45 protein-coding genes and 2 tRNA genes (1 of these 47 cut by a window edge) are annotated in these 57,671 nt (G+C 72.9%); 11 read left to right on the top strand and 36 right to left on the bottom strand.

The features are described from left to right. On the bottom strand, nucleotides 1-935 hold the start of the coding sequence (gene lepA / locus ACF068_RS16060) for a translation elongation factor 4 (protein WP_392274829.1). 937 nt of this gene lie to the left of the window's left edge; the window shows 935 of its 1,872 coding nt (coding positions 1-935); the start codon lies at nucleotides 933-935; its stop codon lies off the left edge, out of view. A gap of 208 nt (nucleotides 936-1,143) precedes the next feature. Between lepA and rpsT the strand changes: the two genes are divergently transcribed. Then, nucleotides 1,144-1,410, top strand: coding sequence for a 30S ribosomal protein S20 (rpsT, locus tag ACF068_RS16055; RefSeq protein WP_064069563.1), 267 nt, complete (start codon nucleotides 1,144-1,146; stop codon nucleotides 1,408-1,410). 383 nt (nucleotides 1,411-1,793) lie between these two features. On the opposite strand, the gene holA is transcribed toward rpsT, so the two are convergent. The 7 genes from holA to leuS form a co-directional block, all read right to left on the bottom strand. Beyond that, nucleotides 1,794-2,780, bottom strand: a complete 987-nt coding sequence (gene holA, locus ACF068_RS16050) for a DNA polymerase III subunit delta (protein WP_392274828.1) — start codon at nucleotides 2,778-2,780, stop codon at nucleotides 1,794-1,796. A gap of 66 nt (nucleotides 2,781-2,846) precedes the next feature. After that, entirely contained in the window at nucleotides 2,847-3,092 is a 246-nt protein-coding gene (locus ACF068_RS16045; protein WP_392274827.1) for a hypothetical protein, read from the bottom strand. A 23-nt stretch (nucleotides 3,093-3,115) separates the two neighbouring features. After that, nucleotides 3,116-5,638: a ComEC/Rec2 family competence protein gene (locus ACF068_RS16040; protein ID WP_392274826.1), complete on the bottom strand. Its 2,523-nt coding sequence runs from the start codon at nucleotides 5,636-5,638 to the stop codon at nucleotides 3,116-3,118. Then, the gene (locus ACF068_RS16035) at nucleotides 5,635-6,705 is read right to left on the bottom strand and encodes a helix-hairpin-helix domain-containing protein (RefSeq protein ID WP_392274825.1); all 1,071 of its coding nucleotides are present in this window, start codon (nucleotides 6,703-6,705) and stop codon (nucleotides 5,635-5,637) included. Before ACF068_RS16035 ends, ACF068_RS16040 begins: the two co-directional genes overlap by 4 nt. A gap of 257 nt (nucleotides 6,706-6,962) precedes the next feature. Continuing rightward, the gene (locus tag ACF068_RS16030; RefSeq protein ID WP_392274824.1) at nucleotides 6,963-7,808 is read right to left on the bottom strand and encodes a DegV family protein; all 846 of its coding nucleotides are present in this window, start codon (nucleotides 7,806-7,808) and stop codon (nucleotides 6,963-6,965) included. A 65-nt stretch (nucleotides 7,809-7,873) separates the two neighbouring features. Next, entirely contained in the window at nucleotides 7,874-8,671 is a 798-nt protein-coding gene (locus tag ACF068_RS16025) for a hypothetical protein (protein WP_392274823.1), read from the bottom strand. 130 nt (nucleotides 8,672-8,801) lie between these two features. Continuing rightward, nucleotides 8,802-11,672, bottom strand: a complete 2,871-nt coding sequence (gene leuS / locus ACF068_RS16020) for a leucine--tRNA ligase (RefSeq protein WP_392274822.1) — start codon at nucleotides 11,670-11,672, stop codon at nucleotides 8,802-8,804. A 405-nt stretch (nucleotides 11,673-12,077) separates the two neighbouring features. Here leuS and ACF068_RS16015 point away from each other — a divergent pair, with 405 nt between their 5' ends. Together ACF068_RS16015 and ACF068_RS16010 are read left to right on the top strand one after the other, a co-directional pair. After that, nucleotides 12,078-13,397, top strand: a complete 1,320-nt coding sequence (locus ACF068_RS16015) for a hypothetical protein (RefSeq protein WP_392274821.1) — start codon at nucleotides 12,078-12,080, stop codon at nucleotides 13,395-13,397. Further along, complete coding sequence (locus tag ACF068_RS16010; protein WP_392274820.1) at nucleotides 13,394-14,977, top strand: NADH-ubiquinone oxidoreductase-F iron-sulfur binding region domain-containing protein; 1,584 nt, start codon at nucleotides 13,394-13,396, stop codon at nucleotides 14,975-14,977. Before ACF068_RS16015 ends, ACF068_RS16010 begins: the two co-directional genes overlap by 4 nt. A 156-nt stretch (nucleotides 14,978-15,133) precedes the next feature. Here the strand turns inward: ACF068_RS16010 and ACF068_RS16005 are convergent. Next, a tRNA-Ala gene (locus ACF068_RS16005) sits at nucleotides 15,134-15,206 on the bottom strand. A gap of 150 nt (nucleotides 15,207-15,356) precedes the next feature. Here ACF068_RS16005 and ACF068_RS16000 point away from each other — a divergent pair. Next, entirely contained in the window at nucleotides 15,357-16,577 is a 1,221-nt protein-coding gene (locus ACF068_RS16000) for a glycosyltransferase 87 family protein (RefSeq protein ID WP_392274819.1), read from the top strand. Here the strand turns inward: ACF068_RS16000 and ACF068_RS15995 are convergent. Both ACF068_RS15995 and ACF068_RS15990 read right to left on the bottom strand, forming a co-directional pair. Beyond that, nucleotides 16,556-16,789, bottom strand: coding sequence for a hypothetical protein (locus ACF068_RS15995; protein WP_260226316.1), 234 nt, complete (start codon nucleotides 16,787-16,789; stop codon nucleotides 16,556-16,558). The two genes, ACF068_RS16000 and ACF068_RS15995, sit on opposite strands and share 22 nt — an antisense overlap. Before the next feature lie 238 nt (nucleotides 16,790-17,027). Beyond that, a complete protein-coding gene (locus ACF068_RS15990) occupies nucleotides 17,028-18,461 on the bottom strand; it encodes an MFS transporter (protein WP_392274818.1) in 1,434 nt (477 codons plus the stop codon). A 111-nt stretch (nucleotides 18,462-18,572) separates the two neighbouring features. Here ACF068_RS15990 and ACF068_RS15985 point away from each other — a divergent pair, with 111 nt between their 5' ends. Then, nucleotides 18,573-19,490 (top strand): helix-turn-helix transcriptional regulator, encoded by a 918-nt coding sequence (locus ACF068_RS15985; protein ID WP_392274883.1) that lies wholly within the window; start codon nucleotides 18,573-18,575, stop codon nucleotides 19,488-19,490. 68 nt (nucleotides 19,491-19,558) lie between these two features. Here ACF068_RS15985 and ACF068_RS15980 read toward each other — a convergent pair. The 6 genes from ACF068_RS15980 to ACF068_RS15955 all read right to left on the bottom strand — a co-directional run bounded on the left by ACF068_RS15980 (nucleotide 19,559) and on the right by ACF068_RS15955 (nucleotide 23,524). Further along, nucleotides 19,559-19,631, bottom strand: a tRNA-Ala gene (locus ACF068_RS15980). Nucleotides 19,632-19,704: 73 nt separating this feature from the next. Beyond that, nucleotides 19,705-20,358, bottom strand: a complete 654-nt coding sequence (locus ACF068_RS15975; protein WP_392274882.1) for a histidine phosphatase family protein — start codon at nucleotides 20,356-20,358, stop codon at nucleotides 19,705-19,707. After that, nucleotides 20,355-20,810 carry a ribosome silencing factor gene (rsfS, locus tag ACF068_RS15970; protein WP_392274817.1) on the bottom strand — a complete coding sequence of 152 codons (456 nt, stop codon included), beginning with the start codon at nucleotides 20,808-20,810 and terminating at the stop codon, nucleotides 20,355-20,357. Before rsfS ends, ACF068_RS15975 begins: the two co-directional genes overlap by 4 nt. 69 nt (nucleotides 20,811-20,879) lie before the next feature. Next, the gene (locus ACF068_RS15965) at nucleotides 20,880-22,670 is read right to left on the bottom strand and encodes an LCP family protein (RefSeq protein WP_392274816.1); all 1,791 of its coding nucleotides are present in this window, start codon (nucleotides 22,668-22,670) and stop codon (nucleotides 20,880-20,882) included. A gap of 19 nt (nucleotides 22,671-22,689) precedes the next feature. Continuing rightward, the gene (gene nadD, locus ACF068_RS15960) at nucleotides 22,690-23,310 is read right to left on the bottom strand and encodes a nicotinate-nucleotide adenylyltransferase (RefSeq protein ID WP_189551438.1); all 621 of its coding nucleotides are present in this window, start codon (nucleotides 23,308-23,310) and stop codon (nucleotides 22,690-22,692) included. Nucleotides 23,311-23,362: 52 nt separating this feature from the next. After that, nucleotides 23,363-23,524 (bottom strand): hypothetical protein, encoded by a 162-nt coding sequence (locus tag ACF068_RS15955; RefSeq protein WP_392274815.1) that lies wholly within the window; start codon nucleotides 23,522-23,524, stop codon nucleotides 23,363-23,365. Between the two features lie 256 nt (nucleotides 23,525-23,780). Here ACF068_RS15955 and ACF068_RS15950 point away from each other — a divergent pair, with 256 nt between their 5' ends. Then, the gene (locus ACF068_RS15950; protein ID WP_392274814.1) at nucleotides 23,781-24,836 is read left to right on the top strand and encodes a M48 family metallopeptidase; all 1,056 of its coding nucleotides are present in this window, start codon (nucleotides 23,781-23,783) and stop codon (nucleotides 24,834-24,836) included. A 113-nt stretch (nucleotides 24,837-24,949) separates the two neighbouring features. On the opposite strand, the gene ACF068_RS15945 is transcribed toward ACF068_RS15950, so the two are convergent. The 12 genes from ACF068_RS15945 to rplU form a co-directional block, all read right to left on the bottom strand. Further along, nucleotides 24,950-26,044: a hypothetical protein gene (locus ACF068_RS15945; protein WP_392274813.1), complete on the bottom strand. Its 1,095-nt coding sequence runs from the start codon at nucleotides 26,042-26,044 to the stop codon at nucleotides 24,950-24,952. Nucleotides 26,045-26,109: 65 nt separating this feature from the next. Beyond that, entirely contained in the window at nucleotides 26,110-26,694 is a 585-nt protein-coding gene (locus tag ACF068_RS15940) for a hypothetical protein (RefSeq protein ID WP_392274812.1), read from the bottom strand. Nucleotides 26,695-26,781: 87 nt separating this feature from the next. Beyond that, nucleotides 26,782-28,098, bottom strand: coding sequence for a glutamate-5-semialdehyde dehydrogenase (locus ACF068_RS15935; protein WP_392274811.1), 1,317 nt, complete (start codon nucleotides 28,096-28,098; stop codon nucleotides 26,782-26,784). Nucleotides 28,099-28,172: 74 nt separating this feature from the next. Then, entirely contained in the window at nucleotides 28,173-28,673 is a 501-nt protein-coding gene (locus ACF068_RS15930; RefSeq protein ID WP_392274810.1) for a hypothetical protein, read from the bottom strand. Nucleotides 28,674-28,815: 142 nt separating this feature from the next. Continuing rightward, nucleotides 28,816-29,943, bottom strand: a complete 1,128-nt coding sequence (gene proB / locus ACF068_RS15925) for a glutamate 5-kinase (protein ID WP_392274809.1) — start codon at nucleotides 29,941-29,943, stop codon at nucleotides 28,816-28,818. 154 nt (nucleotides 29,944-30,097) lie between these two features. Further along, nucleotides 30,098-31,276, bottom strand: a complete 1,179-nt coding sequence (locus ACF068_RS15920; RefSeq protein WP_392274808.1) for a glycosyltransferase family 2 protein — start codon at nucleotides 31,274-31,276, stop codon at nucleotides 30,098-30,100. A gap of 223 nt (nucleotides 31,277-31,499) precedes the next feature. Next, a complete protein-coding gene (locus ACF068_RS15915) occupies nucleotides 31,500-33,644 on the bottom strand; it encodes a hypothetical protein (protein ID WP_392274807.1) in 2,145 nt (714 codons plus the stop codon). Nucleotides 33,645-33,812: 168 nt separating this feature from the next. Further along, nucleotides 33,813-35,312: an SDR family NAD(P)-dependent oxidoreductase gene (locus tag ACF068_RS15910; protein ID WP_392274806.1), complete on the bottom strand. Its 1,500-nt coding sequence runs from the start codon at nucleotides 35,310-35,312 to the stop codon at nucleotides 33,813-33,815. 165 nt (nucleotides 35,313-35,477) lie between these two features. Further along, entirely contained in the window at nucleotides 35,478-37,502 is a 2,025-nt protein-coding gene (locus ACF068_RS15905; RefSeq protein ID WP_392274805.1) for a glycosyltransferase family 4 protein, read from the bottom strand. Between the two features lie 220 nt (nucleotides 37,503-37,722). After that, entirely contained in the window at nucleotides 37,723-39,159 is a 1,437-nt protein-coding gene (obgE, locus tag ACF068_RS15900) for a GTPase ObgE (protein WP_392274804.1), read from the bottom strand. 102 nt (nucleotides 39,160-39,261) lie between these two features. Beyond that, nucleotides 39,262-39,519, bottom strand: coding sequence for a 50S ribosomal protein L27 (rpmA, locus tag ACF068_RS15895; RefSeq protein ID WP_156694431.1), 258 nt, complete (start codon nucleotides 39,517-39,519; stop codon nucleotides 39,262-39,264). A 14-nt stretch (nucleotides 39,520-39,533) separates the two neighbouring features. Continuing rightward, entirely contained in the window at nucleotides 39,534-39,854 is a 321-nt protein-coding gene (rplU, locus tag ACF068_RS15890) for a 50S ribosomal protein L21 (protein WP_017944922.1), read from the bottom strand. A gap of 292 nt (nucleotides 39,855-40,146) precedes the next feature. Between rplU and ACF068_RS15885 the strand changes: the two genes are divergently transcribed. Then, on the top strand, nucleotides 40,147-40,749 hold the full coding sequence (locus ACF068_RS15885) for an acyltransferase (RefSeq protein ID WP_392274803.1): 603 nt from the start codon (nucleotides 40,147-40,149) through the stop codon (nucleotides 40,747-40,749). A gap of 90 nt (nucleotides 40,750-40,839) precedes the next feature. On the opposite strand, the gene ACF068_RS15880 is transcribed toward ACF068_RS15885, so the two are convergent. Beyond that, complete coding sequence (locus tag ACF068_RS15880) at nucleotides 40,840-41,982, bottom strand: hypothetical protein (protein ID WP_392274802.1); 1,143 nt, start codon at nucleotides 41,980-41,982, stop codon at nucleotides 40,840-40,842. 136 nt (nucleotides 41,983-42,118) lie between these two features. On the opposite strand from ACF068_RS15880, the gene ACF068_RS15875 reads away from it, so the two are divergent. From ACF068_RS15875 to ACF068_RS15860, 4 genes are all read left to right on the top strand, one after another. After that, a complete protein-coding gene (locus ACF068_RS15875) occupies nucleotides 42,119-42,520 on the top strand; it encodes an NTP pyrophosphohydrolase (protein ID WP_392274801.1) in 402 nt (133 codons plus the stop codon). A gap of 244 nt (nucleotides 42,521-42,764) precedes the next feature. Then, nucleotides 42,765-43,868 (top strand): non-hydrolyzing UDP-N-acetylglucosamine 2-epimerase, encoded by a 1,104-nt coding sequence (gene wecB, locus ACF068_RS15870; protein WP_392274800.1) that lies wholly within the window; start codon nucleotides 42,765-42,767, stop codon nucleotides 43,866-43,868. Between the two features lie 113 nt (nucleotides 43,869-43,981). Further along, nucleotides 43,982-45,358: a glycosyltransferase gene (locus ACF068_RS15865; protein WP_392274881.1), complete on the top strand. Its 1,377-nt coding sequence runs from the start codon at nucleotides 43,982-43,984 to the stop codon at nucleotides 45,356-45,358. Then, nucleotides 45,355-47,487 carry a glycosyltransferase family 1 protein gene (locus ACF068_RS15860; protein ID WP_392274799.1) on the top strand — a complete coding sequence of 711 codons (2,133 nt, stop codon included), beginning with the start codon at nucleotides 45,355-45,357 and terminating at the stop codon, nucleotides 47,485-47,487. Before ACF068_RS15865 ends, ACF068_RS15860 begins: the two co-directional genes overlap by 4 nt. A 69-nt stretch (nucleotides 47,488-47,556) precedes the next feature. Here the strand turns inward: ACF068_RS15860 and galE are convergent, their stop codons facing one another. From galE to ACF068_RS15830, 6 genes are all read right to left on the bottom strand, one after another. Next, the gene (gene galE, locus ACF068_RS15855) at nucleotides 47,557-48,525 is read right to left on the bottom strand and encodes a UDP-glucose 4-epimerase GalE (RefSeq protein ID WP_392274798.1); all 969 of its coding nucleotides are present in this window, start codon (nucleotides 48,523-48,525) and stop codon (nucleotides 47,557-47,559) included. Nucleotides 48,526-48,609: 84 nt separating this feature from the next. Further along, nucleotides 48,610-49,893 carry a nucleotide sugar dehydrogenase gene (locus tag ACF068_RS15850; RefSeq protein ID WP_392274797.1) on the bottom strand — a complete coding sequence of 428 codons (1,284 nt, stop codon included), beginning with the start codon at nucleotides 49,891-49,893 and terminating at the stop codon, nucleotides 48,610-48,612. Further along, on the bottom strand, nucleotides 49,890-51,518 hold the full coding sequence (locus ACF068_RS15845; RefSeq protein ID WP_392274796.1) for a glycosyltransferase family 2 protein: 1,629 nt from the start codon (nucleotides 51,516-51,518) through the stop codon (nucleotides 49,890-49,892). Before ACF068_RS15845 ends, ACF068_RS15850 begins: the two co-directional genes overlap by 4 nt. Further along, nucleotides 51,515-52,528 carry a Gfo/Idh/MocA family protein gene (locus ACF068_RS15840; RefSeq protein ID WP_392274795.1) on the bottom strand — a complete coding sequence of 338 codons (1,014 nt, stop codon included), beginning with the start codon at nucleotides 52,526-52,528 and terminating at the stop codon, nucleotides 51,515-51,517. Before ACF068_RS15840 ends, ACF068_RS15845 begins: the two co-directional genes overlap by 4 nt. Beyond that, entirely contained in the window at nucleotides 52,525-53,652 is a 1,128-nt protein-coding gene (locus ACF068_RS15835; protein ID WP_392274794.1) for a DegT/DnrJ/EryC1/StrS family aminotransferase, read from the bottom strand. Before ACF068_RS15835 ends, ACF068_RS15840 begins: the two co-directional genes overlap by 4 nt. A gap of 398 nt (nucleotides 53,653-54,050) precedes the next feature. Next, nucleotides 54,051-57,671 (bottom strand): ribonuclease E/G (locus ACF068_RS15830; RefSeq protein ID WP_392274793.1); only part of this gene is annotated, 3,621 nt, incomplete at its 5' end.

The raw sequence follows: 57,671 nt of genomic DNA, 5'->3' as shown, positions 1-57,671 counted from the left end.
GGCTTGGGGTCCTTGTAGCCACCCAGGGCCTCCGTGGCGCCCTTGTGCAGGGTGGTGATGGTGTCACCGACCTTGGACTGGCGAACGTCCTTCACACCCGTGATCAGGTAGCCGACCTCGCCCACGCCGAGCCCGTCGGCCGGCAGCATCTCGGGCGAGTTCGTCCCGATCTCCAGCAGCTCGTGGGTCGCGCCGGTGGACATCATGCGGATGCGCTCGCGCTTGTTGAGCTGCCCGTCGATGACACGGACGTAGGTGACGACACCGCGGTACGAGTCGTACACCGAGTCGAAGATCATCGCGCGGGCTGGGGCGTCGGCGACGCCGACCGGGGCCGGAACGTCCTTGACCACCCGGTCGAGCAGCGCCTCGACGCCGATGCCGGTCTTGGCCGACACGCGCAGCACGTCGTCGGGGTCGCAGCCGACCAGGTTCGCCAGCTCCTCGGCGAACTTCTCCGGCTGGGCGGCCGGCAGGTCGATCTTGTTCAGGACCGGGACGATGGTGAGGTCGTTCTCCATCGCCAGGTAGAGGTTGGCGAGGGTCTGCGCCTCGATGCCCTGGGCGGCGTCGACGAGCAGGATGGTGCCCTCGCACGCGGCCAGGGACCGTGACACCTCGTAGGTGAAGTCGACGTGACCGGGGGTGTCGATCATGTTGAGGATGTGAGTGCTGCCCTGGCCGGGCCCCTGGGTGGGGGCCCACGGCAGACGCACCGCCTGGGACTTGATCGTGATGCCGCGCTCGCGCTCGATGTCCATGCGGTCGAGGTACTGAGCGCGCATCTGCCGCTGCTCGACCACACCGGTCAGCTGGAGCATCCGGTCGGCAAGGGTGGACTTGCCGTGGTCGATGTGCGCGATGATGCAGAAATTGCGGATCAGCGCCGGGTCGGTACGGCTCGGCTCGGGCACGTGGATAGGGGTCGCGGGCACGCAGGGTCCTGATTCTCGAGACGCCGGGCGTCTCTGCTCGGGTCGACGGCGGATCGATACGTAGGTTCCATGGTCCCACGGACGGGGACCGGCGCTCGGTTTGGGCCGCTCGGAGGACGGCTGGTAGCCTGGGCAGCTGTGTCTCGTGGCCCTCTCAGCGACGTGGCACACATCAGAGAAATCCTTACGAACCTGAAAAGGCTCTTTCGTGGCGAACATCAAGTCCCAGATCAAGCGGAACAAGACCAACGAGAAGGCGCGCCTGCGCAACAAGGCCGTCAAGTCGTCGCTCAAGACCGCGATCCGCAAGGCCCGTGAGGCTGCCGCCGCGGGTGACGTCGAGAAGGCCACCGTTGCCGCTCGCGCCGCCTCCCGTGCGCTCGACAAGGCCGTCTCGAAGGGTGTCATCCACAAGAACGCCGCCGCCAACAAGAAGTCGGCGCTGGCCACCAAGGTTGCCTCCCTCCAGGGCTGAGCTCTTGATTTGATCGCCGGGACGGACCCAGCGGGCCCTCTCATCCGCTCCTGACCGGCACCCCGAGCCCGTACGCGGCCTGCGTTCGCCACGCGGGTACGAGCTCACCGAAGCATCACCCGAAGGCCCCGTCGCCCGTCCTTCCCCAGGACCGGCACCGGGGCCTTCGGCATACCCTCGCCCGCCGGACCCGCCGGACCCATCGGGCCGCCGGACCCGCCGGACCGCCGGATTCCCAGGCGCCGCCGGCCTCGCCGGGGCCTGGGGATCCGGGGGCGCAGGAGCCCCGAGGGGCCTGGGCTCCGGTATCCGCGAGCGGGTGACGCACTCCGGGGGCAACCCCCCGGGGCGATGCCCGGGGGCAGCGCCCCGGGCATCGCGGGTCAGCGGCGGGAGCGGGCGGCGCGGGCGATGGTGACGACGGCCTTCTCCAGCGCGTACTCCGGGTCGTCGCCCCCGCCCTTGACCCCGGCGTCCGCCTCGGCGACGGCCCGCAGCGCGACCGCCACCCCGTCCGGGGTCCAGCCGCGCATCTGCTGGCGCACCCGGTCGATCTTCCACGGCGGCATGCCCAGCTCACGGGCGAGGTCCGCGGGGCGTCCGCCCCGCGCGGAGGACAGCTTGCCGATCGCCCGCACCCCCTGGGCGAGCGCGCTGGTGATCAGCACGGGCGCGACACCGGTCGAAAGCGACCAGCGCAGCGCCTCCAGCGCCTCCGCCGCCCGGCCCTCCACCGCCCGGTCGGCGACGTTGAAGCTGGAGGCCTCCGCACGGCCCGTGTAGTACCGCCCGACGATCGCCTCGTCGATGGTGCCCTCGACGTCCGCGGTGAGCTGCGACACCGCGGACGCGAGCTCCCGCAGATCGCTGCCGACCGCGTCGACGAGCGCCTGGCACGCCTCCGGGGTCGCCGAACGCCCCAGCGCCCGGAACTCCCCGCGCACGAACGTCAGGCGCTCCGCCGGCTTGGTCGTCCTCGGACAGGCGACCTCCCTCGCGCCCGCCTTGCGCGCCGCGTCGAGCAGGCCCTTGCCCCTGGCGCCGCCCGCGTGCAGCAGGACGAGGCTGATGTCCTCCACGGGCGAGCCGAGGTACGCCTTGATGTCCTTGATCGTGTCGGCGGAGAGGTCCTGCGCGTTCCGCACGACGAGCACCTTGCGCTCGGCGAAGAGCGAGGGGCTGGTCAGCTCGGCGAGGGCGCCGGGCTGGAGCTGGTCGGACGTCAGGTCGCGCACGTCCGTGTCGGCGTCGGCCGCGCGGGCGGCCGCCACCACCTGCTGCACCGCGCGGTCGAGGAGCAGGTCCTCCTGCCCCACGGCGAGGGTGACGGGCGCGAGGACGTCGTCGGTCTGGTTCTTTCTGGTGGCCATCGCGAACCAGCATCGCACGGCCCACCGACAGCGCGGCCCCGCCCGGCGCCCCCTCCCGCCCCTCGCCTACGGTTCTTCCCGCCAGCCGTCCCACCGCGCCGCGAACGCGTCGAGGTCGGCGGCCGCGAGCCGCCCGTCCGGGTCCTCGACCACCACCAGCCACTGGGCGTCCTCGGCGTCGTCCTCACCGGCCAGGGCGTCCCGCACGAGCTGGGGCTCCTCCGTGATCGCGAACTGTTCCCCGAGCTCCTCGGCGGCCTCCTCGGCCGCGTCCCGGTCCGGCAGCACCAGCACATGTCTCACATCGCTCACGGGGACATTGTTCCCGTCGGCCGCTACGGCTCCGGCCCCGGCCCCGCCGCGGTGACGGCGCGCAACTCCCGCCCCCCGCCCGTCACGGCGATCGCGCCGTGTCGGTCGGTGCTCAGCACCACCGCTCCCCCGGCCCGCAGCGCACCGACCGTGCGCGGTGAGGGATGGCCGTACGGGTTGTCGCGGCCGGCCGACACCAGGGCCAGCCGGGGCCTGACCCTGTCCATCAGGCGTGGGTCCTGGTGGGCCGAGCCGTGGTGGGCGACCTTGAGGACGTCGACCGGCGGCAGGTCGGGGTGGGCGCGCAGCAGGGCCCGCTGGGCCGGTGGTTCCAGGTCGCCGAGGAGCAGCAGCGTCGGGCCGCCGCCGACGCGGACGAGGAGCGTGACGCTGGCGTCGTTGGGCCCCTCGGGGTCCAGTCCGGACGCGGTGGCGCCGGGCCACAGCACCCGCCAGTCGAGCGACCCGATCCGCCGCCGCTCACCGGCTCCCGCCCGGACGACCGGCACCCGCGCCCCGGCGGCGGTCCGCCGTACGAACGCCGCCTGGTCGGCCGGGTCGAGGAGGCCCGTGGTCTGGATCGCCCCCACCGACCGGCCGCGCAGGACGCCCGCGAGGCCGGCGACGTGGTCGGCGTGGAAGTGCGTGAGGATCACGAGCGGCACCCGGCGCACGCCCAGGTCGCCGAGGCACCGGTCCACGGGCTCCGGGTCGGGACCGGCGTCCACCACCACGGCGGTGCCGTCGCCGGCCGCGAGGACCGTCGCGTCGCCCTGGCCGACGTCGCACATCGCGAACACCCAGTCCGGTGGCGGCCACCCGGTGACCAGTCTGGTGAGCGGCGGGGGCCTGACCACGGCGAGCAGCAGGAGCACGCCGCACGCCCCGGCCAGCCACGCCCGGTGCCGCGCCTTCCGCACCCACAGCACCAGCAGTCCCGTCACGGCGGCGAGCAGCAGTCCCCCGCCCCAGCCGCCCGGCCATGCCGCCTCCGCCCCGGGCAGCGCGGCTCCCGTCCGGGCCACGGACGCGATCCACCCGGCCGGCCATCCCGCGCACCCGGCGAGCAGGGCGGCCACCGGCGGCGCGACCGGTGCCGTGGCGAGCGCGGCGAACCCGAGCACGGTCGCCGCGGCCACGGCCGGCTCGGCGAGCAGGTTGCACGGCACCGCCACCAGACCGACCCGGGCGGCGAAGACCGCCACCACCGGGGCGCACACGGCCTGCGCCGCGGCCGCCGCGGCCAGTACCTCCGCGAGCCGCGGCGGCACCCGGCGCGCACGCAGGGACGCGCTCCAGCGCGGGGCGAGGGTGAGGAGCGCTCCGGTCGCCAATACGGACAGCAGGAAGCCGTGGCTGCGCGCCAGCCAGGGGTCGTACAGCACCAGCAGCAGGACGGCGGCGGCGAGCGCCGGAAGCAACGACCTGCGGCGTCCGGTGCCGATGGCCAGCAGCGTGATCAGCCCGCAGGCGGCGGCGCGCAGCACGCTCGGGTCGGGCCGGCAGACCAGGACGAAGGCCAGGGTCAGCGCCCCGCCGAGCAGCGCGGTCACCCGCAGCGGGATGCCCAACCGGGGCGCGAGTCCCCCGCGTTCGGCCTTGAGCGCGATTCCGGGCGGGCCGATGAGCAGGAACAGCACCAGGGTGAGGTTGCTCCCGGAGACGGCCAGAAGGTGCGTCAGGTCGGTCGCCCGGAAGGCGTCGTGCAGATCGGGCGGGATGCGGGAGGTGTCCCCGACGACCAGCCCCGGCAGCAGGGCCCGGGCGTCCGGCGGCAGTCCGTCGGTCGCGTCCCGCAGCCCCGCCCGCAGGTCACCGGCCGTGCGCTGGAGCGCGGTCGGCGGCCCGGTGACGCGCGGCGGGCCCGGATCCACCCGCAGCACCCCGGCGAACGGTTCACCCGCGCGCCGCGGTGGCGCCAGCCGCCCCGTGAGACGCAGCCGGGTGGACGGCAGCAGCCGCTGCCAGCCGCTCCTGGCGGGCGACACGATCACCAGCACCGGCGTGCGGACCCGGGTGACCGCTCCGTCGGACGCCGCCACCCGGGTCAGGTCGGCGTCCAGCACGATGACGGCGGGCGCCACCCGCGGCCCGTGGACCCGCGTCCGGGTGAGCCGCGGATCGGACGTGACCGTCGCCTCGGTGGTGACGCGCGCGTGCCGCTCCACCAGCGCGGGGACGGGTCCGCGCCGCAGGTCGGCGCCGTGCAGTCCCGCGGATGCCGCACCGGCCGCGGCGCAGAGCAATACCGCCGCCGACGCGGTGGCACGGGCCCGCCGCCGGGGCGCCGTCCCGGGCGTGCCGCGCCGACCGCCCCGCCGGCCGCCCCACCGACCGCCCGGCCGGAGCAGCAGCACGGCTCCGCCCAGGGCGCAGAGCGCCACCCCCGCCACCGTCCACCGGCCGGGCGCGCCCAGCGCGAGCGCAGCCGCTCCCCACGCGGCCAGCGCGGGACCGACCAGGCGGACGTCGGTGGGGCCCTCCTGCCAGGGGTCGGCGGTGCCCAGCCGGGTACCGGACGCGGTGTGAACCTCGGGGCGGTTCACGGGCGTACGAGGGGCTGGAGGTCCGCGAACCGGCGCTCACCGATGCCGTTGACCTCACGGAGCTCGTCCACCGACCGGAAACCCCCGTGCCGGGTGCGGTACTCGACGATGTGCTGGGCCAGCACGGGGCCGACGCCCGGCAGGGCGTCGAGCTGCTCGGCGGTGGCGGTGGTGAGGCTGACCGGCCCCGCGCCGCCGCCCGGACCGGACGCCCCGGCGTCCCCCGTCACCCCGGACCCGGGTCCCGCTGCCGCCGGTGGCGGTGTGACACCCACGACGATGTGCTCGCCGTCCATGACCACGCGGGCCCGGTTCAGCCCCGTGAGGTCGGTGCCGGGCCCGGCTCCACCGGCCGCCCGCAGGGCGTCGGCGACCCGGGATCCGGCGGGCAGCCGCAGCACCCCCGGCCGCCGCACCTTGCCGCTCACGTCGACCACGACCGGCGGCGCCCCGGCCCCGGCACGGCGGGGCGCGCCCCCGGCCGGCCCGGCCGCCGCCGGTGCCGCCTCGACCACCTCGGGCGCCCGGACCGTCTCCGGCCGGCCCGCCCAGAAGTGCCGGCCGGCGAGCGCGGTGGCGACGACCAGCACCACGGTGAGCGCGACGACCGTCCGGGGCTCCATCCCGCACCGCGTACGCAGCCACAGCGGCACCCTGTCCCGCAGACCGAGCCGCCACCGCTCGCGCGGACCGGGAACGTCCTCCGGGGCCTCGCCCCCGGACCCGCCGGCCCCGCCCTCCGCCGGGCCGGCCGACCGCTCCGACCACCTCCCGACGGCCGCGTCCACGAGGCCGGGCGCGGGACCGGCATCAGTGACGACGGCGGCCCTGTCCACCGCAGCGGCCGCCCCCGCCTGCACCGGAGCCTGCACCTCGGCGGGCACCGCGGCCGGCACCTCGGCGGGCACCGGAGCCGGCAGATCAGCGGGCACCGCGATCGGCGCCGCAACCGGCACCACAGCCGGACCGGACAGCGGGGCCCGCCCCGGCGGCGGGTGGGTCGCCGAGGCGCCCGCCCCGGCGAAGAGGGCGTCGGCGCGGCGGCGTGCCGTCACCGCGGCGCGCACGGCCGCCGGTCTCCCGCCGGGCCGGTGCCGTCCGAGGCGCCGGGAGCGCGCCCGGCCGTCGGTGCCGGGTGCCCGGCCGGGGCCGCTCGCCGCACGTGCAAAGAGCACCGAAGATGTCACGGAGGGTGTTCGTGTCGTCATGCCCCAGCACGCTAGACACATCCGCCCGGCCCCGCCGAGCGGCCGTCAATTCCGTGGACAGCCCGGCAGTTGTGGAGAACCTGATCACCCGTGCGGGGGACGCACGGGGCGGGTGGTCACCGTGCCGAGACGACGACGCCCAGCAGCCCCGGCCCGGTGTGCGCGCCGATCACCGCGCCGACCTCGCTCACGTGCAGGTCGGCCAGGCCCGGGACGCGGGCGCGCAGCCGGTCCGCGAGGGCGGCGGCCCGGTCGGGGGCGGAGAGGTGGTGCACGGCGATGTCCACGGGGCCGGCTCCGGCCCGGTCGGCGGCGATCTCCTCCAGCCGGGCGATGGCCTTCGACGCCGTGCGCACCTTCTCCCGCAGCTCGATCCGGCCGCCCTCCAGCTCCAGCAGCGGCTTCACGGCGAGTGCCGATCCGAGCAGGGCCTGGGCCGCGCCGATGCGGCCGCCCCGGCGCAAGTACTCGAGGGTGTCGACGTAGAAGTACGCGGACGTGCCGGCGGCCCGCTTCTCGGTGGCGGCGACCACCTCGTCCAGGGTGCCTCCGGCCTCCGCCGTCTCGGCGGCGGCCAGCGCGCAGAAGCCCAGCGCCATGGCGACCATCCCGGTGTCGACCACCCGCACCGGCACCGGCGCTTCCCTGGCGGCCAGCAGCGCCGCGTCGTAGGTCCCGGAGAACTCCGCCGACAGGTGCAGCGAGACGATCCCCGTGACGCCCCGCCCGGCCGCCGCGCGGTAGGCGGCGGCGAACGTCTCGGAGCTCGGCCGCGAGGTGGTCACGGAGCGGCGCTTCTGGAGTGCGAGGGCCAGCGAGCGGGCCGAGATCTCGGTGCCCTCCTCCAGGGCCTGGTCCCCGAGGACGACGGTCAGCGGCACCGCGGTGATACCGTGCCGCTCCATCGTCCGCGGCGGCAGGTAGGCCGTTGAATCAGTGACGATCGCGACATGGCGGGACATGACCGGGAGGGTACCCCGGAGGGGGCTCCGTACGGCAGCCCGCCCCCGCCGGTGATCCGTTCCGGTCAGTTGGTGGTCTCGGGACGGGCGGACTTCTGCCAGGAGTAGAAGGGCTGTTGCCGGGGGTCCGGCGCCGTGATCGCCCGGGGCGCCTCGGCGTCGGCCGGACCCGTGGCGGCGTCCGCCGAACCCGTGGACGCGTCGGCCGGGCCCGTGGCGGCGTCACCGGTACCCGCGCCGGCCGGGTCCGAGGGCCGCGTCCGGTGCCGCGCGTCGACGCCCGCCGGGGCGTCCGCCCAGGAGAGGTCGTCCTGGCCGGCGCCGGCCCAGTGGCGCAGCGCTCCCGCCTCGACGTCGATCTGGGCGCTCAGCGACGCCAGGTCGTCGTCCGCGAACTTGCGTGCCCGGTCACGGGCCGCCCACCGCAGCGACTCCGCCGAGTGGGTGATCCGCTCCGTGCGCTCACGCAGCTCGCCGAGCTGCGCCGCGACCCCGGCCCGGTCCGGGTCCTTCTCCAGCCGCTTGAGGTCCTCGTCCAGTTCGTGCCCGTGGGCGCTGAGCCGCCGGAAGAGGTCCAGGGACTCCTTGAGCGAGGCGTCCTCGGCCGCCCCGGCCTCCAGGGCGTCCTGGGTGGCTCGCATCGACGTCCGCAGGGACAGCCGCAGTTGGGCCAGCTCGGCGGTCACACCGCCCGGTCCGTAGCTCTTGGCCCGCAGGGTGGTGTCCTCGACGGTGCGCCGCGCCTGGATGATCGTACGGTCCACTCCGCGCTTGGCGGCCTTGACGGCCTTGACCGTCACGTACACCCCCAGGGCGACGAAGGCGACGAAGAGCAGCGCCAGGATCGCGATCGCTTCTGCCATGGGGTCCCCTCGATGTCACTCGGTGCGGCTCGGACGCGGCCGTCCGTCGCCCTTCCACGGTAAACGGAACGGGCGGGCCGGGGGTTCCTCACGAACCCCCAACCTGCCCGTAGGGGAAAACACCCAGATGTCACGCGGGGACGATGTTCACCAGCTTCGGTGCCCGCACGATCACCTTGCGCACGTCCGCCCCGCCCAGCGCGGTGACGACGGCCGGCTCGGCCAGGGCAAGCGCCTCCAGGTCCGCGTCCGTGATGGACGGGGGGACCTCCAGGCGCGCCTTGACCTTGCCCTTGATCTGGACGACGCAGGTCACGGTCTCGTCGACGAGGTACGCCGGGTCCGCGACGGGGAAGTCCTGGTGGACGACCGAGTCGGTGTGGCCCAGCTTGCGCCACAGCTCCTCGGCGATGTGCGGGGCCAGCGGCGCGACCAGCAGGACCAGCGGCTCGGCGACCGACCGCGACACCGGGGCGCCGGACTTCGTCAGGTGGTTGTTCAGCTCGGTGACCTTGGCGATCGCCGTGTTGAAGCGCATGGCGGCCATGTCCTGGCCCACGCCGTCGATCGCCTTGTGCAGGGCGCGCAGCGTGTCCTCGTCGGGCGCGGCGTCGACGACGGTCGCCTCGCCGGTCGACTCGTCGACGATGTTGCGCCACAGCCGCTGGAGCAGCCGGTACTGGCCCACCACCGCGCGCGTGTCCCAGGGGCGGGAGACGTCCAGCGGGCCCATGGCCATCTCGTACAGGCGCAGGGTGTCCGCCCCGTACTCGGCGCAGATCTCGTCCGGGGTGACGGCGTTCTTCAGGGACTTGCCCATCTTGCCCAGGACGCGGCTGACCTTCTCGCCCTGGTGGAAGAAGGCGCCGTCGCGCTCCTCCACCTCGGCGGCCGGAACGGCGATGCCGCGCGCGTCCCGGTAGACGAAGGCCTGGATCATGCCCTGGTTGTAGAGCTTGTGGAAGGGCTCCGCCGAGGAGACGTGGCCCAGGTCGTACAGGACCTTGGACCAGAAGCGGGCGTACAGCAGGTGCAGTACGGCGTGCTCGGCGCCGCCCACGTACAGGTCGACACCGCCGTGCGGCTGTCCTTCGCGGGGGCCCATCCAGTACTGCTCGATCGCCGGGTCGACCAGGGCGGTGTCGTTGTGCGGGTCCAGGTAGCGCAGCTCGTACCAGCAGGAACCGGCCCAGTTGGGCATGGTGTTGGTCTCGCGGCGGTACTTCCTGGGCCCGTCGCCCAGGTCCAGGGTGACGTTGACCCAGTCCTCGTTGCGCGACAGCGGCGTCTCGGGCTGGGTGTCGGCGTCGTCCGGGTCGAAGGTGCGCGGCGAGTAGTCCTCGACCTCGGGCAGCTCCAGCGGCAGCATCGACTCGGGCAGCGCGTGGGCGGTGCCGTCCTCGTCGTAGACGATCGGGAAGGGCTCGCCCCAGTAGCGCTGGCGGCTGAACAGCCAGTCGCGCAGCCGGAAGTTGACGGTGCCCTCGCCGATGCCCCGGGCGGCCAGCCAGTCGGTGATCCTCGCCTTGGCCTCGACGACACCCAGGCCGTCCAGCGAGACCTCGTCGTTCGCCGAGTTGACGATCTTCGCGTCGTACGAGTCGAAGGCCTCGTCCCACGTCGAGGGGTCGGTGCCGCGGCCGTCCGAGGGCTCCACGACGCAGCGCATGGGCAGCTCGAAGGCGCGCGCGAAGGCGAAGTCGCGGGAGTCGTGCGCCGGCACGGCCATGATCGCGCCGGTGCCGTAGCCCATCAGGACGTAGTCGGCGATGAACACGGGGACGCGGTCGCCGCTGACCGGGTTGACGGCGTACGCGCCGGTGAAGACGCCGGTCTTGTCCTTGGCCTCGGCCTGGCGCTCGACGTCGGACTTGGACGCGGCCTGCTTGCGGTACGCGTCGACGGCCTCGGCCGGGGTGGCGTGACCGCCGGTCCAGACGTCGTGCGTGCCTTCGGGCCAGGCGGCCGGGACGATCTTCTCGACCAGCTCGTGCTCGGGCGCCAGGACCATGTAGGTGGCGCCGAACAGGGTGTCCTGGCGGGTGGTGAAGACGGTGATGGCGTCGTCGCCGACGGCGAAGTCGACGCGGGCGCCCTCGGAGCGGCCGATCCAGTTGCGCTGCTGGAGCTTGATGGCCTCGGGCCAGTCCAGCGCGTCCAGGTCGTCCAGCAGGCGGTCCGCGTAGGCGGTGATGCGCATGTTCCACTGGCGCAGCTTCGCCTTGAAGACGGGGAAGTTGCCGCGCTCGGAGCGGCCGTCGGCGGTGACTTCCTCGTTGGCCAGCACGGTGCCCAGGCCGGGGCACCAGTTGACGGGCGCGTCGGAGGCGTAGGCCAGGCGGTACTCGCCCAGGACGTCGGCGCGCTCGGCGGCGGTCAGCTCGCTCCACGCGCGCGTGGTGCCGGGTACGGGGAGCTCACCGCTCTCGAACCGGGCGACCAGGTCGGCGATGGGACGGGCCTTCTTCGCCTCGGTGTCGTACCAGGAGTTGAAGATCTGGACGAAGATCCACTGGGTCCACTTGTAGTAGTCCGGGTCGATCGTGGCGAACGACCGGCGCTTGTCGTGGCCCAGGCCCAGCCGGCGGAGCTGGGCCTTCATGTTCTCGATGTTCGCCTCGGTCGACACACGCGGGTGTGTGCCGGTCTGGACGGCGTACTGCTCGGCTGGCAGGCCGAAGGCGTCGAAGCCCAGGGTGTGCAGCACGTTGTGCCCGGTCATGCGCTGGTGCCGGGCGAAGACGTCGGTGGCGATGTACCCCAGGGGGTGGCCGACGTGGAGCCCCGCACCCGAGGGATAGGGGAACATGTCCATGATGAACTTCTTGGGCCGGGCGACGACGGCCGGGTCACCGGCGAGGTCTCCGCTCGGGTTGGGCGCCTCGTAGGTGCCCTCGGCGTCCCAGACGTCCTGCCAGCGTGCCTCGATGTCGGCGGCCATGGCCGCCGTGTACCGGTGCGGGGCTGCTGCCTCGGCGGCAGCCGGATTCATCTCGCTCATGGTCCTTGAAGCTCCATCGATCGTCTCTGCCGGTTGCCGCTCGGTGACGCGGCGAAATGAAAAATCCCCTCGCACAGGAGGGGACGCCGCGCCGATTCCGGGCTGGATGTTTCATCCGCCGGTACTGATCAGCGCGGCTCGCTAAGCAGGAGGCGTACGGCACGCATGGCGTCAGGGTACCGCAGGGCCCGGTGGAGCCGCATCGAGGTCCACGGGGCGGTCGTGCCGCGCGGAGGTGGTCCGGGGCCCCGGGGTTACTCCGCGTATCGACCCTATCCAGGGCAACCCCAAAGTCAGTTGTCGGTCGTTCCGAACTTCAAACGCCCAAAGCTCGTACCCGTTGGTATGCCTCGACTTAGCATGCGGCCACGGGACCTCTTTTCCGCACCACTGGAGTCGCCCCCCATGAACCCTCATCGCAAGATCCGCTCCTCGCCCGCCCTTCAGGCCGGAATGAGCAAGCCGGTACAGGGCGGGCTTTCCGCGGCTGCACTGGTCCTCATACCAGCGCTCGCGATAGGCGGGAGCGACAGCTTCCGGGCCGCCCTGGACTTCGCGACGGGCGTCCTCTCCCTCGTCTCGCTGACCGCTTCGGTCGCCTGGGGCCTGTTCGCCCAGGACCGGCTGCTGCTCTCCACCCGCAACCGGCTCCTCGCCCAGGCCATCCACCGCACCACCGCGGTCGCCTCCCTCGGCTTCCTCCTGCTGCACGCCACCGTCAAGGTGTCCCTGGGGCACGTGGAGCTCATCGGGGCACTCATCCCCTTCGGCCTGGGAGTGACCGGCACGTCCGGCCTGATCGGCTTCGGCTCGCTCGCCGGTCTGCTGATGGTGATCGCCGCGTCCACCGGGGCCGCCCGCAGCGCCCTGGCGGGCCGTGGCAGCATCGCCGCCCGCTGGCGGCCGCTGCACATGCTGGCCTACCCGGCGTGGTGCAGCGCGCTCGTCCACGGGCTCTACGCGGGTCGCCCGGCGGCCACCTGGGTGACCACCATGTACTGCCTGGCGCTCGCGGGCGCCGCCGCGGCCGTCTCGCTGCGGCTGCTGCCCCGCCCCGTCCAGCAGCGGCTCACCGAGCGCGTGCTGTCCCTCGTGGGGCCGGGCTCGGACCGGCCGGGCCGCCCCCGGGGCAGGCGGCGGGACCCGTCGGTGGCCCCGCTGCCCGGTACGTCCGCCATCGCCGCGCCCGCCGGGTTCGAGACCTCCCCGTTCGAGCAGGAGCTCCGCCGGGAGCCGGCCGGCCGCCCCGAGGCGCCGTCCCCCGACCTCCCGCTGGGCGGCCGCCCGCGTGAACGGCCCCGCACCCTGACCCCGCCCGCCGCTCCGCCGTACGAGCCCGCCTTCCCCTCGTCCTCCACCACCACCTCCACCACGGGGGCGGGCATCTCCGCCGGGTACCGGGCCGTGTCCCTGGGCAACGCGTCCGGCGCCCCCACCGAGGAGATCCCGTACGCCGAGCGCGTCCCCATGACGGAGGAGCTGCCGGTGGTGACCGATGAACCGGCGACCCGTCCCGGCTACTGGCCGACCCCCTCCCCGCCGCCGCCCGCACAGTCCCCCGGGCCGGCCTCCTACACCCAGGAGACCGCCCAGCAGCACTCCTACGGCCACGGCACCACCCCGCCGCCGTACGGCGCCGCCGACGCCCCCGAGCCCGCACAGGGCCCCTTCCAGCAGCCGCCGGCCGGCGAGCCCTGGACCGCACCAGCAGGAGACCGCCCGTGAACGCCCCGCTCCCCGACGTCCCCGAAGTCCGTGTCGTCGGCCTCCCGCAGCTCACCCAGGGGTTCGACCTGGTCGAGCGGCTGGACCTCCAGATGCACCTGAAGGTGCACGGCCCGCTCGAACCCATGGGCGGTGAGCGCCTGGCCCAGCTCGCCGAGGAGATATCCCTGACCGGCCGCGGCGGCGCCGGGTTCCCCTTCGGCAAGAAGCTGCGCGCGGTCGCCAAGGCGACGATCCGGCGCGGGGTGCGCCCCGTCGTCGTGGTCAACGGCAGCGAGGGCGAACCCGCCTGCCGCAAGGACACGGTGCTGCTCAACCGCGCCCCGCACCTGATCCTGGACGGCGCCCTGCTGGCCGCGGAGGCGCTCGGCGCCCGCACCCTGGTCGTCGCGGTGACCCGTAACTCCACCGAGGTCTCCATCCGCGCCGCCCTGGCCGAGCGGGGCCTGTCCGACCGGCGCGGGCAGCGCCTGCGGGCCCGTGTCGTGCGCACCCCCGAGCGCATGGTGTCCGGTGAGGCCTCCTCGGTGATCCGCGCGGTCAACGGCGGCCCCGCGATCCCGCCGGGGCGCCGTGAGCGGGCGGCCGAGTCGGGCGTGGGGAACGCGCCGACGCTGCTGTCCAACGCGGAGACCTTCGCCCAGCTCGCCGTCGCCGCCCGGGTCGGGGCCGGCCGCTACAGCCAGCACGGCCTGGACAGCGAGCCCGGCACGGTGATGCTGACCATCTCCGGCCAGGTCGCCCGGCCCATGGTGGTGGAGGTCCCGACGGGCGTCCCCATGCGGTACGTCCTCCAGCTCGCCGGCGCCCCGCAGGTCCCGCAGGGTGTCCTGACGGGCGGGTACCACGGCAACTGGATCGACTCCATGGCCGTCGACAACTGCGTCATCTCCAAGCAGTCCATGGCGGCCGTGGGGGGCGCCCTGGGAGCCGGTGCGATCCTGCCGATCGGTCCGGACACCTGCCCGCTGGGCGAGGCGCAGCGGGTGGCGAACTGGCTGGCGGCCGAGACGGCCGGCCAGTGCGGCCCCTGCCGCCTGGGCCTGCCCGCGGCGGCCGGCGGCCTGTCGGACGTGCTGAACGGCGGCGGACCGGCCGCCCTGGAGGCGTTGCGTGAGGTCACCCAGGCCGTGAAGGGCCGCGGCGTGTGCAAGCACCCCGACGGGTCGGCCCGGTTCTTCGCGTCGACGCTGTCCGCCTTCACCGACGACCTGGCCGCGCATGTGCTGCACGGCGGCTGCGGGCGTCCGACGATCGGGGTGCTGCCGCTGCCCGAGCCGGGCTACCAGGAGGCCGTGGAGTCCATCCCGAGCGGCGAGAAGCTGGCCGTGGACTGGACGCTGTGCAAGGGCCACGGGCTGTGCGCGGACATCCTCCCGGAGCTGATCCGGATGGGCCGTGACGGCTACCCGGTGCTGGCGGACGCGTCGGTGCCGGTCCATCTGCGGGACCGCGCGCAACTGGCGGTACGGCGCTGCCCCGAGCTGGCGCTCCGGCTGGAGCAGGGCCCGCAGGATCGGCCCTCGCGTCCCGCGTTGCCGAGCGCCGACCGCAAGGCCCTCGGCAGCGGGCGGGGTTGACGGGCCCCTGGTCATGGTTCCCGGCGGCTCCGGCCGCCGGGAAGCGTGACCAGGGACACGGCCCCAAAACCGCCACCAGGGACAGGGCCGGGAACCGCCCCCAAGAACACGAAGAAGGCGGGCCGTCCGATCGGACGGCCCGCCTTCTTCGTTCTGTGGAGCTAAGGAGAATTGAACTCCTGACCTCCTGCATGCCATGCAGGCGCTCTACCAACTGAGCTATAGCCCCTTGCCTGTGCCGCCTTCCAGAAGCTTCCTCCTGGTCGGGTCTCCCTTGCGGGCTTCCCTCGCGGCGACACAGAGAACATTACACGGTCCCCCCGGTGGTTCACCAAATCGTTTACGGGCCTCACGGCTCCGGCGGGTAGCGTCGCCCCTCGTGACCGTGACCCTGACCCTCCGGGCGCGCCTGCGGGAACTGCCCGTGGCCGCCGCCGCAACGGCCTGTGTGCTGTCCTTCGTGGCCTTCTGGATGGCGCAGCGCGCCGCCAACGTCACCATGCTGGACCTCTCCGTCTACCGCGCGGAGGGCGAGACGGTACTGGCCGGGGGCGATCTGTATGCGATGCGCGCCACATCGGCGAACCTCCCGACGACCTACCCGCCGTTCGCGGCGCTGCTGTTCACCCCGCTGACGCTGCTCGGGGTCCCCGAGATGCGGACCCTGGCCACCGCCGGGAACCTGCTCCTGCTGCTGGCGCTGGTGCACCTGTCGCTGCGCCTGGTCGGCCGGGACCGGCCGGGCACGGCGCTGTGGGTGGCCGCGGTCCTGGTGTGGTGCGAGCCGGTGTGGACGACGCTGCGGTACGGGCAGATCAACCTGCTGATCGCGGTCGCGGTGCTGTGGGACCTGACCCGGCGGGCGGACAACCGGTGGGCCGGGGTGGGGATCGGGCTGGCCACGGCGGTGAAGCTGACCCCGGGGCTGTTCGTCGTGCTGCTCCTGGCCGTGGGGGTGGCACGCGCGCGTGCGGGGGGCCCGGAGGAGAGGTGGAACCCGTGGCTGCGGCAGGCGGCCACGGCCACCGGGGTGTTCGCCGCGGTGACGGTGGCGTCCGCGCTCGTCCTGCCGTACGACTCACGCCGCTTCTGGACCGAGATGATCTTCGAGACCAGTCGGGTCGGGCGCAAGGAGGAGACGGCGAACCAGTCGCTGAACGGTGTGCTGGCCCGGCTGTTGCACACCACCGATCCGGGGGTGTGGTGGCTGATCGCGGCGGTCGTGGTCGGTGTGGCGGGAATCACGGTCGCGGTGCTGGCGGCGCTGCGGGACGACCGGCCGGTGGCCGTGGTGGTGTGCGCGATCACGGCCCTGCTGGTGAGCCCCATCTCCTGGTCGCACCACTGGGTGTGGTGTGTGCCGACGCTGGTCCTGCTGGCGACCCGCGCGCGGCCGGGCTGGACGGCCGGCGTGGGCCTGGTCTTCGCGTCGTTCGCCCTGTGGTGGGTGCCGCACGCGCCCGCCCCGGTGCGCCTGGAACTGCACCAGAACGGCTGGCAGATGCTGCTGTCCGGGCTCTACACGCTGGTCGGGCTGGGTGTGCTGGCCGCGTTCGGGGCGCGGCCGCGGCGGACGGGTCACGCGGTGGCGAACGAGTAGAACCGCTTGAGGGTGCAGTGCTCGTCGAGCAGGCGCCCGTAGATGGGCTCCCCCTCGAGCTCCCGGTAGGTCTCGATGGGGTCGCCTTTTATGATCAGCGCCCGCGCGCACTCCTCGCACCAGTACTGGTACTCGGCGTTGACCGGGTCCATGTCCCGGACGATCGGCGTACCGCTGCCGCACCAGTCGCATTTCCGCCTGTGCGCACCCATGATCAGCTCCAGCTGTGGCCGCAGGACGTGCACACGTAGGACACCCCGCCATTGTCACCGAGCACTTGGGCCACGTGGGCCGAACCGCAGGAGGGGCAGCCGAGCCCGAGGCGCGGCCGCGCCGCGGTGAGCGGGTCGGAAGCCTCCTCGAAACCGCTGGCCGCCATCGCGCACTCCCTCCCGTCCGGACCGTCGTCCCCCTCCGGCCGTCCGATTCTGCCATGGCCCGGCACGGGGGTCAGCGGGGTCGGCGCACCAGCCCCGCGGACGCCCCGACGACCGACGCGGCGGCCAGCGCCAGGGCACATACCCACAGCGCGTCGGCCGATGCCTGGGCCCCGGGCGCGGTGAGGCGGCTCAGGAAGAGCGTGCCGAACGTCGCGACGCCGATCAGCTGGCCGAGCTGGGTGACGGTGGCCAGCAGGCCGCTGGCGTCGGCGGCGTCCTCCTGGCGTACGGTCGCCAGCGCGCCGGTCAGGACGGGGCTGAAGGCGAGCGACAGCCCGACGCCCAGGGCGATGAACGCCCCGTACATCGCCGGACCGCCGGCCTGCCCGTCCCGCAGCACCCAGCCGGAGGCCACCGCGGCCGCGGCGCTGAGCAGGAACCCGCCCGGCACCAGGGCCCGCCGCCACGCCGCCGGCCAGCGCCGCCAGGTCAGGCCGACCACGCCGAAGACGACCGCGGTCGGGGCGAAGGTCAGGCCGGCGCGCAGCGGGCTGTAGCCCAGGCCGCCCTGGACGTGCAGGGTCATCGCGAACAGGAAACCCGCGTTGACGCCCATCACCACGGCGATCCGCACCACCGCGGTGCCCATGCCGGGGATCCGCAGCACGCGCGGCGCGACCAGCGGGGCGCCCCCGCGCCGGGCGAGCACCGATTCGTGGCGGCAGAACACGGTGAACAGCACCGCCGAGCCGGCTAGGGAGACCCAGGTCCAGACGGGCCAGTCCTGCTCCTGGCCCAGGACCAGCGGCAGGGTGAACAGACAGACGGCTGCCGCCAGCAGTACCAGGCCCGGCAGGTCGAGGCCCCTGGCGCGCTCGGCGGCGTCCTCGCGGTCCCGGGGCAGGACGCGCGCGCCGAGCACCAGCAGGGCGAGCCCGATCGGGACGTTGACGAGGAACACGGGCCGCCAGCTCGCGCCGAACAGGTCCGCGCTGACCAGGACGCCGCCCACGACCTGACCGGCCGCCGCCCCGGTGGCGAGCACCGCGGAGTAGGCGCCGAGCGCCCGCACCCGTCCCTCGCCGGTGAAGTGGCGCTGGATGAGGCTGAGCACCTGCGGGATCATCAGCGCCGCCCCGGCCCCCTGGGCGAGCCGGAAGGCGATGAGCTGCCCGGCGCCGCCGGCGAGCCCGCACGCCAGCGAGGAGACGGTGAACAGCGCGAGACCGCCCAGGTACATCCGGCGGTGCCCGACGAGGTCCCCGAGCCGGGCGCCGGTGATCAGCAGGATCGCGTAGGCGACCGTGTAGCCGGCGATGACCAGCTGCAACGCGGCTCCGGACGCGCCGAGTTCGGTACGGATGGTGGGTGCGGCGACGTTGACGATGAAGGTGTCCAGCAGTGCCATGAACTGCCCGGCGAGCACCGCGCCGAGCAGCCACCGGGATGGATTGTCGGTGCCACCGTCTTTACTGAGTACGGGACTTGTCGTGGTCGTCGTCATGGCGTCGAGCCTGCCGCCGATCCAGTACGGGTAACGAGAGCCCGCTGGTCCTGGTACTGACAGCACCTGGCAAGGGCGGGGCGGTCCGTCGACCATGGGGGTGTGACGACGATGGCGGTACGGGACGAGCAGGCGTCCGGGCAGGCGGGCGAGCGGGCGTCCGGGCAGGCGGACGAGCAGGCGGGCCGGGCGGGGCAGCGCCGGAGGACGGAGCTGGCCGCCTTCCTGCGCGGCCGCCGGGCCAGGGTGACACCGGCGGACGTCGGCCTGCCGCCGGGGCTGCGGCGCCGCACACCGGGCCTGCGCCGCGAGGAGGTCGCCCAGCTCTCCGGCGTCGGGGTGACCTGGTACACCTGGCTGGAGCAGGGCCGCCGGATCAACGCCTCCGCCCAGGTCCTGGACGCGGTGGCGCGGACCCTGCGGCTGGACCGGCCGGAGCGGGAGCACCTCTACCACCTGGCCGAGGTGCCGTACGCGCCGGACCGGCCGGTGGACGTGGAGCGGGCGGGGCCGGAGATCCAGGGCATCATCGACGCCCTGGACCCGCGCCCGGCCGTGGTCTACAACACGCGGTACGACATCCTCGCCACCAACCGGGCCTACCGGCTGCTGTTCGAGCGGCCGGGGTACGGCGAGTTCGGGATGCGCAACGTGCTCTGGACGCTGTTCACGGTGCCGGACCCGGTGTGCCCGCTGGTCGACAAGGAGGCCGAGCTGCCGCTGATGGTGGCGCAGCTCCGCGGGGCGTACGGGCGGCACGTCGGCGAGCCGGCGTGGGAGTCGTTCATCGCCCGGCTGACCGCGGCCAGCCCGTACTTCACCAGGTTGTGGGAGAGCGGGAACGTGGCGCCGCCGGGGCCGCGGGTGAAGACCTTCCGGCACGAGGACGTGGGGGAGGTCCGGATGACGTCGGTGTCGCTGTCGATCAACGGCATGCCGGGGTGCCGGATCGTGGCGTACACCCCGAACGACGAGGAGAGCATGCGGGCGATCGGCAAGCTGTGTGCCGGGGACACGGACACGGCGTGATGCCGGTCCCGGGGCCGAGGGGGAAAGCACGAATCCCGCCCCCTGGTGGGGACGGGATCCGGTGTCTGTGGAGCTAAGGAGAATTGAACTCCTGACCTCCTGCATGCCATGCAGGCGCTCTACCAACTGAGCTATAGCCCCTCGTGTTCTTCGCGCTCCGCGCTGCGAACAAGAAGAACTTTAGCCTGTGACCTGCCGGAAAGTGAAATCCGGGTCAGTCGTCGTCGCCGAGGACCGGTTCGGGGAGCGTTCCGGCGTTGTGTTCCAGCAGCCGCCAGCCACGCGCGCCCTCACCGAGGACGGACCAGCAGCAGTTGGAGAGCCCGCCCAGACCCTCCCAGTGGTGCGCCTCCAGGCCGAGGAGCCGGCCGATGGTGGTGCGGATGGTGCCGCCGTGGCTGACCACGACGAGGGTGCCGTCGTCGGGCAGCTTGTCGGCGTGCGCCAGCACCACGGGGGCGGCCCGGTCGGCCACCTCCGTCTCCAGCTCGCCCCCGCCGCGGCGCACCGGCTCGCCGCGCTTCCACGCGGCGTACTGCTCGCCGTACCGCGCCACGATCTCCTCGTGGGTCAGGCCCTGCCACTCCCCCGCGTACGTCTCGCGCAGCGCGGGGTCGTGGTTGACCTGGTGGCCGGTGATCGCGGCGAGCTGGGCCGCCGTGGCGGACGCGCGCCGGAGGTCGGACGCGACGATCGCGTCCGGCTTCAGGGCCGCGAGCAGCCGTGCGGCACGGCGCGCCTGGCCGACGCCCGTGTCGGTCAGCTCGATGTCCGTGGTGCCCTGGAAGCGGCGCTCCAGGTTCCACGCCGTCTGGCCGTGCCGCCACAGGACGATGCGGCGGCCCCTGCCGCCCTTGCTGCCGTTCAGCTCCGATCACCGTCCGAGGCGTCCGGGCCGTCCGTGGCGTCGGCGCCGGTGAGCCGGGCGTGCTCCTCCGCCTTGCCGCGGGTCTTCAGGGCGTCCTCGGGGAGCGGGAGCTCGGGGCAGTCCTTCCACAGCCGCTCGAGGGCGTAGAAGACCCGCTCCTCGCTGTGCTGGACGTGCACGACGATGTCGACGTAGTCCAGCAGGATCCAGCGGGCGTCGCGGTCGCCCTCGCGGCGGACCGGCTTGGCGCCGAGGTCCTTGTTGAGCCGCTCCTCGATCTCGTCGACGATCGACTTGACCTGGCGGTCGTTGGGCGCGGAGGCGAGCAGGAAGGCGTCGGTGATCGACAGCACGTCGCTGACGTCGTAGGCGATGATGTCGTGCGCGAGCCGGTCGGCAGCCGCCTGGGCGGCGGCGGTCACGAGCTCGATGGAGCGGTCAGTGGCGGTCACATGCAGGCTTTCGTCGGCGGTCCAGAACACCCCCAGGGTCTCACGTACCGCCGACAGCCCGGCAAACCATTACCCGGCCCCTTGGCCCGCCTCCGTACCGGGGCCCCGCCGGGGCTCGTAGTCCCGGCCCAGGACGACGGTGACGTCGGCGTTGGCCGCCGCCTTGCCCTGCTCCACGGCCCCGGCGGGCAGACCCAGGGTCTTGGCGACCTCCTCGGCCTTCGCCTTCTGTGCGGCGTCACCATAGATGACCTGCGACGACGACTCCTCGTCCGCCTTTCCGCCGTCGACGACCGCGTAGCCGCCGTTGACCAGCGCGATCCGCGCCGCCTCGGTGGCGTCCGCGTCCCCGGAGGCGTTCCGGACGCCGACCCGTACCGCGGCCCCCTGCTCCGGCGCGCTGACCGAGCCGCCCAGGATGTCCTTCACCACACTGCCGGTGGCCTCCTCGCCGAGGGTGCCGTCCTCCCGTACGGGCAGCAGCGCCGTCCTGTAGTCGCCCACCTTGGCGTGCTCGGCGAGCTTGGCGAGGGAGGCGCCCAGGTCCTTCTCCGGCAGGGACGGGTCCAGGATCTGCGCCAGCGTCTGGACCGTGACCGTCGCCGACGCCGGGTCGTCCGACATCTTGCGCAGCACTCCGAGGACCACCTGGCCGAACCGCTGGAGTTGCGCGGCCTCCGCCTCGCCCGGCCCGCGGTGGGTGGCGTACGCGACGGCCGCGCGGCCGTTCAGCGTCTGGTCCTCGCCCTTGGTGACCAGGGGCGCGTCGCCCTTCTTCGCGCCCGGCACATCGGTGTCCGTGCTGGTCTCGATGCCGCCGACCAGCTCGACCAGGTTTTCCAGGTACGGGGTGTCGAGCCGCCAGGTGCCGGTGATCCTGGTGCCGAGCAGGGCGCCGATGGCCTCGCGCGTGCCGGCGGAGCCGTCCTCGTCGACCGACTTGGCGAGCGTGGTGGTGGTGCCGTCGTCATTGGCGACGGAGAGGGAGTCCGGCAGCAGGACGGTGGTGCCCTGTCCGGTCGTGGCGTTGTCGACCAGCAGCGCCGTGGAGGTCTCCTTGGTCGCGATGTCGTGCAGGTGCAGGACGATGACGTCCCGCTTCTGGGGGCCGCTCGCGGTGGCGCCACGCTTCGTCTCCCCGTCGGACATGCCGGGAAGGGCGTCCGTCGCCCACAGGTAGCCGACGCCGCCGATGAGCGCCACGGCGAGCACGACGACCAGGGCGACGACCCGGTTGCGGCCCCGCCGCTTGGCCTCCTCACGGCGCTCGGAGCGGCTCTCGGTGAACTTGAGCCAGTCGATGACGTCCTCGGACTCCTCGTCCGGGTCCTCGACGAAGGCGAACTGCTCGGTGCGGTACTCCGGCTCCTGCGCCCCGCCACGGGCTCCGTCCCGCGTCCCGTCCTGCTCCCGCTCCGGTCCGGGTGCCGGGCGGCGCGGTCCGGGGACGGCCGCGGGGGGCGCGGCGTCGGCCCGGGGGCGCGGGACCGGCTGCTGGGGCTGCGGCTGCGGCTGCGGCTGCGGCGCCTGGTACGGCGGGGCGGGCGCCTGGGCGGCGGGGGCCTGGGGGGCGGTGTCGTACCCGGTGGCGTACCCCTCGTAGCCGTAGCCCTGCTGGGTGAACGACGCGTCGTACGACGTGTCGTACTGCGGCTGCTGGGACTGCTGCTGCGGCTGCTGCGCGTACTGGTCGTAACCGTAGGTCTGCTGGGGCTGCGCGTACGGGTCGTACTGCTGGGCCTGCTGCGGCTCCTGGTACTGCTGAGCCTGCTGGTACACCGGCTGCCCGTAGGCGTCGTAGCCGACGATCTGCGGCTGCGGCGGGTAGTACGGGTCGTACGGGTTCTGCTGGTCGTTCACCGGTGCCCCTCTCCGTGGCTCATTCGCCCCGGTACAACTGGCGCTTGTCGATGTAGCGCACCACGCCGTCCGGCACCAGGTACCAGACGGGATCGCCCGCGGCGACCCGCGCCCGGCAGTCCGAGGAGGAGATGGCCAGCGCCGGCACCTCGACCAGGGAGACCCCGCCCTCGGGCAGCCCGTCGTCCGACAGGTCGTGGCCCGGACGGGTCACCCCGATGAAGTGGGCGAGCGAGAAGAGCTCCTCGGCGTTGCGCCAGCCCGGCATGATCTGGGACAGCGCGTCCGCTCCGGTGATGAAGAACAGGTCCGTGTCCTCGTTGAGGTCACGGAGGTCCCGCAGCGTGTCGATGGTGTACGTCGGCCCGCCGCGGTCGATGTCGATGCGGCTGACCGAGAACTGCGGGTTGGACGCCGTGGCGATGACCGTCATCAGGTAGCGGTCCTCCGCCGGGGAGACGTTCTTGTGGCTCTTCTGCCACGGCTGCCCGGTCGGTACGAACACCACCTCGTCCAGGTGGAACAGGGCGGCCACCTCGCTGGCGGCCACCAGGTGTCCGTGGTGGATCGGGTCGAACGTCCCGCCCATCACGCCGAGTCGGCGTTTGCCGGAACTGGTCGGCACTTGCTGGTCTCCCATGCGTGCAGAGCCTACTGGCACGGTGCCGCGGGCGGTCCCGGCGGTCGCGGGCTCAGCGGTCGCGGTTGAAGCGCGTGGTGATCCACAGCAGCAGGAGCAGGACGACGAAGGCGCCACCGCCGGTGAGGTACGGGCTGAGGCTGGCGTGGTTGCCGCCGTGCTCGGCGCCTTCGGCGAGCGTGACGAGGCTGGCGGCGGTGGTGGGGAGGCTCATCTTCGGCAGGACCTATCCATCGGAGTCGGAGCGGAGACTTCGCGCACATCGTATGCGGGCCGTCCGGGGACGCTCACGCCGACTCAGTGGTTGCGGTCGGTGTCGTCGGCCGGTGCCGCGGGGGCCACGCGGCGGGAGCCGGGCGGGCGGGGCCGCCCGGGCGGTTGTCCACAGGCCCGGCCGCGCCGTGACTCCAGCGCCTACGCTGGGGGCCGTCAGGGGGACGAGGCGGATCTCGTACGAAGAGGGGGCATTCATGACCGACAGCAGTCACGACCAGGTGCCGGGCAGGCAGCGCAGGCGGTTCCCGGGCATCTCGTCCCGGGCCTACGAGCACCCGGCGGACCGGTCGGCGCTCGTGGCCCTGCGCAAGCTGAGCGGCTTCGACACGGTCTTCAAGGCGCTGAGCGGGCTGCTGCCGGAGCGCAGTCTGCGACTGCTCTTTCTGTCGGACTCCGTGCGGGTGAGCGACGCCCAGTTCGCGCACCTCAACACCATGCTGCGGGACGCCTGTTACATCCTGGACCTGGAGAAGGTCCCGGCGATGTACGTCACGCAGGACCCCAAGCCCAACGCCATGTGCATCGGGCTGGACGAGCCGATCATCGTCGTCACCACCGGTCTGGTGGAGCTGCTGGACGAGGAGGAGATGCGGGCGGTCGTCGGGCACGAGGTGGGGCACGCGCTGTCGGGCCACGCGGTGTACCGCACGGTACTGCTGTTCCTCACCAACCTGGCCCTGAAGATCGCCTGGATCCCGCTGGGGAACGTCGCGGTCATGGCGATCGTGACGGCGCTGCGCGAGTGGTTCCGCAAGTCCGAGCTCTCGGCGGACCGGGCCGGTCTGCTGGTGGGCCAGGACCTGAAGGCGTCGATGCGCGGGCTGATGAAGATCGCGGGCGGCAACCACCTGCACGAGATGAACGTGGACGCGTTCCTGGAGCAGGCGGAGGAATACGAGGCGGGGGGCGACCTGCGCGACTCGGTGCTCAAGATCCTGAACGTGCTGCCGCGCTCCCACCCGTTCACCACGGTGCGGGCCGCCGAGCTGAAGAAGTGGGCCGAGAGCCGCGACCACCAGCGGATCATGGACGGTCACTACCCGCGCCGCTCGGAGGACAAGGACACCTCGGTCACCGACTCGTTCCGCGAGTCCGCCTCGCACTACGCGGAGTCGGTGCGGGGCAGCAAGGACCCGCTGATGAAGCTGGTCGGCGACATAGCCGGGGGCGCGGGCGACCTGGGCGGCAAGCTCCGCGACCGGTTCGCGGGCGGCTCGGGCCCCCAGGAGTCCGGACGCCAGGAGCCCTGACGCCCCGGAGCACCGGCGCCCTGACACCCGGGGCGTCGGGACCCCGAGCCTGACGCGCCCGGCGCCCCGGGCCTGACGGCCCCGGAGCCCCGACGCCCTCGACACCCCGGGCGTCAGGGGCCCGGGCGGGAGGGCTGGGCGCCGGGCGCCAGCGCCCCGCACAGGGCGGCGGCGGCCCGGCTGCCGGTGGCGTACGGGTCGGTGACCGCCGGGCCCGCCGGATCGGCGCGCTGCCCGGCGAACACCGGGTGCAGGGCGCCCGACGGGTCCGCCGAGCAGGACTGCGGGCCGGCCTGCACACGCCCGGCCAGCAGCTCCGCCCGGTGCATGCGCAGGTCCTCGCGGTCGAAGCGCAGAACCAGCTCACGGCGGACGGTGAACAGCGAGGCGTCGGCGTCCGCGCCCGCGCCGGCCGGGCGCACGGCGTAGACCAGCGTGTGGTCCGTGGCGACCTCCAGGGCGTCGGGCTCGACCTCCGTGACCCGCATGGTGCCCCGTACGCGCGCCTGGGTGCCCGCCAGGGCCGCCTCGGCCGGGTCGAAGCGCACCAGCCACCCCGTGGCGGCGTGCCGCCCGTCGTCGGCCGGGGACTCGACGCTGCGGTCGAACTGCTCCGCCTGCTCGGGGTCCAGCAGGAGGCGCACCTGGCGTACGGCGGCGCCGGTCAGCACGTCCGGGTCGAGCGAGGACTGCACCAGGTAGTCCTTGGCGGTGCTGAGCGCGGTCACCACCTGGCTCTCCGAGAAGTGGGCGGTGCGCTCGGCCGCGGGGAAGGTGATGCCGGCGGCGCCCGTGCGGAACTGGGCGGCGGGGCTGTGGGCGTACAGGAAGGCCGGGTCCCCGCCGGGGACCGTGCCCTGCGGGGCCAGCGGGGCCACCATGCTCCGCAGCGGCTCGGCGCGCCGGTCGAGCAGGGGCTGGTAGGTGTTCCGGGCGCTCAGGTAGACGACGGCGGCGAAGACCACCGCGAGCACCAGGACGAACACCAGTGCGCCCTGGCGGGGCCGGGGGTGCGCGGGCGCCCTGCCCCAGGCGGGGCGGCTGCGCACGGCCCGGGCGTGCTCGCCCATGCGCTCCCGCGCGGAGTACTCCTGGAGACGGGCAGCGCGGACGAACGACTCGTCGAAGACGACGGACCGGTACTCGTCCTCACCACCCCCGGGGAGCCCCTCCGGCGTCCCCTCGGGCGGGTCGCCACGCCCTGCCATACCTTCAGGGTAGGTCGCGCGGGGCTCCGGTAAACGCGCTGGTGCGGGACAACATACGGGTGGCCTCAGGGCGTTCGCGGCGCGGCGGGCACGGGCGGGGCGCCGTACTCGGCGGAGGCGGGGCGCGGTGTCACGGCGGGGGCCGGGGAGGGCGTGTCGATGCCGCTGGTCGCCGGGGCCGGGACCGGTCCGCCCCGGCCGCCGGAGGTGCCCCGGTAGACGGCCGTGAAGGCGAGGGCGACCATGCCGACGCCCATCACCACGGCGAGGACCCAGGCCACCGGACGGTGCCAGCGGGAGCTGGGCCGGTACGGACGCAGGGCCCCTCCGTGCGCCCCGTAGGGGTCGTGGTCCTCGGCGGGGCCGTACACACCGCCGTACCCGTGGACGCGGCCCCCGGGGCCGTGGTGGTCGTCGTACCGCTCGTCGTCGGCCGCGGGGCCGCCGGCTCCGGAGCGGGCGGCCTCGGCGTCCGCGCGCGCCTGGGCGGCGGCCAACAGCCGCTCGACGGCGCTGGGTTCGTGGATGGTGGCGGCCCGTACGAAGTCCTCGTCGAACACCACGGAGGCGATGTCCTCATCGGCGCCCCCGCGGTCGTCGTCGGGCTCCCAGCCGTCCGGTAACGGCTTGCCCCCCACGTCGTCCGGCACGCCTTCAGAGTAGACCGGGGAGGTGCTTTTGGGCAGGGAGAGCGCAACTCTCCCCACCCGCCTCCGTGCTCCGTCCGGCGCCGCCGGCTACCGGGTGTGACCGTCGCCCGTGACGATGTACTTGGTCGACGTCAGCTCCGGCAGGCCCATGGGGCCGCGGGCGTGGAGCTTCTGCGTGGAGATGCCGATCTCCGCGCCGAAGCCGAACTGGCCACCGTCCGTGAAACGGGTGGACGCGTTGACCGCGACCGTCGTGGAGTCCACCAGCTGGGTGAAGCGGCGGGCGGCCGCCTGGGAGGTGGTGACGATCGCCTCGGTGTGCCCGGAGGTCCACAGCCGGATGTGGGACACGGCGGCGTCCAGCGAGTCGACGACGGCGGCGGCGATGTCGTACGAGAGGTACTCGGTCTCCCAGTCCTCGGCCGTGGCCGCCACGACGGTGGCCTTCGAGGCACCGGCGTACCCCTGGACCCGCTCGTCGCCGTGCACGGTGACACCGGCTTCGGCGAGGGCGTCCAGGGCGCGCGGCAGGAAGGTGTCGGCGATGTCCTGGTGGACGAGGAGGGTCTCGGCGGCGTTGCAGACGCTGGGCCGCTGGGCCTTGGAGTTGATCAGGATGTCGACGGCCATGTCGAGGTCGGCCTGGGCGTCGACGTAGACGTGGCAGTTGCCGGTGCCGGTCTCGATGACCGGGACGGTGGACTCCTCGACGACGGTGCGGATCAGGGAGGCGCCGCCGCGCGGGATCAGCACGTCGACCAGACCGCGGGCGCGCATCAGCTCGCGCACCGAGTCGCGGGACTCGCCGGGCACCAGCTGCACCGCGTCCGCGGGGAGGCCCGCGCCGCCGACCGCGTCGCGCAGGACGCGGACCAGGGCGCTGTTGGAGGAGTACGCGGAGGAGGAGCCGCGCAGCAGGACCGCGTTGCCGGACTTCAGGCACAGGGCGGCGGCGTCGACCGTCACGTTCGGCCGGGCCTCGTAGATGATGCCGACCACGCCCAGCGGGACGCGGACCTGCCGGAGGTCGATGCCGTTGGGGAGGGTGGAGCCGCGGACGACCTCGCCGACCGGGTCGGGCAGCGCGGCCACGTCCCGCACGTCGGCGGCGATGGCCCGCACCCGCTCGGGGGTGAGCGTCAGCCGGTCGATGATCGACCCGCTGGTGCCGGCCTCCCGGGCCCGGGCGACGTCCTCGGCGTTGGCCTCGACGATCTCGCTCGTCCGCACCTCCAGGGCGTCCGCGATCGCCAGCAGCGCGTCGTCCTTGGCCGCACGCGGGAGTGGCGCGATTTCGGCGGCGGCCGCACGGGCCCGGTAGGCGGCACGGACGACCGGGGTCATGTCGTCGTACGGCGTGACGGACGGCGAGGTGGCGGAGGCGGGGGAATGCGACGAGGTCATACTCGCAGCGTAATGCGCTCCCGGCGGGCGTTCCTCCCACATCCCGCTCTGCGAGACGCCCCGCGGCCGGTACGTCAGTACGGGTGTACGCCCACGGGGGCGGCCGGTGGCGGACCGTAACCCTCCGCGATCCTGAGGTGGTACGTCTCGCGATCGATGACCTCCAGGCCGACGATCTCCCACGGCGGCAGCTTGGCGGTCTGCCGGTGCTCGCCCCACAGCCGGAGGGCGACCGCGGCGGCGTCGTGCAGGTCGCGGGCCTCCTCCCAGTACCGGATCTCGGCGTGATCGTCGGCGTATCTGCTGGTCAGCAGGAAGGGGTGGTCATGGGCGAGCTGCTCCAGGGCCGCTCTGACGTCCTTGAGCGGGGCCGCCCGGCCGGAGACGCTGAGGGTGATGTGCCACAGCTTGGACACCGGCCGGTCCGGGACGTGCCGCTCCGGCCGGCCGCCGGACTGCCGGCCCGGGGCGCCTTCGTCGAGGACGGTGTCGTCGAAGTCGGCCCCGGCCTCGACACTCGTCAAGGCCCGTTCGGCCGTCCCTCGGGGCAGTGCCCCTGGGCGCGCTCGTCTCACCGGCGGCCTCCTGTTTGTGCGTCGTGGTGCTGTCACCCCGCTTACCCCTGAGACAAAGTTGACCAGTCCTGCGCGGAACGTGGGGCGGTTTTGGTGAAGGTCTCTGGCGGATGGCGGGACTTTCAGCCGTTCTGGGACGGGTCTAGGAGGTGAGCAGGACGAGATCGTCCCTGTGTACGACCTCCCGCTCGTACGCCGGGCCGAGCTCCTTGGCCAGTTCCCGGGTGGACCGGCCCAGTAGCTGGGGGATCTCCTTGGCGTCGAAGCTGACGAGCCCCCGGGCGACGGCGCGGCCGGTGGCGTCGCGCAGCTCGACGGGGTCGCCGGCGCCGAAGTCCCCCTCGACGGCCGCGATGCCCGCCGGGAGCAGGGACTTGCGGCCCTCGACGACCGCCCGCACCGCGCCGTCGTCCAGGACCAGCGCGCCCTGCGGGGTGGAGGCGTGCGCCAGCCACAGCAGCCGGTCGGCGGACCTGCGGCCGGTGCGGCGGAAGTAGGTGCCGGTGTCGCGGCCGGCGAGGGCGTCGGCGGCGCGGCTGGCCGAGGTGAGGACGACCGGTACGCCGGCGGCGGCCGCGATCCGGGCGGCCTCGACCTTGGTGACCATGCCGCCGGTGCCGACTCCCGCCTTGCCGGCCGAGCCGATCTCGACGCCCTCCAGGTCGGCGGGGCCGCGCACCTCCGCGATGCGCGAGGTGCCGGGCTTGGACGGGTCGCCGTCGTACAGGCCGTCCACGTCGGAGAGCAGCACCAGCAGGTCGGCCCGCACCAGATGGGCCACCAGGGCGGCGAGCCGGTCGTTGTCGCCGAAGCGGATCTCGTCGGTGGCGACCGTGTCGTTCTCGTTGACGACCGGGAGGGCGCCCATGGCGAGTAGCTGGTCGAGCGTGCGGTAGGCGTTGCGGTAGTGGGCGCGGCGGCTGGTGTCGTCGGTGGTGAGCAGCACCTGGCCGACGCGTACGCCGTAGCGGGCGAAGGACGCGGTGTAGCGGGCGACCAGGAGGCCCTGGCCCACGCTGGCGGCGGCCTGCTGGCGGGCGAGGTCCTTGGGGCGCCGGGCGAGGCCGAGCGGCGCCAGTCCGGCGGCGATGGCGCCGGAGGAGACCAGCACGATCTCCTTCTCGCCGCCGCTGCGGACCTTGGCCAGTACGTCGACGAGCGCGTCGACGCGGTCGGCGTCGAGGCCGCCCGAGGCGGTGGTCAGGGACGAGGAACCGACCTTGACGACGATCCGGCGGGCTTCCGTTACGTACTGTCTTGCCACTGTCACGTGGGAAATCTATGCCAGGAGCGGTGTCCGGCGCGCGCCCGTTCCAGCGGCTGGACAGGTTCCTGGACACCTTTCCGGGCTTTCCCACGGGCCTCCTCCCGGGCGCCCGCGGAACGTCCCGGACGTCTTCCCCGGCCGGCCGGCCCCGACCGGGTCAGGGCGCCGGGCGGGCCCGCCGCAGCCGCCGCAGCACCCCTCCCGCCAGCCGCCGGGCCCGGCGCCGCGCGACGGTCAAGGGGCCGGGTGCGCCGCGCACTTCGTACGCGGTGTCGGGGATGCCCACGGCCGGGTCGCGGAAGTGCGGGTACGCCAGGTACTCGCGGCCCCGCCGGCGCACCCGCTCCGGGCGGTGGCCGTCCTGGAGGAAGGTGAGGACGTCCACGAGCGCGTCGGGCAGGTCCATGGCGACGCACGTCAGGCGCAGCCGCTCCTCGGTCTTCAGGCGCTTGGCCAGGCCGGGGGTCCAGTGGGCGGCCATCAGCGGGGCGCCCAGCGCCATCTTGGCGAGCAGCACGTCGCGGGGCTGCCGGAGGACGACGGGACCGAACTGGGGCAGCAGCGTGATGGTGAAGGGCCGCATCATGAGCAGGTCGCGGCGCTCCCCCGGCGGCTCGTGCGCGGCGATGAGCTCCATCAGGGCCCTGGCCGAGTCGAAGCGGGGCACGTATCCGCCCGTCTTGGTGAGGTGCTTGCCGTCCTCCCGGCCCACCAGGTAGTAGCAGGTGTAGTCCGCGACCACCGAGACGCCGTTGCCGCGGAGGTACGCCTCCAGCGTGAACAGCGCGTCCTCGCCGGTCCGCAGCTTCTCGTCGAACCGCATGCCGTGCCGGACGAGCAGATCGCGGCGGAAGAGTTTCTGGGCGCTGAGCGTGTACTTGACGTTGGACCGGTGGATGTCGGCGCGTTCGACGGTCTGCTTCCACATCGACTTGGCGGCGTTGCGGTTGACGCCGACGGTCCTGCCGAGGACCACGTCGGTGCCGGCCCGGTCGGCCATGGCGACGAGCCGTTCCAGGGCCTCCTCGCCGAAGTGGTCGTCGGCGTCGAGGAAGAAGACGTACCGGCCGCGCGCCAGGGCGAGTCCGGTGTTGCGCGGTCCGCTGGGGCCACCGGAGTTGGCCTGCCGGACGACGCGGGTGGGGACCTTGGAGCGGGCCGCGAACTGCTCCAGGTACTCGCCCGTGCCGTCGGTCGAGCCGTCGTCGACGGCGACGATCTCGATCCGGTCGGCGCCGAGGGTCTGCGCCTCCACCGAGTCCAGGCACTTCACCAGGTACGGCATCGCCTCGTAGGCCCCGATGATCACACTGACGTCGGGAGTGTTCTCGGTCATCGGCACCACCGGCTTCCCTGCCTGACGGCAAACGGACGAAAGTCGTCCGTCATGGTGCCCCCGCCGTGGCCGCCGGGTGTGACGGCGCGCACAGCGGCCCGTAAGTCCGCCTCGGACGAGGGACTTACGGGCCGCGGGGTGTACGTCCGCCTTTACGCGGGCAGCCGGTGGTCCGCCACGAGGGCGCCGATGCCGGCGGCCCTCCGCGCGGGGCGCCGGTGGCTCAGTGCGCCACCGTCGCCTCCTGGACGCCCTTCTCGGCGACGGTGTCGGCGGCGGCTTCCGCCGGTTCGGCGCCGGCGCCGTCGGCCTCCTGGTCGAGTTCGCCGATCCGCTGGCCGGCCAGCCGCTGCGCGACGCCGTTGTTGCGGGCCTCCGCCTTGGCGGACAGCGCCCGTACCGCGGCGTTGAACTGCTCGATGGACGTGGGCTCGTCGGGGCCCAGCAGGTACCGCTTGAGCTGCTTGCGCTCGTCCGCCCGGAGGTCGGCGGCCGGGTCGGCCACGGCAGCCAGCAGCTCGTCGAGCTCGGTGGCGTCGTTGGAGAGGATCACCGCGGCGCGGACCGCGGTGTTCTGGCGCTTGAACTCGTCGGCGCCCAGCCCGGCGGAGTCCGTCACCGCGTACGGCTTGCCGCTGGCGATGAAGTCGGACACCACGCTGGAGATGTCGGAGACCATGCCGTCGGCCTGGTTGAAGCAGTCGTACAGCTTCGGCTCGGAGCCGGTGACGACCTTGTGCTCCCACCAGCCGAAGGAGCGCCAGTACGCGTCGTTCCACTCGGCCCGCAGCCGCTTGATGTCGGCGAGGCGCTGCGGGTCGGCGAGCGAGACGCGGGACTCCTCGGCCTCGTCGCCGCCCTTGCGCCCGGGGGCGGAGAGCTGGGCGATCCGGGCCTCGATACGGGCCAGTTCGGCGCGCGCGGCCGCCTGGGACGTCTGGGCGGCGGCGGTCTCCTCCGCCCAGCGGGGGTCGGCGGCGCGCTCGGCGTTGGCGGCGGCGACCAGCTTCTTCAGCCGCTCGTCGACGGCCCTGGCCTTCTTGTCGACCAGGCCCGTGAAGGGGTGCGGCTTGTAGATGACCCGGACCGGACGGGGGGCGTCCAGCAGCCGCTTCATGATGTTCTCGCCGGCCAGCAGCAGAGAGGTGTTGCCGGGGTTGTTGTCCCAGCCCTCCCAGGTGGGGGCGTACAGGATGGTCGGGATCGGGTTGCGGGGAGTGCCCGTCCAGGTCTCGATCGGCGCGAGCTGCGGGCGGCCCACCTCGACGATGTCGTCGTCGCGGACGCCGACGTCGGCGAGCGCGTACCGGTCGCGGCCGGCCCGGCCGGCGGTCCACACCTCGTCGTACACCTTGGAGAAGGGGTTGACGCTGGCGAGCTTGTCGCTGTCGCCGTGGCCGATGAAGACGTGCTTCATGGTCGGTACGCGCAGCATGTGGATGTTCTTGCCGACGTTGGCGGCGTACAGCGTGACCCGGATCGAGGACATGTCCATGGCCATCAGGTGCTGGCCGCCGGGGACGCACAGGACCGGCACGGACGTGGGGTTGAGCTTGTCGACCAGGTTGCGCTCGCGCATGATGACCAGCGGCCGGCCGTCGACCTGCTCCATCGTCTCCAGCCACATGTTGACCTGGTACGCGGAGTCGTCGGAGCCGGAGAAGTACAGGGCCACGGTCGGCTGGTACTCGCGCAGCCAGGTGCCCACGGCCTTGAGGACGGCGCCGGCGGCCGGCACCCGGCGCTTGCGGCGCAGGTACGGGACGAGGGCCGCGGTGTAGAGCAGGCCCAGGGCGAGGGTCGCCGCGACGCCCGCGTAGCCGAGGGCGTTGCGGCCGGTGGCGACCGCGGCGATCACGCCCGCCATGGCGGGGATGTCGAGGTGCAGCATCTTCTCGCCGGAGCGGCTGAGCAGTGCGTGCGGCGGCGCGTCCGGGATGCGTACGGCGTTGAGGTCGATGTTGCGGGTGACGACCGGCATGGTCCGGCGCAGCCGGATCAGGGTGGCGAGGGCGCCCTGGGGGGCCTGGAGGCCGTAGAAGAGCAGGAAGCAGGCGACCGCCGCGTAGAACACGGGCTGCTCGGCGAGGCCTTCGCGGGCGAGCAGCAGGATCAGCAGGAGCTGGCGCAGCAGGAAGCGGATCGGCAGACCGGCCCGGACCTTGTTCAGCCGGTTGACCAGGTAGCTGTTCTTCTGGTGCAGATACCAGTCGGCGACGTAGGTCACGGCACCGGCGGCCGCGAAGAACCAGAGGTTCGGGACGAGGGCGGCGAGCATGACGCACGGGTAACCCAGTCCCAGGAGGACTGCCGCGGCGAGCTCTGACGCACTGCCCACACGTGCCAGGCGAATGGCGGTCGAAATCACGAGGAACCTGCTCCAGAAGGGGGTGCCGGTTTTTTCACATGGACAAAACCTCGTGAAGGCGGGGGACTTCACGGATCGGTTTTCGGAGTCCTTACGGACTCTTACGAACTCGGGCCTCTGCATTCGCACAATGCGACACAGAGGCCCGAAGAACACATCTGGTGAGTATTACACATCTTCCTGGCGGTCCAGCACCGAGGCCAAGGCCTGCTCGAAGCCCGACGCCTCGCTCGCACCGCGGGTGGGGTCCTGCTGCCGTACGTCGATGACATGGCCGGTGAGCTCGGAAAGCAGCACGTCCAGCGAGGTCCGGGCCACGGCCTCGGAGGACAGCAGCGATCCGGCGGGCTCCTGGCCGAACGCCTTCGTGCGCATCGGCGTGGCGGTGCGCTCGGGGTTGACGCAATTCACCCGGATTCCGTCGCCTGCCCATTCGTCGGCGAGCGCCTGGGTGAGATTCACCATGGCGGCCTTGGTGGACGAGTAAAGGCTGTACTCGGCCCGGCCGCGGGTGTAGCTGGAGGAGGTGTAGAGCAGGAGCTGACCCTTGGTCTCGACCAGGTACTTGTACGCGGCGCGCGCGATCTGGACGGGCGCCAGGTAATTGACGTTCAGCGCTTCCTGAATGGTCGCGCTGTCGGTCTCGGCGAGCTTTCCGATGCGCAGCACGCCGGCCGTGTTGATGACGTGGTCGATACGGCCGGTCTCGGCGTACGCCTTGGCGAGCGCCTCCTCGACGTGCTCGGGGTTCTCCACGTGCGTGCCGGTGGTGGAGCGGCCCAGCGCGTACACCGTGGCGCCGTACCGCTCGGCGAGGGCGGCGATGTCGGCGCCGATGCCGTACGACCCGCCGAAGACGACGAGCGTGCGGCCCGACAGCAGTTCGCGGTAGGCGGCCTCGTCGGCCTGGCGCGGGGCCGCGGTGGAGGCGAGCTGGAACAGCTTGTCGGCGATGAACACGTCGACGGGCTGGGTGACCTTCATGTTGTACTCGTCGCCCGCGACGACGTAGATCGGCACGTCCGGCAGGTACTTCAGGACGACGCTGCAGTCGTCCGTCGCCTGGAAGTTGGGGTCGCCGGCGGCGACCTCGTACGCCCGCCTGATCGTGGACAGCTTGAACGCCTGCGGCGTCTGGCCGCGGCGCAGCCGGGAGCGGTCGGGAACGTCGGTGATGAACTCGCCGTCCTCGCCGTGGGTGCGGGTGACGATGATCGTGTCCGCGGAGGGGATGGCGACGTCGACGGCCTGGTAGCGGTCGAGGGCGTCGACGCAGTCCTTGATGACGCGCTGTGACAGAAGCGGACGCACCGCGTCATGGAACAGGACGTTGAGGTCCTCGCCGTCCCCGAGCCCCTCGCCGAGGGCCCGGATGGCGCGCTCGGTGGTCTCGTTGCGGGTGGCGCCGCCCTCGATGACACGGGTGACCTTGGTGAGCCCGGCCTTGGCGATGATCTTCTCGACGTCGGGTACGAAACCCGGCGCCATCAGCACGATCACGTCGTCGACGCACTCGGCCTGCTCGAAGATCGTCAGCGTGTGCTCGATGACCGCCTTGCCCGCGATCTTCAGCAGCTGCTTCGGGATCGCGAGTCCGACCCGCTGGCCGGTACCGCCGGCGAGCACGACGGCTGTGGTGCGGGTCTTGGCTTCATGCGGCGCTGACACAGAACGACCTACCTTGCGACGACTGGGGGACGGGCTGATGGTCGCACTCTCCGTGACCGTCTCGCAAGGCGGACGGTGACCGCCCCGCACCCCCGCGACACCCCGTGTTCACCGTGTGGCCAGGGGGAGCGGACGGGCCCCCCGGCGGACCTCCGGTGACCGACATCACGCGGCGGGCTTGTCGACGACGTTGAGCACGAGATCGTTGGCGGCGCTGTGGAAGACCTTGACCACGACCCGCTCCTGCGGCTTGCCCGCCAGCTTCCTGGTGACGGCGCGCACCAGCCCCAGCGGCTGCTTCTTGCGCAGCTCGGCCGGGGGGTACGGGAAGAGGGAGCCCTTCTCCACGATGTCGTCGAGGACCCGGGCGAGCCGGACGGGACCGGCGTCCGGCGCGTACCGGAGCCACAGGTCCCACACATCGTGGGGGTCCTGCTGCCGGGCGGCGGGAGCCGTGCAGGAGAAGGTGAAACGGAGGCGGCCGGTGTCCTCCCGGGTGCCGGGGAAGGCCAGCTCCAGGGGGGCCTTGCCGCGCCGCCGCAGCAGCAGGACCGGTTCGCCGGCCGGCCCGGCGGCCGCGCCGTACAGCCGCGCGGACAGGGTGACCGTCCCGTCCTGGACCCGGACCTCGCCCACCTCGGCGTGCACGGTCCGCGACCAGCAACGGAAGTGCAGGGCACCCCCCTTGGTGTACGGGACGAGCTGCCGGACCGGTGCCTCCGCGCCCTGGCGCTCCGCCGCGCGCATCGCCCCGCGCTGGTCGATGGCGCGGGTGGTCAGCGGCTCGCGCGTACCACCGGGCAGCTCCAGGTGGACCGGACGGACGCCCTCCGGGAACGGCGTACCGGCCGGGACGGTCGCGGTGCCGTGCTCGTCGAACGGGAAGGCGTGGCCGTCGGCCACCAGGCGGGCGCCCTCGCGGGGGGTGAGCAGCGTCACGGTCACCGTGCCGTCGGCGGCCACGGCGCAGTCGGCGACGGCGCCGGGCGCGGGCGCGGCGGCCGGGGCGGGCCGCGAGGGGAGGCCGGCGCGCTGGGTGGCGGCCGCGCCGAGCCCGGCGAACAGCTCCTCGTACCGCTTGGCCACCGGGCCCGGATCGAACCGGCGCCCGTTGGCGACGGCTGCGGCGCCCATGCGGCGGCGGAGCGCGGGGTCGTCGATCAGCCGGAGCAGCGCGCCGGCGATGGCGTCGACGTCGCCGACGGGGACGAGCAGGCCGTCCTCGCCGTCCTTGATGATCTCCCGGGGGCCGTAGTCGCAGTCGGTGGACACCACGGGCAGGCCGCAGCGCATGGCCTCGACCAGCGTCATGCCGAAGGACTCGTGGCGTGAGGTGGACACACCGATGGCGCCCTTGACCCACTCGGGCTCGATCGGGGAACGCGGGCCCATCAGGTGCACGCTGTTGTAGAGGCCCAGCTCGTCGATCTTCTTGCGGAGCCGGTCCTTCTGGTTGCCCCAGCCGCAGATGCGCAGGGTCCAGTCCGGACGTACGGCCACCACCTTGGCGAACGCCTCGACCAGCACGTGGTACTGCTTCTCGGAGGCCAGCCGCCCGGCCGCCATGATGGTGGTGCCCGAGGTGTCGGAGGGCGGGACGACCGGCTCCGGAACGCTGTTGGGGACGGCCAGCACCCGGGTGCCGGGCAGCGGCATCCGTGCCCGCCAGGTGGCGGCGTCCCCCTCGGAGACGGTGACGAAGGCGTCGAGCCGGGGCAGGAAGCCGGCCATCTCGGCGCGCAGCTCGGGCTTGTGGTGGTTGTGCGTCATGTGCTCCTGCCCGATGAGCACGGCGCCCCCGGGTGCGAACGCGGTGACGTAGGCGACGAGTCCGGGCCGGGTGCCTATGACCACGTCGGCGTCGGAGCCGGCGCCGGCGTAGTGCGCGCGGACGCGCTCGTCGGTGAGACGGCTGTACTCCTTGAAGCGCGCCTCGTGCCGGGGGAAGTGCTCGGCCGGCTGGAGGTGCCGCTCGTGCTTGCTCTCATTGGTGGGCGAGGAGGGGCGGGTGTCGATGAGCGGTACGACGGTGATGCGCGGGTCGATCGCGAAGAGCGGCTCGTCCCGGTGCCGGAACACGGAGACGATCTCCACCTCGTGCCGTCCGGCCAGCTCCTCCGCCAGGTTCAGCGTGGTGCGGATGGTGCCGCCGATGCCGTAGATGGTGTGGATGAGGAAGGAGACCTTCATCAACGCTCCGTTCAAGTCAGCCGGGGCACCTGCGGCCCCGCCCCCGGAGACAAGACGGTGATCCCTGGCCACAGGTTGTCCGGCCGCAGCGAGGTAAACCGGAATTCATGCGCTTTTTTCGGCCGCACCAAACGGCACGCCCCCGCCGGTGGACGCACGCGGTGAGGCGCGCGCCCGCCGACGGGGGCGACGGGGGCTCGGGGCTCCTGAGGGAAAGGGATCAGAAGGGGTCGAAGCCGTCGAACTCGCGGTCCGCCTCGTCCCGCTCCGCCTGGCGGTCCTTGCGGCGCTGGGCGGCCGGGCGAGGGGCCTCCATGCGGTGGTCCTCGCCACGGCGGCCGAGCATCTCCGCGCCCGCCATCATCGTGGGCTCCCAGTCGAAGACGACCGCGTCCTCCTCGGGGCCGATGGCCACGCCGTCGCCCGCGCGGGCACCGGCCTTCATCAGCTCGTCCTCGACGCCCAGACGGTTGAGGCGGTCCGCCAGGTAGCCGACGGCCTCGTCGTTGCTGAAGTCCGTCTGGCGCACCCAGCGCTCCGGCTTCTCGCCGCGCACCCGGTACAGGCCGTCCTCCTCCAGCGTGACCGTGAAGCCCGCGTCGTCGACCGCCTTCGGGCGGATGACGATCCGGGTCGCCTCCTCCTTGGGCTTGGCCGCCCGCGCCTGGGACACGATCTCGGCCAGCGCGAACGACAGCTCCTTTAGGCCCATGTGGGCGACGGCCGACACCTCGAAGACGCGGTAGCCGCGCGCTTCCAGGTCCGGGCGGATCATGTCCGCGAGGTCCTTGCCGTCCGGGATGTCGATCTTGTTGAGGACGACGATCCGGGGCCGGTCGTCGAGGCCGCCGTACTGCTTCAGCTCCTCCTCGATCACGTCGAGGTCGGTGACCGGGTCACGGTCGGACTCCAGCGTCGCGGTGTCCAGCACGTGCACCAGCACCGAGCAGCGCTCGACGTGCCGCAGGAACTCCAGGCCGAGCCCACGCCCCTGGCTCGCACCCGGAATGAGCCCCGGCACGTCCGCGATGGTGTAGACGGTCGATCCGGCGGTGACCACGCCCAGGTTCGGCACGAGCGTGGTGAAGGGGTAGTCCGCGATCTTCGGCTTGGCGGCGGACAGCACGGAGATCAGCGACGACTTGCCCGCGCTGGGGTAACCCACCAGGGCCACGTCCGCGACCGTCTTCAGCTCCAGGACGATGTCGCCGGACCGCCCCGGCTCGCCCAGCAGCGCGAAGCCCGGCGCCTTGCGGCGGGCCGAGGCCAGCGCCGCGTTGCCGAGTCCGCCGCGGCCGCCCTCGGCGGCGACGTACGACGTGCCGTGGCCGACCATGTCGGCCAGCACGTTGCCCTTCTTGTCGAGGACGACCGTGCCGTCCGGCACGGGCAGGACCAGGTCCTGGCCGTCCTTGCCGGAGCGGTTGCCGCCCTCGCCGGGCTTGCCGTTGGTGGCCTTGCGGTGCGGCGAGTGGTGGTAGTCCAGGAGCGTGGTGACCGACTGGTCGACGACCAGGATCACGTCACCGCCCCGGCCGCCGTTGCCCCCGTCGGGGCCGCCGAGCGGCTTGAACTTCTCACGGTGAACGGAGGCACAGCCGTGGCCCCCGTTACCCGCGGCGACATGCAGCTCGACGCGGTCCACGAAGGTGGTCATGTTCTGTGCCTCCAGTTACGTGCGGAAATGTCTACGTGTTAACACGCGAAAGGCGGACCCGCTTCCCGTACGGGAAGTGAGGTCCGCCTCCGCGAAAGTGGATCAGGCAGCGGTCGGAACGATGTTCACGACCTTGCGGCCACGGAAGGTGCCGAACTGCACCGCACCGGCCTGCAGCGCGAACAGCGTGTCGTCGCCGCCACGACCGACGCCCGAACCGGGGTGGAAGTGGGTGCCACGCTGGCGGACCAGGATCTCACCGGCGTTGACGACCTGACCGCCGAAGCGCTTCACGCCGAGCCGCTGAGCGTTGGAGTCGCGACCGTTCCGGGTGGACGATGCGCCCTTCTTGTGTGCCATGTCTCCTCAGTCCCTTACTTCGCAGCCGTGGGGATCGCCGTGACCTTGATCGCCGTGTACTGCTGGCGGTGGCCCTGACGACGGCGGTAGCCGGTCTTGTTCTTGTAGCGCAGGATGTCGATCTTGGCGCCCTTGTGGTGGTCCACGACCTCGGCCTGGACCTTGATGCCGGCCAGCACCCACGGGTCGCTGGTCACAGCGTCGCCGTCGACAACGAGCAGGGTCGAGAGCTCGACCGTGTCGCCAACCTTGGCAGTGGAAATCTTGTCAACCTCAACGATGTCGCCGACAGCAACCTTGTGCTGGCGACCACCGCTGCGCACGATGGCGTACACGCGGATCTCTCTCTCGCTCGGAACGGAAACTCCTGATGCCAGCCGCCCGCACGGACCGGCGAGGCCCGTGACTGTCCGCGAGGGATGAGCGGCCTCTTCCAGCGGCGGGCCGTGCCCGGCCTGCCGGAAGGGAGGTGCTCAGGAGTTGGCGCGCATGGAAACACGCCGACGGTCAAGGTTACGGTCCGCACCCGCACGGGTCAAACCGGCCGCGCGGCGCCCGCCCGGCCGCGCGGGCGGGCCGGACCCGTATGCTCGCCGGGCGAAGACGCATCCCGGAAGGCAGAGCACAGTGAACTACAGGGTCCAGCCCACCGCCCAGGTCGCCGACGACGTCGAGATCGGCGCCGGGAGCAGTGTGTGGGAGCTCGCACAGATCCGCGAGGGCGCGAAGCTCGGCGAGGCCTGCGTGATCGGCCGGGGCGCCTACGTCGGTACGGGCGTCCGCATGGGCGACAACTGCAAGCTCCAGAACTACGCGCTGGTCTACGAGCCGGCCGAGCTCGGCGACGGGGTCTTCATCGGCCCCGCGGTCGTCCTCACCAACGACCACAACCCGCGCTCCGTCGACCCCGACTTCCAGCAGAAGCGCGGCGGCGACTGGGAGGCCGTGGGCGTGCGGATCGCCGACGGCGCCTCGATCGGCGCGCGCTCGGTGTGCGTGGCCCCGCTGGAGATCGGCCGCTGGGCGATGGTCGCCGCGGGCGCGGTCGTCACCAAGGACGTCCCGGACTTCGCCCTGGTCGTGGGCGTCCCGGCCCGCCAGGTCGGCTGGGTCGGCCGGGCCGGCGTGAAGCTGGTCGAGCGGGACGGCGAGCCGGGCGTGTGGGAGTGCCCGCGGACGGGGGCGCTGTACGACGAGAAGGACGGCGCGCTCACGGAACGCGCCGCCTGACCGGATGGGTGCCCCGCCGACCGCCAGGAGGCGGGCCCGGCGGGGCCCCGCCCGCCCCGCGGAACGAATGCCCACAACGGGAGGGTGGGCTCAGGCGCGGTGCCAGGGGGCCAGGGCCAGGCCCGGTTCGGGCTTCTGGCGGGCGACGCGGAGCGCGCCGTCCGTGCCGAACGCGGCCATCGTCACACGGCCGCGCCCGTCGAGCGCGAGCGCCGGGGCGCCCACGCACGGCTCGCCGGTGAGCGTCCAGGTCGCGCCCAGCGCCTCGTCCTCCGTGGGGTAGGCGGCCAGGGCGGGGCGGCCGGTCGCGGCGTCCCGGCGGGCCATGATCGTGCAGTCGTGGCCGTCGACGGCGGTGCGGAGCAGTGCCACCGGGCCGGTGCCCGCGCCGGAGCCGAGGACCGACGGGGCCTTGTCGGAGGGGCGCCAGGCCCGCACCGTGCCGTCGTCGGCGTCCTGCCAGAAGTGGGTGAGGCGGCCGGGGCCGGTGCACTCCGTGGACAGCGAGTCCGCCCGGGCGCGGGCCGGGATGTCGTCGGCCCGCTGGAACTTCACGCCCTTGGTGTCCTGCGTCCAGCGCAGTACATGCTCCTCGGTGGGGGCGACCAGCTCCATCAGGCCGTCGGTGGTGATCGACACGCGGATGGGTCCGGTGATCCCGCTGCCCTTGAGGTCGGCCCACTTGTTCCACTTGCCGGACGGCACCGAGGTGCGCCCGCAGATCCCGCCGCCCACGTTGCGCACGAAGACGTGCAGCGAGCCCTCGGAGTCGACGACGGCCGCGGGCGGGCCGATCCGCTCGGCGAGCGCGGGGTCGTTCGGGTACGGGTTGCCGACCACGGCCCAGTCGCGCACGGCCAGCCCGGACTGGTACTGGAGTGCGAAGACCACGTCCGTGGCGGGTGTGCCGTCCGCGAGGCGCGTGCGGCGCAGCCCGACGAGGTGGACGTAACCGTCGGGGCCCTGGGCTATGGACACGTGCGGGCCGATGCCGGGCGCCGGAATCGTCTCGGGGCCGGTCCACTCGGGTCCGCCCGGGTGCTTCTCGGTCCAGCGCAGGACGGCGCCCTCGACGGGGGCGTACGCCGTGAGGCGGCCGTCCTTGCCGCGCACCAGCCAGTCGGTGGTGGCCGGCAGGGAGGCGTCGGGGAGCGGGGTGCCGCCCGGGGCGGCGCCACGGGCCGCCGGCGCGCCCGCAGGACGCTTGGACTTACGCGCGGACCACACCGCCATGGCTCACCGCCGACCTTCCCCTGAACAGTTCGAACAGTTCACGCGCAGCTCCCCCGAGCTTGCGCGACGATAGCATTTCGCCGCCCTCCCACCGTCCCCCGGAAGGCCCACACCAGCCCGTCCGCGTGGGACCCTCGTGGGCGTGCTCACTCTCCTCGTCGTCGACGCCGCGAACGTGGTCGGTTCGGTTCCGGACGGCTGGTGGCGGGACCGCCGTGGTGCCGCCGAGCGGCTGCGCGACCGGCTCGTCCCCCTGGCCGCCGGTGGCCTGCCCGGGTACCCCGGCCCGCTGGACGTGGTCCTGGTCGTGGAGGGGCGGGCACGGGGCGTGGAGCCGGTGCCCGGGGTGCGGGTCGACGAGGCGCCGGGCAGCGGTGACGACCGGATGGTGGAGCTGGCGGGCGAGGCGGCCGCCGCGGGGCGCCGGTGCGTCGTGGTGACGGCCGACCGGGAGCTGCGCCGACGGGTGACGGCCCACGGGGCCTCGGCCCTCGGGCCCCGGTCCGTACGGCCCGCGCCCGGAGCCGACGGCCCCTGAGCCGCCCGGCCCCCTCCGTACGCCCCGGGAACGCGCCGCGAAACCCCGTCGTCAACTGTTCACGGAATCGTTATCCCCGGCCCGAACGGCCGCGCAGGCACCTTCTGACCATGTCCGACCACCCCCGCGGGACCCGCGTGTTCCGGCCCTTGGTGCGGCCGAGGGCCTGGTCATCCCGGCCATTGCCTACGATGGCACGGCACGCCTCCCTCATCGACCTGTCCCAGTAGAAGAAGAGTGCTCAGTGAAAGTCATCAGCATCGTCGGCGCACGTCCCCAATTGGTGAAGCTCGCCCCCATCGCGGCCGCGTTCGCCGAGACGGAGCACGAGCACTTCATCGTGCACACCGGGCAGCACTACGACGCCGACCTCTCCGACGTCTTCTTCGACGGCCTCGGCATCCCTGACCCGGACGTCCACCTGGGCGTCGGCTCCGGCAGCCACGGCGTCCAGACCGGTGCGGTGCTCTCCGCGCTCGACCCGGTCCTGGAGCGCGAGAAGCCGGACTGGGTGCTGGTCTACGGCGACACCAACTCCACCATCGCCGGCGCCCTTTCGGCCGTGAAGATGCACCTGCCGGTCGCCCACCTGGAGGCGGGCCTGCGCTCCTTCAACCGGCGCATGCCGGAGGAGCACAACCGCGTCCTGACCGACCACTGCGCCGACGTCCTGCTGGCCCCGACCGAGGAGGCCATGCGCCACCTCGCCGACGAGGGCCTGAAGGACCGGGCCGTGCTGGCCGGTGACGTGATGGTCGACATCTGCCTGAAGATCCGGGACGACGTCCTGGCCGGGAAGCACCCCGCGCCGGTGCTGCCCGAGGGCATCGACCCGGCGAAGCCGTTCCTGCTGGCCACGCTGCACCGCCCGGACAACACCGACGACCCGGAGCGGCTGCGCGCGATCCTCGACTCGCTGGCCGGCCTGCCGGTCCCCGTCGCGCTGCTCGCCCACCCGCGCCTGGTGGCGCGCGCCGAGGAGCACGGCATCGAGCTGAACACCGGCTCGGTGCACGTCGGCCGTCCGCTGCCGTACGCCGGGCTGGTCGCCGCGGTGCTCGCCTCCGCCGGTGTGGTCACCGACTCGGGCGGCCTCCAGAAGGAAGCGTTCCTGCTGGAGCGCATCACCACCACCATCCGTCCCGAGACGGAGTGGGTCGAAACCGTGGACACGGGCTGGAACGTCCTTGTTCCCGACCCGCACACGCTGTCCGCCGACGAGTGGGCCGCGACCGTCACCCGCGCGGTGCCCACGGCCGACCCCGGCACCCCGTACGGCGACGGACGAGCCGCCCAGAACGTTGTCCGGATCATGGAAGAGTGGAAGGGAGGCAGCCGGCACGCGTGACCCGGACAGGTCCTCTCACGAGGCACTTTTCGGTACATGTCACCGTGCTAGCGTCACCGGTTATGTCAGCGTCTCCCAGGTCCGGGCTGCCCGCGACAGGCAAGCGGCCCCATGTGATCTACCTCGCCATCGGTTTCCCGCCCGCGGCCAAGAGCTGCGCGTACCGCATGCGCGAGACCGCGAACCAGTTCATCAACCAGGGCTGGGACGTCACCGTCGTCACCATCGCGCAGGAGTCCTGGGAAAGGGACTCCGGCGTCGACCTCACCCTCCTGGAGCAGGTCGACCCGAAGATCAAGATCGTCGAACTGCCCCTGGTGCGCGAGGACCTGGAGACGGACATCCGTCTCTACAGCGAGGAGCGCGCACTCAACCCGAACGGGTGGGTGACGCGACTGCGCCGTCGTCAGATGGAGCCGTTCCCCGAGCCGAACTTCGGTGAGTGGCGCGAGGACCTGGAGCAGGCGGTGCTCCGTGTCCACGCCGAGCACCCGGCCGACCTGCTGCTGGCGAGCTGCGTCCCCTACGTCAACCTCGCCGCGGCGTGGAAGCTGTGGGAGGAGGCGAAGGTCCCGTACGCCGTGGACTTCCGCGACGGCTGGTCCATCGACGTCATCGACGGTGTCGAGGCCTTCGCCCGCGACTCCGCCGAGGGCGTCTGGGAGCAGAAGATCCTCGACAACGCGCTCTCCCTGTGGGTCGTCAACGACCCGATCGCGGAGCACTACCGCACCTGCTACCCCGACTTCGCCGACCGCGTCCACGTGGTGCGCAACGGTTACGACGCCGACAGCTCGCCGGGCAAGGCGCACCGCGCCAACCCGGAGGCGGGCCTGGCCTTCGGCTACCTCGGCACCGTCAACTTCACGGTCCCGCACCTGGAGACCGTGCTCAACGCCTGGCGCGCCGCCCGCGAGAAGGAACCGCTGCTGGCCAACGCCACCTTCGAGGTGCGCGGCCACATCGGCAACGGCTCGGGCCGCGAGGCGAACCGGCACGCCGAGGTCCTCAAGCAGGCCGAGGTGGACGGCGTACGCTTCGGCGGCCCCGCCGCCAAGGCCGAGGTGGCGTCCATCTACGCCCGCTGGGACGCGATGGTCCTCATCCTCATCGGCGGCCGTTACGTCACCTCCGGCAAGGTCTACGAGTACATGGCGACCGGCCTGCCGATCGTCTCGGCGCACGTCGTCGAGCACGACGCCTCCAACGTGCTGCGCGGCCACCCGCTGTGGACGGGTGCCGTCGGCATCGACGAGGAGGGCCTGACCGAGTCGTTCGTCAAGGCCGCCCACATGGCGGTGGAGACGAGCGACGAGGTGCACGCCGAAGCCATGGCGCACGCCGACCAGTTCACCCGCGAGGCGCTGATGACCGCCGCCGTGAAGCAGCTGATCGACGACTTCACCGCCCTCGGGGCGGGGAAGACGGACACCGCGGACGCGGCTCCCCTCGCCGAGAACCAGATCGCCGCCGGAGGACCGTCCCTGTGACCAACGTCCTGTTCATCGCCAGCGTCCGGCCCCAGCTCGGCGTGTTCGCCGACTCGGTGCGCAAGTTCCGCGCCGCCGGCGCGAAGACGTTCCTCGCCGGTACGTTCCACCTGGATCCGGTCGCCGAGGACCTCGCCGCCACGGAGCTGGACGGTACGCACCAGCTCCCCCGCAACCTCAACTTCCGCAGCACGGCGCTGCGCCGCAAGGCCCGTACGGCGCCCGGCGGCATGAAGGTGTGGATGCAGTCCCAGCGGGACGGCCGGCTGCGCCGGCTCGCCCGCAACGCGGACGTCCTGGTGGCGCTCGACGCGGGTGCCGTCTACACGGTGTGGCGCCTGGCGCAGTACTACCGCGTCGAGGAGGCCCACTTCGGCCTGGCGCCGGCCCTGAAGGCCGTCGAGCGCGTCAAGGCGAAGGGCGCCACCTCCGGCCGGGGCGTCCTGCCGCCGCTGGACGTCGTCAAGCAGAACGTGCGCCGTTCCGTGGACGGGCTGCCCGCCACGGTCATGCGGCACGCCACCGCCCGCCCGGTGATGCGCTCCACGGTCGGCGCCCGGATGTGGCGCACGGCCGTCACGGCCCCCGGCGTGCCGCCCAAGGTGCGCATCGCGACCTCCCGCTACGTGGCCGAGGGCATGCAGTGGGCGGGCCGCACCAGCGGTGCCGCCCTGGCGCTCGCCGCCGCCGCGTCGAAGATCTCCGACCTGGGGCTCAAGGCGCAGTTGCTGGACGAGGCCGTGATGAAGGAACTCGGCAAGGGCCTCAACCCGCGCGACCTCGACAAGGCGGTCGCCGCCCAGCTCGCGCACGCCGACGCCCAGTTCGCCGCGGGAGACCACGAGAAGGCGTCCTTCGCGCTGGACCGCGCGCTGTTCCTGGGCTTCCACCGGGTGCTGCACATCGACCAGCTCTCGTCGCCGCTGGCCAAGGACGCGCAGGGCTTCGTCGAGCCGCTGTACCGCTCCAAGGTCATGGACGTGATGAAGCGCCCGCAGGGGCGCAAGACCCCGGCGGCTCCGGCGCCGAAGGGCCGTCCGCTGCGGCTGCTGGTCACCACCAGCGCCAACGACAACTTCCTGCACCACATCCTGGACCGGTACGGCAACCACGAGGGCGTGGAGCTGCGGTACCTGGACCTGGCGGCGCAGAAGGCGCTCAAGCGGATCGCCTGGGCGGGCCGCCGGGTGCTGGAGGACCGCCTGGCCGGCGGCACCAGCACCTACCAGGAGGAAGTCGAGCGGCTGATGCGGCCGTACCTGGACTGGGCGGACACCGTCTTCCTGGACTGGTCGGTGGGCCCGGCGGCGATGCTGACGACGATCGACCCGGGCGACACCCGGATCGTGGTCCGGCTGCACAGCTACGAGGCGTTCACGCGCTGGCCGCACATGACGGACTTCTCGCGGATCGACGACCTGATCTACGTCGCCCCGCACGTGAAGGACCTCGTGGAGTCGCTGGTGCCGATGCTGCGCGGCGAGGGCGCGCCGCGCGCGCACCTCATCGACAACGCCATGGACCTGTCGGGCTTCGGCCGCCCGAAGCCGGCCGAGGCCCGCTTCAACCTGGGTCTGGTGGGCATCAGCCAGGTCGCCAAGGACCCGATGTGGGCCGTGGACGTGCTGCGGCGGGTGCGGGAGCACGACGAGCGCTACCGGCTGCTGCTGGTGGGCGGCGACATGAACCCGAAGACCAGCCGCGCCACCCGCGACTACCGCCGCCAGTTCGACAAGGAGATCGCCCCGCTGATCGAGGAGGGCGTCGTGCTGAAGCTCGGCCCCACCGACGACGTGCCGTCGGCGCTCACCGACATCGGTGTGATCCTCTCCTCGTCGGTGCGTGAGGGCTGCCACGTGGGTCTGATGGAGGGCGCGGCGAGCGCCGCCGTCCCGGTCTCCCGCGACTGGCCGTTCTACGCGGGCAAGCCCAACAGCGCCCGCACGCTGTACCCGGAGGGCTGGGTCGTGGGCTCCACGGAGGAGGCCGCGAAGCGGATCCTGGAGACCACGGCGACCGAGGAGGCGTGGCAGGACGCCGGGAAGCTGGCCTCGGAGTACGCGCTGTCGACGTGGGACTGGCCGGTCGTGAGCCAGGCCTTCGACAAGCTGTTCCTCGGCGAAAGCTAGGCGAGGGCCGGACCGTACGGAAAAGGGCCCCGGGAGCGATCCCGGGGCCCTTCGCCGTACGCGTGCCGCTTACGGGTGGCGCAGCTTCCAGCCCGCCCACGCGGACTCGACCATCTCGCGCACGCCGTGGCGGGCGCTCCAGCCCAGCTCCTCGGCGATGCGGTCGGCGGAGGCCACCACCCGGGCCGGGTCGCCGGGGCGGCGGTCGGTGACGAGCGGTTCGACGTCGGTGCGGCCGGTGACGTCCTGGATGATGCCGACCATCTCCGTGACGGAGACGCCCTCGCCGCGCCCGATGTTCAGGACCAGCGAGGCGTCCGGGTCGGCCGCGAGCCGGCGGGCGGCGGCGACGTGCGCGGAGGCGATGTCCTCGACGTGGATGTAGTCGCGGATGCAGGTGCCGTCGGGCGTCGGGTAGTCGTCGCCGAAGATCCGCGGCCGCTCGCCGGCCGTGAGCCGCTCGAAGACCATCGGGACGAGGTTGAAGACGCCTTCGTCGCCCAGCTCGGGTGTGGCGGCGCCCGCCACGTTGAAGTACCGCAGCGAGGCGGTCGCCATGCCGTGCGTCCGCCCGGTGGCCGTGACCAGCCACTCGCCGGCCAGCTTGGTCTCGCCGTACGGGTTGATGGGCGCGCACGGGGTGGTCTCGGTGACCAGGTCCACGTCGGGCATGCCGTACACGGCGGCCGACGACGAGAACAGGAACCGGGTGACCCCGGCCCCGACGGCTCCTTCCAGGAGCGTACGGAGGCCCTCGACGTTCTCGCGGTAGTAGTGCAGCGGCTTGGCGACCGACTCGGCCACCTGCTTCTTGCCCGCGATGTGCACGATGCCGGTGACGGCGTGCTCGGCGAGGACACGGTCGACGACGTCACGGTCGAGGACGGTGCCGACCTCCAGGGGGACGCCCTCGGGGAGCCGCTCGGCGCGGCCGGTGCTGAGGTCGTCCAGGACGACGATCCGCTCGCCGCCCTCGGCCATCGCCCTCACCACGTGGGAGCCGATGAATCCGGCGCCGCCGGTGATCAACCAGGTCATGGGGAAACCCTCTGCAAACCGGCCCCGCCCCACGGGTGCGCGGGGCAGGGCCTCTGTTCGTTGTGTACGGGACCGGCCGGGGGTTCAGCCGCCGATGACGACGCGGCGGACACCCTCCCAGCGGGCCGGGTCCGTGGTGCGGCGGCCGTCGACCAGGACGGTGACGTCCGGCAGGTCGGCGGCGGCCAGCTCCTTGTACTCGGTGTGGTCGGCCTGGAGGATCGCGGCGGTGACCTTCTCGCCCTGGTGCGGGGTGAGGCCGTGCGCGGCCAGCTCCTCGGCCGTGTACATCGGGTCGGAGACGTACGGGACGGCGCCACGGGCCTTGAGGGCCTCGACGGTGCCGAAGACGCCGGAGAACGCGGTCTCCTTGACGCCGCCGCGGTAGGCGGCGCCCAGCACGAGCACGTTGACGTCCTTGAGGTCGCCGTAGGCGGCGGCCAGCAGGTCGACGGCGTACTCGGGCATGGCGGCGTTGGCCTCGCGGGCCGAGCGCACGACGGTGGCCTCCGGGTCGTTCCACAGGTACATCCGCGGGTAGATCGGGATGCAGTGGCCGCCGACGGCGATGCCCGGCTGGTGGATGTGGCTGTAGGGCTGGCTGTTGCAGGCCTCGATGACCTTGAGGACGTCGATGCCCTGCTGGTCGGCGAACCGGGCGAACTGGTTGGCCAGGCCGATGTTGACATCGCGGTAGGTGGTCTCGGCGAGCTTGGCGAGCTCGGAGGCCTCGGCGGTGCCCAGGTCCCACACGCCGTTGGCGCGGGGCAGGTCGTCGCGCTCGTCGAAGTCGAGGACCTGCTCGTAGAACTCGACGCCGTGCTTCGCGGACGCCTCGTCGATGCCGCCGACGAGCTTGGGGTAGCGGCGGAGGTCGGCGAAGACGCGGCCGGTGAGGACGCGCTCCGGGGAGAAGACCAGGTGGAAGTCCTCACCCGCGGTCAGGCCGGAGCCCTCCTCCAGCATCGGCGCCCACCGGGTGCGGGTGGTGCCGACCGGCAGGGTCGTCTCGTAGGAGACGAGGGTGCCGGGCTTCAGGCCCTTGGCGATGGCCTTGGTGGCGGAGTCCATCCAGCCGAAGTCGGGGGTGCCCTCGGCGTCCACGAACAGCGGGACGACGACCACGACGGCCTCGGACTGGGCGACGGCGGCGGCGGTGTCGGTGGTCGCGGACAGCAGACCGGCGTCGACGGTCTGCTTGAGCAGCCGGTCGAGGTCGTGCTCGCCGGGGAAGGGCTCGGTGCCGGCGTTGACCAGCTCGACGACCTTCTCGTTGACGTCGGCGCCGATGACCTTGTGGCCCTTGGCGGCGAACTGCACGGCGAGCGGCAGGCCGATCTTGCCGAGCGCGACTACACAGATATTCATCGGGTCAGTTTCCTCTTCACACGGGACATCAGTTGACGCAGTCGCTTGCCCACGCCGAGCGAGGGCTCCCAGAGCGGAGCCGTGGTGATGACCAGCCGCCCCTTGGGGTTGGCGTTGGCGGAGATCCGGTACGGGATCCTCTCCCGCCAGCGCCGGGCCAGGGGCAGCGGTCTGCCGTTGACCGGCACGGGGACCTCGTACGTCGAGCCTGCCACGTCGGCGTACACGCGCACGCCGAGCTTGGCGCTCTTCGGGGGGACCGGGATGCGCGCGGTCAGCAGGGTGCCCTCGCCGTCCTCGGTCGGCTTGCGGGTGAACTCGCCCACCGGGGCGGGGAGTTCGTGGCCCACCGGGAGCCGCCGGGCGCCGGGCTTGTCGGCGCTCTTCGGCATGGCCCTGGTGGCGAGCCTCACGACGGCGGAGCCGGTCTCGCCGGCCAGCCCGAGCCGTACCGTCAGGCCGACGGCCATGTCGTCGCCGTTCTGGTCCCACTCGGCCGCGACCAGCGAGGTGCCCTCGGCCAGCCGGCCGGGAACGGACTCGCCGATCACCTCGAAGGCCCGGTCGGGCAGCCCCACGGCCGGGTCGCGGAAGCCGGGGTAGCGGACGAACGCCCGCCCGTCCTCCAGCAGCAGCGGCGGCGAGCCGTGCTCGGCCTCGTCCTCGATGGCCCGCACGAGCAGGTCGACGGCGCCGCGCCGGGCCAGGCAGATCCGGACCCGCCGCTTGACGTCCATCGCGTCGCGCAGCTCGTCGGTGAAGTACGCGTCCGCAAGCTGCGCGATGCCCGCGCACACCTCGGTCCGGGTCACCGCGTCCAGCGCCGGGAAGTCGTCCTGGATCAGCTTGGCGAGCTCCCAGGTGAAGTGGCGCTTGAGGACCGCGTCACGCTGCGGGCCCGGCTCGATGAGCGAGGCCGTGAAGTGCATGATCCGCTCGGTGCAGCGGAGCCGGGCCAGGTGGTTCGCCCGGTAGGTGATGTTGCTGGCGTCGCCGCGCTTGACCGCGTAGTAGTACGTGTAGTCCGCCAGGACCGAGATCTTCGCGGCCCGTACGCACGCCTCGATGGTGAACGGCTGGTCGGAGCCGACCGGCAGGTCCTCGGGGAAGCGCAAGCCGTGCTTCTCCACCAGTTCGCGGCGGAAGAGCTTGGTGTTGGCCAGCGTGAACGGCAGGGCCGAGTCGTACAGCGACACGTCCGGGTCGCTCTTCTTGTAGAGCGCCTGGTGGACGTAACGGCCGTTGGTGCCGACCATCTTGCCGACGACGACGTCGGAGCCGTGCTCGTCGGCACAGGCCACCATGCGCTCCAGGGCCTCGCTGCCCAGGTAGTCGTCGGACCCGATGAAGTACACGTAACGACCGGTGGCCAGCTCCAGGGCCCGGTTGCTGGGAGCGGCCGGGCCACCGGAGTTGGCCTGATGGATCACCTTGACAGTGTTCGGGTACTTCTCCGCGAAGCGGTCCAGTTCCCGGCCACTGTCGTCGGTCGAGCCGTCGTCGACGGCCACGACCTCGAGCCGGTCCAGCCCGATGCTCTGCCCCACCAGCGAGTTCAGGCACTCGGTGAGGTACGGCATCGTGTTGTACACGGCTACCACGACGGTGACATCGGGTGTGGTCAACTGGCCACGTCCTCCGGGGTGAGCCGCACGGTGACACCGCGGTCGGCGGAGTCGAGGACGGCCGCGGCCACCTCCACCGTACGCAGACCCTGGCGCAGCGTGCAGATGTCGTCGCCCTTGCCGAGGACGGCGTCCCGGAACAGCTCGTGCTCGACGAGCAGCGGCTCGCGCTTGGGGATCGCGTAACGGATCATGTCGCCCTCGGACACCCCGCGGAACGCGCGCAGCGCCTCCCACTCGGTGGCGATGGCGGCGTTGGAGTAGAACGTGAGGTCGGCGGTGAGGGTGTCCGCGATGAAGCAGCCCTTCTCACCGGTGACCGACGTGAAGCGTTCCTTCAGCGGGCTCAGCCAGTTGACGAGGTGGTTGACCATCGTGCCGTCGGAGAGCTGGCCGACGGCGGAGACCATGTCCTCGTGCGGGCGGCCGGACTTGGACACCGTGTGCGCGGCGATCGACGTGTACTGCTGGCCGGTGACCCAGCCCGTCAGGTCGATGTCGTGGGTGGCGAGGTCCTTGACCACGCCGACGTCCGCGATGCGGTGCGGGAAGGGACCCTGGCGGCGGGTGACGACCTGGAAGACCTCGCCCAGCTCACCGGCCTCCAGGCGGGAACGCAGGGACCGCAGCGCGGGGTTGCAGCGCTCGATGTGGCCGACGCCGGCCACCAGGCTCCGCGACTCGAACGCCTCGACGAGGCGGCGGGCTCCGTCGACGGTGTCGGCGACCGGCTTCTCGATCAGCGCGTGGACACCGGCGTCGGCGAGCTTCAGGCCGACTTCCTCGTGCAGCGCGGTCGGGCAGGCGACGACGGCGTAGTCGATGCCCAGCGCGATCAGTTCCTCGACGGTGGCGAGGACGGGTGCGCCCTGGGCCCAGCCGTTCTTGTCGCCCATCGGGTCGACGACGCCGACGAGGGTCACGCCGTCCAGCCCGGCCAGTACGCGGGCGTGGTGGCGTCCCATGGAGCCGAGGCCGATCAGGCCGGCCCGCAGTCCAGCAGCAGTCACAGGTTCTCTCCCAGCGCGTTCACGGCGGTGACGATGCGCTCAAGGTCGTTCTGGGTCAGCGAGGGGTGGACGGGCAGCGAGACGACCTCGGCGGCGGCCTTCTCCGTCTCGGGCAGGTCCCAGTTCCGGCCGGCCTTCTGGTCCGGCTCCCAGTACGGCTTGAGCCGGTGGATGGGCGTCGGGTAGTACACGGCGTTGCCGACGCCCGCCTCGGTGAGCTTGGCCATCGCGGCGTCCCGCGCGCCCTCGCCGCCCCGCACACGGATCGTGTACTGGTGGTAGATGTGCCGGGCGCCCTCGGCGACCACGGGGGTCACGACGTTCGGCGCGGTGATGTGCTCGCTGAGGTACGCGGCGTTGGCGATGCGCGTCTCGGTCCAGCCGTGCAGCTTGGCGAGCTGGACGCGGCCGACGGCGGCGGCGACGTCGGTCATGCGCATGTTGGCGCCGACGATCTCGTTGGCGTACCGCTGCTCCATGCCCTGGTTGCGCAGCAGGCGCAGCGTGCGGGCGGTCTCGGCGTCGGCCGTGGAGATCATGCCGCCCTCGAGGGAGTGCATGTTCTTCGTCGGGTAGAAGCTGAACGTGCCGCCGGAGCCGAAGGCGCCGACCGGGGTTCCGTGGAGCGCCGCGGCGTGGGCCTGGCAGGCGTCCTCGACGACCGCGAGCTTGTGCTTGTCCGCGATGGCCATGATCTTGTCCATGGCGGCCGGGTTGCCGTAGATGTGGACCGGCATGATCGCGGCGGTGCGCGGGGTGATGGCGGCCTCGACGGCAGCCGGGTCGATGTTGAAGCTGTCGGCCTCGATGTCGACGAAGACGACGTCGGCGCCCACGAGGCGGACCGCGTTCGCCGAGGCGGCGAACGAGAAGGAGGGGACGATCACCTCGTCGCCCGGGCCGATGTTCAGCGCCATCAGAAGGAGGTGCAGCGCCGACGTACCGGAGTTGACGGCGACGCAGTGGCGCCCGTCGACCAGCTCGGAGAATCCCTCCTCGAAGGCGGCCACTTCGGGGCCCTGTACGACGCGGCCGGTGCGCAGTACGCGTACGGCGGCCTCGATCTCTTCTTCACCGATGACCGGGCGGGCAGCGGGGATGGGCTGCTCGTTGATGCTCGGCATGGACGTCCTCCTTGAACACCGCAAGAGCTCTTTGTGGCAGAGGTCTGAAGGGTGCCCGCGGAGGCTATCAAGGCCGCGCTTACCCCTCCGGCGCGATGCCGACGCCCTACCGAGGAATGCTGGGACCGGTCTGTCCCGGAACCGGGTCGGTCACCGACCGTAGTCTTCGGGCGGGGCCCGCCGACGGCAGCGACCGGCGTCACATTATCAGGAATTTCCTGGTCAATTTCGGGGCCGTTAACCGTTGGAGGCATCGATTCCGAAACAAAATCCCGGTTCCGCCCCGGGGTTATGCGGGGCGGAACGAGGAACGTTCCACGGTCGCTCACCAACTGTTCGGCGGTCGGACCACCCGAGGACGCCGGGCCCGGGGGCCCGGCGTCCTCGGGGCGGGCCGCCTACTGCTCGGCCGTGGCGGTCTCCTTCGGTGCCGACGTGGCGGCCTTCGCCGTCTTCGCCGACTTGGTGGCCGTCTTCTTGACCGCGGTCTTCTTGGCCGTGGTCGTCTTGGCCGTGGTCGTCTTCTTGGCGGCCGTCTTCTTGGCGGGCGCCTTCTTCGCCGTGGCCTTCTTGGCGGTCTTGCGGGCCGCGGCCTTCTTCACCGGCGCCTCGGCCCCGGTGGTCTCCGCCCCGGTGGCCTCCGCCTCGGTGGCCCCGGCCTCCGGTGCCGTCGCCGGCTCCGGGGTCTCGTCGGCCGTGGTCCGTGCCGGGGAGCCGCTGCTCACGACGATGACCGCGGCTTCGGCGGCACCCGCCGGGGAAGCGGCCGGCGCGGTGACCTTGCGGACCACCCGGCGGCGCGCACGCGGCGGGGCGGCCACGGGGGCCTCCTCGGCGGCGGGGCGCGGCTCCTCGGCCTGCTCGGGGCGCGGCTCCTCGGCCTGCTCGGCCTCGACCGGCTCCGGCTGGACGGGCGCGGCCTCGACGGGCGCGGGCTGCTCGGCCTCCACCGGCTTCGGCGGGCCCGCCGGGGCGGACGCCTTGCGGGTGGCGCGCCGACGGGTGCGGCCCTGCGGCGCCTCCGAGGCGGCCGCCTCCTCGGCGGCGGTGGCGAGTGCCGGAAGCGCCTCCACCTCGATGGCCTCGGGGGCCACTTCGGCGACGCCCAGGTGCGGCTCGGGCTCCGCGGCGGCCTTCGGCGCACCGGCCGGGGCGGACGCCTTGCGGGACGCCCGGCGGCGGGAACGGCCACGGCCGGCGGCCGCCTCGGCCTCCGCGACGCTGGAGTACAGCTCCTCGTCCGGACGGAACGGCTCCTCGACCGCCACCGGGGCGGCGACCTCCGCCGCGAGCTCGGCCTCGGTCTCCACCTCGGCCTCGGCCGTCGTGGACTCCGCCTCGGCGACGGCCGTCTCCGGCTCCGCCTCGGCGGCGCGCCCGCGCTTCTTGGAGCGCTTGGAGCCGTTGCCACCGCCACCGGCGGACGTCGGCTGCTCCATGTGCACGATCACGCCACGGCCGTTGCAGTGGACGCAGGTCTCGGAGAAGGACTCCAGCAGGCCCTGGCCCACCCGCTTGCGGGTCATCTGGACCAGGCCCAGCGAGGTGACCTCGGCGACCTGGTGCTTCGTGCGGTCCCGGCCCAGGCACTCCAGCAGACGCCGCAGCACCAGGTCCCGGTTGGACTCCAGCACCATGTCGATGAAGTCGATGACGACGATGCCGCCGAGGTCGCGCAGCCGCAGCTGGCGCACGATCTCCTCGGCCGCCTCCAGGTTGTTCCTGGTGACGGTCTCCTCCAGGTTGCCGCCCTGGCCGGTGAACTTACCGGTGTTGACGTCGACCACGATCATGGCCTCGGTCTTGTCGATCACCAGCGAACCGCCGGACGGCAGCCAGACCTTGCGGTCCAGCGCCTTCATAAGCTGCTCGTCGATCCGGTACGTCGCGAAGACGTCCGTCTCGGACGTCCAGCGCTGGAGCCGGTCCGCCAGGTCGGGCGCGACGTGGGACACGTACCCGTGGATGGTGCTCCACGCCTCGTCGCCGCTGACGATCACCTTCGAGAAGTCCTCGTTGAAGATGTCGCGGACGACCCGGACGGTCATGTCGGGCTCACCGTAGAGGAGGGTCGGGGCGTTGCCGCTCTTCGCCTTCTTCTGGATGTCCTCCCACTGCGCCTGGAGACGCTCGACGTCACGGCGCAGCTCGTCCTCGCTCGCGCCCTCGGCGGCGGTGCGCACGATGACGCCCGCGTCCTCGGGGACGATCTTCTTGAGGATGGTCTTCAGCCGGGCCCGCTCGGTGTCGGGGAGCTTGCGGCTGATACCGGTCATCGAGCCCTCGGGCACGTAGACCAGGTAGCGGCCGGGCAGCGAGACCTGGCTGGTGAGGCGGGCGCCCTTGTGGCCGATCGGGTCCTTCGTCACCTGGACGAGGACGGACTGGCCGGACTTGAGCGCGGTCTCGATGCGGCGCGGCCCGTTGGCCATGCCGAGCGCCTCGAAGTTGACCTCACCGGCGTACAGGACGGCGTTGCGGCCCTTGCCGATGTCGACGAACGCGGCCTCCATGGACGGCAGCACGTTCTGGACCTTGCCCAGGTAGACGTTGCCGACGTAGCTGGTGGCCTGCTCCTTGTTGACATAGTGCTCGACGAGCACGTTGTCCTCGAGGACGCCGATCTGGGTGCGCTCGCCGCTCTGGCGGACGACCATCACGCGCTCGACGGCCTCGCGGCGCGCCAGGAACTCCGCCTCGGTGATGATCGGCACCCGGCGACGGCCCTGCTCGCGGCCCTCGCGGCGGCGCTGCTTCTTCGCCTCCAGACGGGTCGAGCCCTTGATGGACTGCACCTCGTCGGACGGCTCGGCCTTCTCCCGCGCGGGGCGCGGCTCGCGGACCTTGACGACCGTACGGACGCCGTCGTCCTCGGCGGTCGGCTCCGCGTCCGGGCCGGCGTCACCGCTGCGGCGGCGACGGCGGCGGCGACGGCGCGAGCTGCTGGTGCCGGCGGCGGACGGGGTGCCGCCCTCGTGCTCCTCGGCCTCCTCGTCCTGCTCCTCGTCCTCGGCGTCCTGGTCGGCGCCCTCGGCCTCGGCGCGGGAGCCCTCCTCGGCCTCCTCGCCCTCGGCGGCCTCGCCGCGACGACGGCGGCGGCCACCGCGACGGCGGCGGCGGGAGGGGCGGTCACCGAACTCGTCGGTGTCCTCGCCCTCGGCGGCCTCCTCCTCGGCCTCGGCCTCGGGCTCCTCCTCGGCCTCGGCCCGCGGCTCGGGGGCGGGGGCGGTGCGGACCGGCTCGGCCTCGGCGGCCTCGGCGGGCTCACCCCGGCGGCGGCGACGGCGGCGGCCACCGCTTTCCGGCTGCTCGGCGGCCCGGGCGGGGGCCGGAGCGGCGGTCTCGGTGACCTCCTCGACCTCCTCCACCTCGTCGGCCTCCTCGCGCACGGCGGCCTCGGCGGCGGCCGCGGCGGCGGCGGTCTCCGGGGTCTGGAACATCGGCTCGGTGAAGACCGGGGCCTGGAAGACGGGCACGGCGGGCCGCGCGGCACGGCGGCCGCGGGACTGCTCGGGCTTCTTCGCCGGCTCGGCGGTGAACTGCGGGGCGGCGGCGCGGCGGCGCGTACGGCCGCGGGTGGCGGCCTCCTCGGCGGCGGCGACCTCGGCTCCGGCCTCGCCGGAGGAGATCTGCGCGACGGTGTCGGCCGGCAGGCCCTCGCCGGTCTCGGCGGCCACGGTGCCCTCGGCGTCCTCGGCGTCCTGTTCCCGGACCTGGGGTGCGCCCGCGGGGGCGGTGGCCTTGCGGGTGGCGCGGCGACGGGTCCGGCGCGGGGCGGCGGACTCGGCCTCCTCGGCGGCCGGGGCCTCGGCGGCGGGGGCCTCGGCGACCGGTGCCTCCGCAGCCTGCGGCTCTTCGGCGGCGGGCGTCTCGGCGGTCTGCGGGGCACCCGCCGGAGCGGTCGCCTTACGGGTGGCACGACGACGCGGACGCGCCGGAGCGGCCTCCGGCTCCTCGGCCACGGGCGCCTCCACAGCCGGCGCCTCGGCGCCCTGCGGCTCCTCGACGACGGGGGCCTC

Source organism: Streptomyces sp. NPDC016309, from assembly GCF_043077235.1.
Taxonomy (GTDB): domain Bacteria; phylum Actinomycetota; class Actinomycetes; order Streptomycetales; family Streptomycetaceae; genus Streptomyces.
Note: the sequence above shows the minus strand (reverse complement) of the source record. Positions and strands in the feature narration are given on the sequence as shown.

Excerpts from the sequence above, each read along its gene's own strand:
- ACF068_RS15985 (WP_392274883.1), top strand. The coding sequence starts at position 18,573 with ATGGCGGTACGGGACGAGCAGGCGTCCGGGCAGGCGGGCGAGCGGGCG.
- galE (WP_392274798.1), bottom strand. The coding sequence starts at position 48,525 with ATGACCTGGTTGATCACCGGCGGCGCCGGATTCATCGGCTCCCACGTG.
- ACF068_RS16015 (WP_392274821.1), top strand. The coding sequence starts at position 12,078 with ATGAACCCTCATCGCAAGATCCGCTCCTCGCCCGCCCTTCAGGCCGGA.
- ACF068_RS15920 (WP_392274808.1), bottom strand. The coding sequence starts at position 31,276 with ATGACCGAGAACACTCCCGACGTCAGTGTGATCATCGGGGCCTACGAG.
- ACF068_RS16030 (WP_392274824.1), bottom strand. The coding sequence starts at position 7,808 with ATGTCCCGCCATGTCGCGATCGTCACTGATTCAACGGCCTACCTGCCG.
- leuS (WP_392274822.1), bottom strand. The coding sequence starts at position 11,672 with ATGAGCGAGATGAATCCGGCTGCCGCCGAGGCAGCAGCCCCGCACCGG.
- ACF068_RS15995 (WP_260226316.1), bottom strand. The coding sequence starts at position 16,789 with ATGGGTGCGCACAGGCGGAAATGCGACTGGTGCGGCAGCGGTACGCCG.
- ACF068_RS15835 (WP_392274794.1), bottom strand. The coding sequence starts at position 53,652 with ATGCCGAGCATCAACGAGCAGCCCATCCCCGCTGCCCGCCCGGTCATC.
- ACF068_RS15945 (WP_392274813.1), bottom strand. The coding sequence starts at position 26,044 with ATGGCAGGGCGTGGCGACCCGCCCGAGGGGACGCCGGAGGGGCTCCCC.
- ACF068_RS15955 (WP_392274815.1), bottom strand. The coding sequence starts at position 23,524 with ATGAGCCTCCCCACCACCGCCGCCAGCCTCGTCACGCTCGCCGAAGGC.
- ACF068_RS15935 (WP_392274811.1), bottom strand. The coding sequence starts at position 28,098 with ATGACCTCGTCGCATTCCCCCGCCTCCGCCACCTCGCCGTCCGTCACG.
- holA (WP_392274828.1), bottom strand. The coding sequence starts at position 2,780 with ATGGCCACCAGAAAGAACCAGACCGACGACGTCCTCGCGCCCGTCACC.
- ACF068_RS15950 (WP_392274814.1), top strand. The coding sequence starts at position 23,781 with ATGACCGACAGCAGTCACGACCAGGTGCCGGGCAGGCAGCGCAGGCGG.
- nadD (WP_189551438.1), bottom strand. The coding sequence starts at position 23,310 with ATGGGAGACCAGCAAGTGCCGACCAGTTCCGGCAAACGCCGACTCGGC.
- rpmA (WP_156694431.1), bottom strand. The coding sequence starts at position 39,519 with ATGGCACACAAGAAGGGCGCATCGTCCACCCGGAACGGTCGCGACTCC.
- ACF068_RS15990 (WP_392274818.1), bottom strand. The coding sequence starts at position 18,461 with ATGACGACGACCACGACAAGTCCCGTACTCAGTAAAGACGGTGGCACC.
- ACF068_RS15905 (WP_392274805.1), bottom strand. The coding sequence starts at position 37,502 with ATGAAGGTCTCCTTCCTCATCCACACCATCTACGGCATCGGCGGCACC.
- ACF068_RS15880 (WP_392274802.1), bottom strand. The coding sequence starts at position 41,982 with ATGGCGGTGTGGTCCGCGCGTAAGTCCAAGCGTCCTGCGGGCGCGCCG.
- ACF068_RS15850 (WP_392274797.1), bottom strand. The coding sequence starts at position 49,893 with ATGAATATCTGTGTAGTCGCGCTCGGCAAGATCGGCCTGCCGCTCGCC.
- ACF068_RS16025 (WP_392274823.1), bottom strand. The coding sequence starts at position 8,671 with ATGGCAGAAGCGATCGCGATCCTGGCGCTGCTCTTCGTCGCCTTCGTC.
- obgE (WP_392274804.1), bottom strand. The coding sequence starts at position 39,159 with ATGACCACCTTCGTGGACCGCGTCGAGCTGCATGTCGCCGCGGGTAAC.